The sequence below is a fragment of the Pseudoalteromonas sp. T1lg23B genome, from assembly GCF_002964665.1.
In the GTDB taxonomy this organism is placed as follows: Bacteria; Pseudomonadota; Gammaproteobacteria; order Enterobacterales; family Alteromonadaceae; genus Pseudoalteromonas.
On the sequence record NZ_PQBZ01000010.1, the window covers coordinates 1 to 57,671 of the forward strand.

Genomic DNA, 57,671 nt, shown 5'->3' on the forward strand with positions numbered 1-57,671 from the left:
TAGTGCTGAGGGAGACTTTAGTGCTGAGGGAGACTTTAGTGCTGAGGGAGACTTTAGTGCTGAGGGAGACTTTAGTGCTGAGGGAGACTTGGGATCAAATGTAGGCCAGAGCAACTAATGTGCACATGGCCTCTCATTTGTTGACAAAGTCACTTGCGACTCATTTTGATACCATACTTTATTACTATAATCAGCTTCACTTAGCTTAATAGATAGAAGTACCTGATTGTCGTGAATACCATTCACTTCTACACGCTTCTTAAGGCCATTCATGCATGTCCATAATTGTTTTAAGTTAGACATGCCTTGAAACGCAGCTCCTTCTACCAGTAATACGCCCATTGATGTATTACTGCTGATTTTCGCCAGAATATCTCCAGAGCTATAGCTTCTCTCTTGTTCAGAGGCTCTACGAACGTAATCAACGAATCCTTCCTGATTGACGTTCAACTGTTTTGGAGTATTTCTATCTAACTCGGTTAGGTACTTTAAAATAACATCACCTTTTTGAACCGTGTTGCCCGATTCAAACACACTTTCAACGACAACTCCCGCCTCTCTAGCATAATAAAACTCTGTTGTTGGAGCTTGAAACGTCAGCTTCCCCACCAAAGTCGTCATCGTTAATGGCGCTATTAACAATCCATTTATTCCAATCAAAAATCTACTTCCTAATCGTCTTTAATGCCGCATTTATGCATCACGTGACTAATCCTTGTAAGATGTCGTTGGATTAACAGTGTCTGTATTTGTACCACCGGCTATTTTCTTTGTTTGCTGAGTGTTCAATGCTTGGTTATCTACTAGCTTCTTAAGTTTTTTAGTTTTTAGTTTTAAAAACATTTTGTTTTCCTTCTTATTGTTTAAATGTAAGTGCTCAATTCACAGTGCCATTCATCTGGCCCGCTTTGCTTGATAACTACATTACCCAAACAAGACAAAAACAAGAAATTATAAAACCTTATTTATTAACTCGTAACCATTTGTTATTTATGATTTTATTTTACATCTAAAAGTGTTTTCAAGTCATAATATTTGATGTACCGTTCCTTATGAGATAAAAATCAAAATCCATATAAAAATACCTGCATCAGAAACATCATTGTCATATTCTCACGAAGATATAGTCTAAATTCTTCTGATAGCGCTATTTATTAATACCACTTCATCGAAAGTCGACATTTGCATTAGATCAAATAATACCTAAAGAATGCACCGCATCGAGCTCATTGCAGTTGGAGAGGTAGAGAGTAACGAGGGAAAGCTTAATAAAGAGCTACTGAACGGGGCAATAGCTCATTGAGATAGTCAAATTAGTCTTGTACTTTGACCTTAAGTAACTGATTTTGTCTCACTTCCAGAATATCCAGTAATAGCTGGCCGGAAGTTTCAGAGATACGTAGGTTTTGAATGACAAATTTTGATGCATCTACGGAGTAAATTTCCGTAACGGGCTCTTCGGCATAAAAGTCTACTCGATATATACTTTTGCCATCTGAATGGTAGTAAAGACCGTTACCAATTGCTTCAGAATGTTTATATAACGCTTTTGGCAGATTCACCGTTACCGACACTTCACCTTTTTTAGCATCGTAAAGTAATACTTTGTCATCTGAAGACAGTGTCACATATTGGTAGTCATTAAGTTGGCCCACCCAACGTAAATTAACCATCGGCAACTTAGTTTCTTTACTATCTTCTAATGAATAGATATAGGCTCGACTTCTAACTTTCTGCTCGTCTAGCACCACATAGCCAATGCGATTATTGAATAAAAACTCTGATGATATGATAATTCCATCGACCGCCACTGAGGCAATGAGAGACAAAGACTCATAGTCATATATTTCTATTTTGTTTTGATATTGAACGAGTAGCCTATTCTGTTCTTTGTCATAACTTATTGCTGTATATCGCCCATTTGGTAAACCAAGTTGCGATGTTTGCCCATCACTATCAATTTTCTTGATTGCCAGCTTGTTACCAACTCGTCTCAGTAAAATGGTGTGGTCTTGTACATCAAGGGCATATACATCCTCATGAGGACTTTTAACTTTTTCTGTTAGTTGTCCTGATGTGACGTCATAGGTATAGATGTCTTGTAAAAATGGATAGCTTACTGTCAAGAACTCATCCAATCCGATTGACTGATAGCTGGCATAATTAATGTTACCTAGTAGTTTGGTGACATTTGTTAGCCTTTTTTCAGTAAGGGAATATCCGTAGACCTTGCTTTCAACCGTGTCGAGCCAAACCAGCATGTTTTTCGAGCGATCGTAGTTGAGCGCCCAGATTCTATTTTGCGTTTCGTACAGCTTAACCTGATTACCACCATCTAAATCAGTCATATACAGTTCGCTGGTATCTAACTGCAAACGCTCAAATATGATGGTTTCCTTCTCTGGAATATATGCCAATAAATTATCGCCATATGAATTCAAATTAGGAGAGGTGATTTGATATTCCTCACCAGAAACAAGATTCCGGCTAGTCAGTGCTGCCAGCTCATCTTTATTTCTATATCCACGCTTAGAATAGATAAAATGATTATTATCAACGCCTATTCCTGAAAGCCCCGCAGGCTCACACGGGAAAAGGTATTCGCTGCTGGAATTGAAATCCGCGTTTAAGCGCCACACTTGACAGGTATCGTCTTTGACAATGCGATAATAAACGGTGCTTGAATCAACCGACCATCCAACCGGAAAATAGTTAACTTGCTCTTCGCCCAGACGCTTCTCGTAACCAGTGTTTAGGTCTTTAACAACCAAAGTATAGTTTTGTCCCTCACTTGGAATAAACGCAAATAGCAACTGTCGTTTGTCTGGCGACAAGTTAAGCAAGGTGTAGCGTCCTTCTATCCAAGAAAGAACACTTTCTTCAATAGACTTTTCTACCACATCGGGCTGGGAGTCGACTATTGGCGTAAATTGACTGCCAAGTAACACTAAAGCCAAAGCCCCGGCAATGAAAGAAGCGGCTTTTATACTTTTGGCTCGCTGAGATTTCCCTGTAGCTTTAATAGAAGTGTCTGTTTGATGAGGAGTAAAAGGAGTGTCTGGAGAGGTATGCTGTGTTTCAGAAGATAATTGATCATGATAAATAATGATAGGCTCAAAAACGAAACTGTATCCTTTGCGATAGTGGGTTTTTAGTACTATTCCCCTTTGTTTATCTGACTTCAGTATTTTTCGCAGCTCTGAAATAGCGCGGTTAATGGCGTTATCATCTACATAATTTTGACACCAAACATCGTCAACCAGATTTTGACGTGTGATCACTTGGTCATTGTTGATAATAAAATATGAAAGTAACTTAAATAATAAAGGCTCGAGCTCCCTTTCAACATCCCCATCCGAAATAGTTTGAGTTTTGGGATCAAACACCCAAGCCCCAAAATGCACTTCCTTTACTTTCCTTGAAAAACTAACTTCATTCATGGTCGCCATTTAAACATCGTTTATTATTGGAGTTATTATAATGCTGTCTTTACAACCCAGCTTCTGAAACCGATGACTAATATTGTTTAAAAGCTGGCCGCTTTGATCGTAATTTCGAAACTATAATTGTACACGTAGTGAAGCCAATTGATATTCAATATATTAATTTTTTTATTATTTCAGATAGAAAAAAAGGTATCAAGCTAGCTTAATGTTCTAAAAAAGCATATTAAAACGCAATAGTTATCAATAACACACTTAAGTCATCATAAGCAAATTTACTATCCTAATAAATAAAAAAGCCCGCACATCATGTGCGGGCTTTTTAAACCAGATAGGTTTGTATTTACTTGCGCAATTCGCGGATAACACGCAGCTGAGCAATTGCTTCAGCCAATTGTACCGCGGCAGCTTGATGGTCAAGTTCAGTCGCTGAAGCTGAATCCATTTGTGCTTGCGCTTCACGTTTAGATTCTTCTGCAGCTTGCTCATCTAAGTCTTCACCACGAATCGCAACGTCCGCTAGGACCGTGACGGTTTTTGGTTGAACTTCAAGCGTACCACCTGCAACGTAGATGATCTCTTCTTTACCATCTTGCGTCACTAAACGTACCATACCAGGTTTTAGGCCAGTCAATAGTGGGGCGTGACCTGGGTGAATACCCAACTCACCTTCACTACCGGTCACTTGGATCGTAGCAGCTTCACCAGAGAACACGCTCTGCTCTGCACTTACTACGTCAAGATGTACTGTCAATGCCATATCAACCCCCTAAATTACATGTTTTTAGCTTTATCAACTGCTTCGTCGATAGAACCAACCATGTAGAAAGCCTGCTCTGGCATATCATCGTAGTCACCGTTTAGGATGCCTTTGAAGCCTGAGATAGTGTCTTTCAGTGAAACGTATTTACCAGGTGCACCTGTAAATACCTCAGCTACGAAGAACGGCTGAGATAGGAAACGCTGGATCTTACGCGCACGAGATACAACTTGCTTATCTTCATCAGATAGCTCGTCCATACCTAGGATAGCGATGATGTCTTTAAGTTCTTTATAACGCTGAAGAACTGTTTGAACACCACGTGCTGTATCATAGTGCTCTTGACCAATAACTTGTGGGTCAAGCTGACGAGATGTTGAATCTAGTGGGTCTACCGCAGGGTAGATACCAAGAGACGCGATATCACGTGAAAGTACAACTGTTGCATCTAAGTGCGCGAACGTTGTCGCTGGTGATGGGTCAGTCAAGTCATCCGCAGGTACGTATACCGCTTGGATTGAAGTGATTGAACCAGTCTTAGTTGAAGCGATACGCTCCTGCAGTACACCCATTTCTTCAGCAAGTGTAGGCTGGTAACCTACCGCTGATGGCATACGACCAAGAAGTGCTGATACTTCAGTACCCGCTAGTGTATAACGGTAGATGTTATCTACGAAGAAAAGTACGTCACGACCTTCGTCACGGAACTTCTCAGCCATAGTTAGACCCGTCAAAGCAACACGTAGACGGTTACCCGGTGGCTCGTTCATCTGACCGTAAACAAGCGATACTTTATCAAGTACGTTTGAATCGTTCATTTCGTGATAGAAGTCGTTACCCTCACGAGTACGCTCACCAACACCAGCGAATACTGAGTAACCGCTGTGCTCGATTGCGATGTTACGGATAAGTTCCATCATGTTTACGGTTTTACCTACACCGGCACCACCGAATAGTCCAACTTTACCACCTTTAGCGAACGGACATACAAGGTCGATTACCTTGATACCTGTTTCAAGTAGTTCAACTGAACTTGATTGATCTTCATATGAAGGCGCTGCACGGTGAATAGACATACGCTCTTCTTCACCAATTGGACCTGCTTCATCAATAGGCTGACCTAACACGTCCATGATACGACCTAGGGTCTTTGTACCAACTGGAACCATGATTGGCTCGCCTGTGCCTTCTACTGATGTACTACGACGTAAACCGTCAGTAGTACCAAGTGCGATAGCACGTACCACACCGCCACCTAGCTGCTGTTGAACTTCTAAAGTCAAACCAGCTAAGTCGCCTTCTGTTACTTTTAGTGCGTCATATACGGCTGGCACGTTGTCTTGTGGGAACTCGATGTCCACAACGGCGCCGATAATTTGGACGACCTTACCTAAACTCATGTCTATTCCTCTCGTTAAACTTTGCCGAAGCGTTATACAGCTGCTGAGCCGCCAACAATCTCACTGATTTCTTGTGTGATTGCTGCCTGACGCGCTTTGTTGTAAACAAGTTGCAGCTCATCCATCAGGTCGCCTGCGTTATCAGTTGCGGCTTTCATCGCAACCATACGGGCAGCCTGTTCAGAGGCGGCATTCTCAACTACACCTTGGTATACTTGTGACTCAATAAAGCGTACCAGTAGCGTTTCTAAAATCGCTTCTGGGCTTGGCTCATATAAGTAGTCCCAAGCGTAGCTTGATACTTCTTCTTCAGCTTTTGGCAAAGGCAATAACTGATCGATTACGGGCTCTTGCTTCATGGTATTTACAAACTTGTTGTATACCACGTACAAACGGTCTATTTTTCCTTCAGCGTATGCATCAAGCATCACTTTTACAGGACCAATTACGTCCTGAATCGAAGGGGTATCTCCTAACCCTGCTTTTTTAGCAAGTAGTTGACCACCAAAACGCTTAAAGAAACCAGCAGACTTGCTGCCGATGGTTGCAAACTCTGCGTCTACACCCTTTTCTTTCCACGCTTTTACGTCTAATGCCACTTTTTTGAACTCATTTGAGTTCAAACCGCCACATAGACCACGGTCAGTAGAGATAACAATATAACCAACTCGCTTCACGTCACGTTCTGCTAAGAACGGATGACGGAAATCAAGGCTAGCTTGAGCAACACGACCGATCACTTTGCGTAAGTTCTCAGCGTATGGACGGCTTGAAGCCACACGGTCTTGCGCCTTCTTCATTTTTGAAGCGGCAACCATTTCCATTGCGCTGGTGATCTTTTGAGTATTCTTGATACTCCCGATCTTGCTTTTAATCTCTTTTCCGCTGGCCATGACTCTCTCTCCGAATCAAGGTGAGTGTTAGCGATAACCCTCACCTAGCATAACTAAATTACCAAGTTTGCGTTGCTTTGAACTTCTCTAGAAGTTCTTTAAGCTGCGCTTCGATCTCAGCGTTGTAGTTACCTGTTTCATTGATTTGAGCCATTAGCTCTGCGTATGTGCTGTTTGCGTAGCCGATAAGCGCTGCTTCAAAGTCACCGATCTTGTTGATTTCGATGTCTTTTAGGTAGCCTTTTTCAGCTGCAAATAGTGACAGAGACATTTCAGCAACAGACATTGGAGCGTACTGTTTCTGCTTCATTAGCTCAGTTACGCGCTCACCGTGCTCAAGTTGTGCACGAGTTGCATCGTCAAGATCAGAAGCGAACTGAGAGAACGCCGCTAGTTCACGGTATTGAGCTAGCGCTAGACGGATACCACCACCTAGTTTCTTAACGATTTTAGTTTGCGCAGCACCACCTACACGAGATACCGAGATACCAGCGTTAACAGCTGGACGGATACCTGCGTTGAATAAGTCAGTTTCTAGGAAGATCTGACCATCGGTGATAGAGATAACGTTGGTAGGTACGAATGCAGAAACGTCACCACCTTGAGTTTCAATGATTGGCAATGCCGTCAATGAACCTGTTTTACCTTTCACTTCACCATTGGTGAACTTCTCAACGTAATCAGCGTTAACACGTGATGCACGCTCTAGAAGACGTGAGTGAAGGTAGAATACGTCACCTGGGTAAGCTTCACGACCTGGTGGACGCTTAAGTAGCAATGAGATTTGACGGTAAGCAACAGCTTGCTTAGACAAATCATCATATACGATTAGTGCATCTTCACCGCGGTCACGGAAGTATTCACCCATAGTACAACCAGCAAATGGCGCTAGGAATTGTAGCGCAGCTGATTCTGAAGCTGATGCAACAACAACGATAGTGTTTGCAAGTGCACCGTGCTCTTCTAATTTACGTACTACGTTAGCAATAGTAGACGCTTTTTGACCAACCGCTACGTACACACACTTAACGCCCGTGTCTTTTTGGTTGATGATAGCATCGATTGCTAGTGCAGTTTTACCAGTCTGACGGTCACCGATCACAAGCTCACGCTGACCACGACCAACTGGAATCATCGCATCGATAGACTTATAACCAGTTTGTACTGGCTCATCTACTGATTGACGCTCGATTACGCCTGGTGCGATTTTTTCAACTGGTTCAAAACCGTCGTTATCAAGTGCACCTTTACCATCGATAGGTTGACCAAGTGTGTTTACAACACGACCTAGTAGACCACGACCAACAGGTACTTCTAAGATACGACCAGTAGATTGTACTTTTACGCCTTCTTTAAGGTCTGCGTATGGACCCATTACTACTGCACCTACTGAGTCACGCTCAAGGTTTAGTGCGATAGCATAACGGTTGCCAGGAAGCTCGATCATCTCACCCTGCATACAGTCAGCTAGACCGTGAATGCGGATGATACCGTCAGTAACAGATACAATTGTACCTTCGTTACGAGCTTCACTTACAACTTCAAACTGTTCAATACGTTGCTTGATCAGCGCAGAAATTTCTGTGGAATTAAGTTGCATGCTCTTTTTCCCAATTACGATTGTAGTGTAGTAGCTAAGCGGTTTAGCTTACCGCGTACTGAGCCGTCGATGACTGTGTCACCAGCCTTAATAATAAGGCCGGCTACCGTGCTTTCATCAACACTACAATTTAGCTTAACTTTGCGTGCGAAACGTTTTTCAAGTGCCGCTACTAGATTTGTTTGCTGCTCTTCAGCCAATTCTGTTGCAGAAATCACGTCTACATCGATTTCTTTGTCATATTCTGCTTTAAATTCAGCATATAACTGTGCAACTGCTGGAAGTGCAACCAAACGACCATTTTCAGCCATCACCTTAATAAGGTTCAAAACTTGGTCGTTGATTTGCTCTGCACAAACTTGAGCGAAAACCTCAGCTTGTTTTTCAACAGAGGCGCTGCCAGCTAGGAAACGCGCGATTTGCTCATTCTTTGCTACTTCACCAGCAAAGAAAAGCATCTCGTTCCAAGCATCAACAGCGCTTTTTTCAACAGCAAACTCAAAAGCCGCTTTAGCGTAAGGACGAGCGATAGTAGCCAATTCAGACATGCTCATACCTCCTTATTACAGCTCAGCGACAAGTTTTTCAACGATGTCACTGTGTGCAGCTTGATTGATTTCACGTTCTAAAATCTTCTGTGCACCAACCACTGCCAGAGTAGCAACCTGCTTACGCAAGTCTTCTGTCACACGGTTACGCTCAGATTCAATTTCAGAGTGCCCTTGAGCAATGATTTTCTCACGCTCTTGCTGACCACGCGTGGTTTCTTCATCCACGATCAACGCAGCGCGTTTTTTCGCTTGCTCGATGATTTCAGCCGCTTGAGATTTTGCTTCTTTTAACTGCTCAGCAGCTTCAAGACGCACACGCTCAAGCTCTTTTTCCGCTTCGTCAGAAGCAGCAAGACCGTCTTCAATTTTCTTTTGGCGAGCTTCAATCGCACCGTTTAGCGGTGGCCATACATACTTCATGCAGAACCATACGAAAACGATAAACGCGATTAATTCACCCAGTAGAGTGGCGTTTAAGTTCACAACCGCTCCTCCTCAAATTAGTTGTTCGATAAACAAATTGGCTTATAAAACCAGTAATTACATTACGAACAACAATACCATCGCGATACCAACACCGATCATCGCGATCGCATCGATAAGACCAGCAACGATGAACATTTTAACTTGAAGTTGAGGTGCAAGCTCTGGTTGACGAGCTGCAGACTCTAGGAATTTACCACCAAGAGTACCAAAACCAATTGCAGTACCCAACGCACCTAAACCAATTAGAAGTGCAACAGCGATATATTTAAGACCTAGTACGATTTCCATTATTGTCTCCGATTTATTTAAATTTAAAGTTAATGAATTTGGTGTTTATATCTATTAATGATCCGACGTTGCCATGCTTAAATAAACAACGGTCAGCATCATAAATACGAATGCTTGTAATACGATAACTAGGATGTGGAATACCGCCCAGATAAAGTGTAATGGTAACTGGAACAAGCCAATTGATGCGATGATGATGAAAATCAATTCACCCGCAAATAAGTTACCGTGTAGACGCAGCGCCAACGAGATAGGGCGAGCAATCAATGTAATAAATTCCATCACGAAATTCACAGGGATAAGTAACGCCTGAACAAACGGATTCTTAGCCGTGAACGGGTGAAGTGTTAGCTCTTTTACAAAGCCCATAACACCTTTAGTACGGATGGTATAGAAAATGATTAGTGCGAATACACCTAGTGACAACGCAAACGTTAGGTTAACGTCAGTAGTCGGTACCACTTTCATGTATACATCATGAGGATCCACGCCCATAGTCGCAGCACCAATTTGCCCTGCAGCAAATGGAAGGAAGTCAACCGGGATCAAATCCATCAAGTTCATCAGAAATACCCAAACGAAAATTGTTAGGGCTAGAGGAGCAATCAGTTTACTCTTACCGTGGAAGGTATCTTTCACGTTCGAGTCAACGAATTCAACGATCATTTCTACGAAGCATTGCATTTTACCTGGCACGCCAGTGGTCGCTTTATTAGCGGCACTTTTGAAAATCCAGATAAAAACAAGACCTAATAGAATTGACCAAGCCAAAGTATCTACATGCCAAGTCCAGAAACCAGCCTCACTACATGCCTTGTTAAATGCGAGACCTTGATCGGTCGTACACATTTTGGCATTCGTAAGGTGGTGCTGAATATAGCCTTGTAAGCTTTGTTCTGCAGCCATTGTTTTTCCTAAAAGTTAATGATTAAAAAAAATCGATGTACACCAATGCACGATGGTTACGATGATAAAACTAACAAACAGCCATAACGGCGCAACTGCTAGGACTTTAAATGCCACCAAAAATAGTGCAGTAGTTAACAAAAATTTTAACCCAGCGCCTCGTTTAAACGATTTGTGCACTTGGTTTGCCTTGCTTGCGCCCATATATCGAAAGGCATAAACGGCAAATACTAAATTGGGAAGCACGGCTATCACTCCACCGGCTAGTGCCGACTGAGCTGCCAAAGCTCCCCAACATACAAAAACGATAACTGCGATGGCTAACGCCACGACTCCCTGATACAAAACACCTTTTAATGCGGCACGCCGATATGGGCTTACTAACGATTGAGTCACTTTTAGTTAACCTTTAATGGCGTAAAAATTAATCAGGGTCTTAAAACTGGCGAAATTATACTTATATTTGGTGATTTTGCAACTTGATGAGACAAAATGTGGTGCTTTTTCGACACCACATTTGCCTAATATTCATGCATTAGGAAGGTTGTTGCATGTCTGACTGGATACGACCTAAGATACCATCTAGTTCATCCAAATTGGCATATGAAATAACCAATTTTCCCTTGCCTTTTTGATTATAATTAATTTCCACTTTGGCGCCTAAATTTTCGGCTAATTGTTGTTCTAACAATTTGACATCTGGATCTTTTTCTTTTGTCTGTTTTTTATCCGCAGGCTCAAGAATATTGCGCACTAACTTCTCTGTTTCACGCACGGTTAAAGCCTTGGCCACTGCGGTTCTGGCAGCGTCAGATTGCTCTTCACCTGTGAGGGCTAACAAGCAGCGAGCATGGCCCATTTCTATGTCACCATGTTCCAACAACTTTTTAACATCATCATTAAGATTATTGAGTCTAAGTAAATTCGTTACTGTGGTGCGTGATTTACCCACCGCATCAGCTACTTGTTGGTGTGTTAATTCAAATTCATGTAGCAGCCTGTCTAGCGCAACGGCTTCTTCCATAGCATTGAGATCTTCACGTTGAATATTCTCGATAAGCGCAATGGCAACAGCAGCCTCATCAGGCACATCCTTTAGAATACAAGGCACCACATCTAGCTCAGCAAGCTGTGCCGCTCGCCAACGCCTCTCACCTGCAATTATTTCAAACTGATTATCACCGGTAGGGCGAACCACGATAGGTTGTAACACCCCTTGTGCTCGAATTGAACTGGCCAGCTCCTCTAGAGCTTGCTCTGACATATCTTTACGCGGCTGATATTTACCCGGTTTTAAAAATTCAATCGGCAGACGTTGTAGTTCTGAATCACTAGCAACGCGATTAACGCTTTCATTCACGTTAACAACCGTTTCAGCGTCAATAGACTCTTTGCTAGGGGCAGGTTTGGAAGAACTGAGTAGGGCATCCAAGCCTCGGCCTAAACCGCGTTTTTTTACCGACATGTTGTTATTATCCTCTTAGGCAACCGCTGCGGATTGTTTTTCTTTACGACGTAACATTTCGCCTGCCAAAGCCAAATATGCTTTTGCACCGCTTGATGCCCTATCATAATACATAGCCGGCGCACCAAAACTAGGGGCCTCTGCTAAACGCACATTACGCGGGATCACGGTGCGATATACTTTATCACCAAAATGTTGTTTCAGTTGCTCAGATACATCATTGGCAAGGCGATTTCGCGGATCATACATGGTGCGTAAAATTCCCTCAATTTGTAATTCTGGGTTCACCAATTTAGCCAATTGCGTGATAGTATCCATCAATGCAGTGAGACCTTCCAATGCATAGTATTCACACTGCATGGGAACTAAAATCGAGTCCGCCGCCGCCATCGCATTGACTGTCAACATATTCAAAGAGGGCGGGCAGTCGATAAAAATAAACTCGTACTTATCTTTAATTAACTCAAGCGCGTTACGTAAGCGTACCTCGCGCGCGAATAACTCCATCAGCTTCACTTCTGCAGCCGTGACGTCTCCGTTAGCAGCAATAAGATGATACTCACCAGATGTTTCTTTGCAGATCACATCATCAATGGTTTTCTCTTCGATCAGTAAATCATAGATGGTTGCGACGTCACCATATTTGTCGACACCACTACCCATCGTTGCGTTACCTTGCGGGTCTAAATCAATTAATAAAACCTTGCGCTTAGTTGCCGCCATCGAGGCTGCTAGATTCACAGCCGTGGTGGTTTTGCCAACGCCACCTTTTTGGTTTGCAATTGCAATGACTTTTGCCACGTTGCCCTCGAATACTAATCTTTTGAAAGAATGATTAAATGTCGCTCTGCATCTAACTCTGGCACGGCAAGATGAATATCCTGTTGCAAGGTGATCCCTACAGGCAGTTGTTCAAGTTCTTGTGCCGGAAATTGGCCTTTCAATGCCAAAAAGTGGCCTGATTGGTCGATTAGGTGTCCACACCAATCAACCATATCCTGCAATGACGCAAAAGCACGGCTGAGTACACCATCTAATTTAACACTTGGCTGATATTCTTCAACACGAGACTGCACTGGAGTCACATTATCCAAGCCAAGCGCATGTTTTACTTGCATTAAAAAACGTACACGTTTGCCCAAACTGTCTAATAATACAAACTGAGTGTCGGGCAAGGCAATAGCCAATACGATGCCAGGTAAACCTGGTCCGGTGCCAACATCAATGTAATGCTTACCGCTAAGGTGTGGCGCCACAACCAAAGAATCCATGATGTGCTTTACCATCATTTCTTTTGGGTCGCGTACTGAGGTTAAATTGTAAGCTTTATTCCATTTATCGAGTAACTCAACATATTGCACTAATTGTGCTTGTTGATGTTCACTTAGCGCAAGTTCCGTTTGCGCTAACAAAGAAGTCAGTTGTTGCTGTAACACAGTATTCCTATGCTGCTACGCAGACTTGCGCAGTAGCCCTTGCTTTTTCAGATACACTAATAATAGCGAAATAGCGGCTGGGGTGATACCAGAAATACGCGAAGCCTGACCAATGGTTTGCGGACGAGCATCTGTTAACTTAGCCACGACCTCATTTGAAAGGCCACTGACTTTTGAATAATCATAGTCTTCTGGCAGTACGGTTTCTTCATGACGTAACTGCTTGTTGATCTCATCTTGCTGGCGTGCAATGTAGCCCGCGTATTTAGTTTGGATCTCAACCTGTTCAAGTGCTTGAATATTATCAGACTCTGAACTCAACCCGTCTATTTTCATTAATTCATGATAAGACACTTCAGGACGACGGATCAGATCCTCTAAACTCGCCTCACGGATCAAAGGCGTTTTCAATAACTCATTTACCTGTGCAAGAGCAGGGTGATCTTTATGGATCCAAGTTGACTTAAGTCTTTGAGATTCTTGTTCCATTACTTCAAGTTTATTATTAAAAGCGGCCCAACGATCATCATCGACCAAACCTAGCTCACGACCTTTTTCTGTTAAACGTAAATCAGCGTTATCTTCACGTAATAACAAACGATATTCTGCACGGCTGGTAAACATGCGGTATGGTTCTTTTGTACCTAGCGTCGCAAGATCATCAATTAGAACACCTGTGTAAGCCTGGTCGCGACGAGGCGTCCAAGCATCTTTACCTTGTACTTGGAGTGCAGCGTTCATACCCGCAATCAAGCCCTGCGCACCGGCTTCTTCATAACCTGTGGTTCCATTGATCTGGCCTGCAAAGAACAAACCGTTAATAAACTTAGTCTCTAATGACTGTTTGAGATCTCGTGGATCAAAGAAATCATATTCGATTGCGTAACCAGGACGACAAATGTGCGCATTCTCAAAGCCTTTAATAGAACGCACAATTTGTAGCTGTACATCAAATGGTAAGCTCGTTGAGATCCCATTGGGGTAAAGCTCATATGAGGTTAATCCTTCAGGTTCAACGAAAATTTGATGTTTTTCTTTATCAGCAAAACGGACAATTTTGTCTTCAATTGATGGGCAATAGCGCGGTCCAATCCCTTCGATAACACCTGCATACATTGGCGAACGATGTAAATTCTCACGAATGACATCGTGCGTTTGTTCATTGGTATAAGTGATAAAGCAAGGGATCTGCTGAGGGTGATCAGACTGCTTACCCATAAATGAAAATACTGGTGTTGGTGTATCACCTGGTTGCTCTTGCATCACAGAAAAATCAACGGTTCGGGCATCAATACGTGGTGGTGTTCCCGTTTTTAAGCGATCTACTCTAAAAGGTAACTCACGTAAACGTTGTGCAAGGGCGATAGAAGGTGGATCACCTGCACGTCCACCCTTAAAGTTTTCCATACCAATATGAATTTGACCACCGAGGAAAGTTCCCACGGTTAATACTACCGTTTGCGCACTGAAACGTAGTCCCATTTGGGTAACCACGCCTTTCACTTGATCTTGTTCAACAATTAAATCATCACACGACTGTTGGAAAATTTTTAAGTTTTCCTGATGTTGTAAAATGTCTTGAATCGCCGCTTTATAGAGTGCTCGGTCTGCTTGAGCTCGTGTTGCTCGAACAGCAGGACCTTTAGATGAATTGAGCGTTCTAAATTGAATGCCACCTTTATCAATGGCTTTAGCCATAGCGCCACCTAAGGCGTCTATTTCTTTTACTAGATGTCCTTTACCAATCCCACCAATTGCAGGATTACATGACATTTGACCAAGAGTATCCATATTGTGTGTTAACAATAAGGTATTCATACCCATGCGAGCAGCAGCTAACGCAGCCTCTGTGCCTGCATGTCCACCACCAACTACAATAACGTCAAAATGTTCATGATAAATCATTTACGGGATCCTACTTAAAAACAACCAGCAAATTTTGAAAGGGAGCGTATTCTACCTAGAAATGCTCAGAAGTGAAATGTTTAAATAATAACCAACTTAGAAAATACCTAAACTTGATCACTTAATATATATAAGGATCTTTTTAAAGATCTTTTATTAGATCTTACTACTAGTGATCGCATGATCTGTTAGTAAGGTCTAATAGCTTATATATATCAAAGGATTATAGCAGATCAATAGATGTGAATTAGATCGGATCTAAGGGCTAACAAGCTCTGATCAAAACGCCTATTTATACACAGGGGTAGATCCGAACGAATTTATCCCATGGATAACTAGGGTTAGATCCCCTGTTAGATCAAGTGTTATCCACAATACGATCTTATTTCACGAAAAATTGTGAATAACTTATGTAAAAGATCACTCTCTGCTTTGGGGCAGTTTCTCAACTAGCTGAGGTAGCCACTCTAAAGCGGTATCTTCGGGTAACACATCATCAAGTACATCGATCTCTAAATTCGCTAATAACTGAGTTGCTCCTTTACTAACAAGCAGTTGCGAGCAGTTTTTGGCAGCGAAGTTAAAGGTATCATAGCTTGTGTCTCCAATGCCTACGACAGCAAAGTGGATGTGATCTAAGTTATCTTGTTGATCTAACTCACTTATAAAAGATAACAAATTATCCGGATAATCACCGGCACCATATGTTGAAGTCACCACCAGCCAGATCGGATGAACGATGTCATTGAGCATTGGTTGCTCATGAACAGCCGCAATAATATCTTGATCTTTCAGGGCTTCTTTCAATTGTTCAGCGACGTATTCGGCTGAACCCATTTGGCTACCAACGATGATCTCTATGTGCTGCATAACTTCTACTACCTAGTCCGAATGCCGACATCATAATGACCTACCACGAGAAGTAAAGTACAGATCACTTAGTTTGGATAAATTAATTAGGTTAATTTACATTCAATTGTGAGTTGTTCGTCACAAGTTGCTGATAAATAATACTTAAATAATTTATTCCTGCCATGTTTATCGTGTGAAATTTGTGGATAAGCTGGCAGTATGCTTGCAATAACCCGCGCGGATTATTAGCAAAGTGCATGTTATTTTAAGGTGAACTAAGCAAATTCACCTTCTTTATCTGTTTTAAAGCTCATGTGGATAGTGCTGATGTGTATAAACTATAGGAGGTGGGTTAAGTGCGCAACTTGTCAGATCTATCAGTATCGATCCATATAATAAAATAATCTAAAAACAGGCTAAAAAGATCGCTAAAGAGCGATCTTGCGTTATTAAATAAAACCATTGCCACCGAACAGCGGTGGTTTGTTACCCAAAAGATGCTGTGTTTTGCACCACCATCACCGTTGAGCAAAAATTAAAATGGTAATGTGATCGAATTATATTGAAATAAATCACTATGATCTGAACAGTTGAGTGCTTTGTGGACTTGTTTTTGTATTAGATCTATACAGTTATCAGAGAATGCGTTACCAAATGAAAGCCGTTTTACACCCAAATTTTGCAGTTCTTTGCTGTTACAGCAATCGGCTAGGGCCAATATATTAACGGGGACTGATAGTTGTTTACATAAGGTTTCGATCAAAGAGTGGTTCGATAAACCCGGTATAAATATGCCATCCACACCAGCATTAACATAGGCTTGGGCTCGCTCTAATGTGGCACTAAAGTGGTGCTCTGATAATAATGCGGTATCAATGCGCGCATTAACAAATAGTTCAGAATAGCCCGTTGTGTTCAAGGTTTGTTTGATTGCGCTTAAAATCTTAGTTTGCTCATCTATGTGGCGTAGCTGACCGGTTTCTTTGCTGCTATCTTCAATATTAATACCGACTGCACCGAGTTTGGCAATCTCTAAAACATGCTCACAGACAGTTATCGCATCATCTGAAAATCCTGATTCGATATCTACGCTCACGCCAATTTCAACGGCATCAATAAGTTGTTTGGTTTGTGCTAGAAAGCGATTGAATGAGCAAGACTCACCATCTCGTTGTCCTCGGGCATTAGCCATGCCCCAACTAGTGGTGGCAATCGCTTTGCATCCAGCTTGCTCTAACAGCATGGCAGAGAGCGGATCCCATGCATTAAGTAGCTTAAATATTGTCGGTTGATTATGTAGATGATGAAAGTGTTGATATTTACTCATGGTATTAGTGTTCCATTTGTTGATGTGGCACGTATCATAGTTTTCTAGATCCATGTGTTCTTGCCAGATCTGGAACTAAACGTTAAGTTGCGAAGCTTCGGTATGGGCGCTAAGCTCGCATATATGTTGAGCGTAAGGAAAGTGATGATGGACAAACCAGAAGAGATTTGTCAAAAAGTAGGGTGTGCAAATTGCCGTGATGAACCCGCCCTCGATTTTGATTTTTCAATGGCATTTCAGCCGATAGTGGAATGTGATAGCAACCAAATATTTGGCTATGAGGCGCTGGTACGAGGGATGAATAATGAATCTGCGTGGTCGATTATTTCCAAAGTGAATGACAACAATCGGTATGCTTTTGATCAACTTTGCCGCGTGAAAGCTATTGCACTGGCAGCTAAATTGGATATCCAACATTTTTTAAGTATCAACTTTCTACCCAATGCTATCTATAAACCCGAACGTTGTATTCGCACCACACTAGAAGCGGCTAAAAAGTACGGTTTTCCAATTAGTCGCATCATGTTTGAATTTACAGAAGTCGAAAAGGTAGAGGATACGCAACACATTAAACTTGTTGTTGAGTATTACCGTTCATTAGGTTTTTTGACTGCGACAGATGATTTTGGTGCTGGTTATTCTGGATTAAACTTACTGGCCGATTTTCAAACTAATATTATTAAGTTAGATATGGCACTGGTTAGAAACATTGATAAAGATAGATCGCGTCAAGCCATCGTGGATAATTGCTTGAAAATGTTTAAAGATCTTAATATTCGGCCCCTTGCCGAAGGGATTGAAACAGTCAATGAATATAAATGGTTACGTGATGCCGGAGTGTCATTGATGCAAGGTTATCTATTTGCTCGACCAAGTTTTGAAAGCTTACCGGAAGTCGATTTTTCTCTATTGAACTAGAGTCAGTACAAACCAGTTCGGTATCTGGTTTGTACTCCTAAAGGTTATTTACCGATACAGAATGAGCTAAAGATCTTGCCCAGTAGGTCATCAGAGGTAAATTCTCCAGTGATCTCATTTAGGTATTGTTGGGTTAAACGCAGCTCTTCTGCGAGAATTTCCCCAGCCACATGCATTTCTAGTTGCGTCTTACCGATATCTAAATGTTCTGCAGCTCGTTCTAACGCGTCGAGATGTCGGCGACGTGCCATAAAGCCACCTTCTGTAGCGCCTTGGTAGCCAATACAGGCTTTTAGGTGATCGCGTAGCAAATCTACGCCTTCGGTGTTTTTCGCACTCAAACGTAACACAGGGTACTCACCTTGTTGGCACATACCGGATGTTTCTGCAGATAAATCAATTTTATTGCGAATCACAGTGACGGCCATACCTTGTGGAAGTTGCTGCATAAACTCAGGCCAGATCTTGGTAGGATCGGCTTCATGGGTATCGGTGCCATCGACCATAAATAACACATGATCAGCTTGACGAATTTCATCCCAAGCACGCTCAATACCAATTTGTTCAACCTTATCTGGGCTTTCACGCAGGCCAGCAGTATCAATGATGTGAAGCGGCATACCATCAATATGAATATGTTCACGCAGTACATCACGGGTGGTGCCTGCGATGTCTGTTACAATCGCCGCTTCTCGACCAGCTAAGGCATTGAGCAAGCTAGATTTCCCCGCATTTGGACGACCGGCTATCACCACACGCATACCTTCGCGCATGATACTACCTTGCTTTGCTTGCTTACGCACTTCATCCAGTTGCGTGATGATGGCGTTGAGATCACCACTGACCTTGCCGTCAGATAAAAAGTCGATTTCTTCGTCTGGAAAATCAATCGCAGCCTCGACATACATACGTAGGTGGATCACTTTTTCCACCAGCATATTGATATGTTTAGAGAAATCACCTTGTAATGAGTGCAGAGCGCTTTTAGCTGCCTGTTCGCTGGTGGCATTGATCAGATCAGCTATAGCTTCTGCCTGAGTGAGATCCAGCTTGTCGTTCATAAAAGCACGTTCTGAAAACTCTCCCGGCTGAGCTAAGCGAACTTTATCAATTTGACAAATTTCTTTAAGCAGCATGTCGATAACAATTGGACCACCATGGCCTTGCAGTTCTAAAACGTCTTCGCCTGTAAAAGAATTTGGACCTTTAAAAAACAAGGCAATACCTTGATCCAGTTGCTCGCCTTGTAAAGTATTAAATGACAGGTATTCAGCATAACGGGTCTTAGGACATTTACCCAAAACCTGCTCAGCGACTGTTTTTGCCAACGGACCTGATACGCGAATGATCCCTACACCGCCGCGTCCCGGTGCTGTGGCTTGTGCGACGATAGTGTCTTGTGAATTCATGGTGATATAAAACTTGCTATTACAATAAAGGCGAATTGTACAGCAAAGCGGCAAACACAGCCATTAGCTAGCATGACATATTGGTTGTGCTTTTGTACTATGGGCACACAATCTGCGAGGGAAAGTCATCTTAGTGTATCAATTCAAGCGGTTTACATTCGATCCAACCATAGAACAACTGAGCGATCAGGTGCAGACCCACATGCTTCGTCCTAAGCTTGCTAAGCTACTGACATATTTTTTACAACACCCTGAGCAATTACTTTTAAGAGAACAAATACTTAGCGAGCTTTGGCAACATGGAGAATACCGAGATGCCGCACTCACACAAAGTATTCAGGAATTACGCAAGATATTAGGCGATGATGCACAGCAGCCTGAGTTTATTAAAACCATACCGCAAAAAGGCTATATGTGGATTACTCCCGTGCAAACCATGGTCACACCCATTAGCAAGTTGGCGAAAAAAAATAAGTGGATATCTATCATCATAGCGATGGTGTTAAGCGTTTCGGTGATCGGGAGCGTAATTTGGTATATTGCTGCGCCTTCTCAGACCGCCACGGAAAATAGCAACTCATCATCACAGTCTCATATATTTATTGCGCCCGTTGAAAATCTAACAGGGCAAGGCCAATTAGATTGGTGGGGGTTTGCCCTACAGCAACAGCTTAAACAAGCTGCTAGTCCATATTTTTCAATTGTTGATGAAGTATCGGTTGCGGACATATCTTTGACTGATGTGATGCAAGACATTGCGGACGTTGGCTTTAGTGCGAAACTTACGCAACAGCAGCAGCGTTATGTTTTACATTATCAAATCAACCGTCGTGGCCAATCTCCTCAGCACGGGCAACTTGTAAGTGAAGACTTGCAAACTCCGATAACTCACATAGTGGATCAGTTGCTTGCCCAGCTCAGTGATCATACCGAAGCGGTATCAACAGAGAAAATTTCTGAGAATGCAGAATCTCGACAAAGTTATCTTGGTGGATTACATGCGCTAAGCTATCAGGGAGTTGGTGCAGCTATTCCATATTTTAGTGCGGCTATTGCTCATGATACTGATAATCAGGCTGCACGATTAGAGCTGGCCAATGCACTGTGGAAGACAGGGTTATGGCAAGCATCGCTTGAGCATTTTGAGGCGATAGAAAACGTTGGCGTGAGAAGCTATTTGGCCGCTCGCTATCATCTTTACTTTGCCCGATACTGGCTCAATATGGGTAAATATGACCGCGTCACACCGCTGCTTGAGCGCGCTATGGATATGTCACGTGCGCTCAATCATCAAAGACTCTTAGCACAAGGTTATCAACTACAAGCGGACTTAGCTTGGTTGCAGCTGAACTGGCAAGTGCATAGCAAAGCGATGCACAGTGCTAAGGTATTACTCGGAGCGGGGTCGCTCAGTCATTCTGAGTCACAACGGGCATTTTATTTAGCGAATCCACCGCAAGCGGGTGTGGAGCAAAGTACTGAACTCGATATGAGTGAAAACTTGGCAGTGGTACAAAAAGCCATTCGCTATTATCAACAGCAGCAACAGCATGCTCCGCTGATGTTGAGCTATTTTGCTTTGGCACAAAATTATCTAGCACCGCTGGCAGCAAGAGAGCAGGCCCTTAATCAAGCATTACAGATGGCGAATACGCAAAAAAACCAGTACATCAAAAACAACATATTGCTTTATATGGCCTTTTATTACATTCAACTACATGATGGTCATGCTGCACTACAAGCATTATCACAACTCGAACCCGATGATAAGCCACGTACAAACTTACAGGTGAAGGCGCAGTTTTTGAAAGCCATGGCCATTATGGATACCGTATTGCAAGCTACTTCGCCCAGTGCAGAAGCGCTAGAGCAGGCGTTGACTCACTTTCAGCAACTTCTTAGTCGAGATGATGTGGATAGGGTAACTGAGGCTAGTTCACAGTTAATGCAAGCTTGGCTGCTGATAAAACAACAGCACTATGAGCAGGCTGAACCATTGCTGGTGGCTGCAAGGTCAACCTTCGAGCAATTGAAGTTAACAGATAGCCTCAGTTATGTACGGTATACCCAGATGTATATACAAGTCTCTCAAGGCCATTATCAGCAGGCCATTACTATATTAGGCGGCAAACCCACACAAAAGCTTGAAGCGCTTTATGGGAGCTTTGCACTTGCGCATATGGGCAAGTATCAAATGGCAACAAAACAACTAACGGCGGCCAAACAACAGTTTGCATCACAGTGGCAAAAACAAGATGATGCGTTTTTTGAACGGGTGGTGACATCAGAAAAAAATCACGCATTACGCCTTACGCTGTTGCCGCCACCCTACAGTGTGTACTGTCAATCAGAATGGTTACTAGAATAAACCGCGAGTTGCGTTTGCTCTGGTGCCGTTGCACCGCGATAAATCACTTGCTGGTGCTTATCGAGTATCAGCCAATAGGGCAAACTGGTCACCCCGTAGCGTCGAAATAGGGCATTGTGTTGGTCAAATAACACTGGGTGGTTAACCCGCAGCCGTTCTTGATAGCTTTTCACATCTGCTAATGAGACATAAAACGGCTTGATAACGGTAAGCTTCTCCATCGTGTCAGGGAGGGTTATTTCGTTATGCTGTATCGCCTTATGTTCACAATGTGGTAGATGACGGGCAGGGCAAAGTGCATCAGAGAATAATATCAACCGTGCTTTTGCTGCATGAGCCTTAAAATTGTATTGTGCACCACTGAGAGAGTTCAGTTGTAGGTGTTGTGCTGCAATGGCTTGATGCTCATCGTTGGGGAGCGAAGGAGGCGCACTGAGTACAGCCTTATTCACCATTTTACCGTGCTGTATTTGTACTATCGTAGGCGTGCTACGTATCCCATAGTGGCCCGAGAGAGAATTGTTTTTGTCTATTTCTAATGGTGTATAGTGAGGGTATGTACTTACAAACTTATTTATATCTGACTGAGCAACGTTCATATCCAACTGGATAAAACGACGGGGATATTGACTCTCTGCTAAGGTGCTAGGCTGAACATACTCCCCCCATATATCGATAAAAACCAATTCATATGTATCTTCGGTAGCGTTGATTGCAAAGCTCAGTAATAACGATGCAATAACAATTAAATGTCTAATCATGATTTTGCTCCTTAGGTAAATACGCCGATAAAGCGCGTTTTAAAGATTCATCCAACAACGCCGAGCGATATATCTCGTTACCCTGTTCATCAAGCAACAAGTGAGTTGGAGTACCTATCACGTTAAAACGGCGGGTGAGACTGCCATCATGATCAAAGAGGGTGTCTACCTGATAGTGGTGTTTATCTAAAAAGCGTTTTACCAATTCCTCAGATTGGTTGAGTCCGATGTTGATGGACACGACCGTCAAACTAGGATCGCGGTTTTTGAAAACGTGCTCCAAATGAGGCATTTCTTCAACGCAATAGCGGCACCAGGTGGCCCAAAACTTTAAATAGGTTACTTTTCCTTGAGTATTAATGGGTGTGCCTTGAAGTGTTGTTCCTTGGACATAACGAGGCTGAGTATGTGGCTCAGCACTGAGTACAAGGCTACAAAGCGCAAACATAAGGGAGAGAGTTGTATAGCGAATGTTCATATGGGTTCCTCTGATGGATGTTAAAAATAAAGATTCTGGCCGGCTTTAATAAGATAGAACTGCGCCATGAGTATCAGTAGCAATGCAAAGATGTTGGGAGCGATAGTGAGCCATGGGCCCGACTTGGGCAGCCGATTGAGCAGTTGGCCAAATGTTCCTACTAGGAACAGTAATGCACTCATACCCAGTGCAAAGAAAAACAATAAAGCCGCCCCTAACCACAGCTGTTGTTGCTTAGCGACAACAACCAACAGACCAGCCAGAATTGGGGAAGTACAGGGGGCCGCCACCAGTCCACTTGTTGCACCCATCACTAAAGGTGTGTGTGAGCGATTGGCATTGCCCAAAGGAAACATGGGCAAGGTTAGCCAGCCTTTCATGACAGCGGCCATATACAGTAGTAAGTTGGCAAAACCGATAAGCAGCCAAGGGTTGCTCGCCACCTGTCCAAAGAGTTGCCCTGTTAAAGCAGCAAGCAGGCCAAGCAAGGCATAAGTTATCGCAAAGCCAAGGCAGTAAAGGCTAGCGTTGCCAAGCGTAGAGGCTTGATTATTTGACTTGGGTGCCAATGTAGCGATGGTGATTGGCAGCAGTGGGTATATACAAGGCGATAAGCTGGCGAGTAACCCCGCACCGAAGGCCACCAGCAGGAGCCATGCGCTTTGGTGTGGTGTTGCAATTTGCGCTAATAAATATGTGTCAAATTCACTCATCATTACAGGTCAATATGGGTTGCTGTTTAGATGAGGCGAGTATTTAGAAAAGCCAAAGGATACACCATCAAAATGGCATAAAATCGCTATAAAATAATATCAAATCATTGATTATATTGGTTTTATACATTTAATTAAGGGTGTGCTGTAGACAAACAAAAACGCCCGCAAAAAGCGGGCGTTTTTATGACAGGCTAAATCCGTTATCTTACTTTCAGACCTTTTTTCTCCATACCGCGGTAGATAAATAGCATTTGCGCGATAGTGATCAAGTTAGATACTAACCAGTACAGAACCAAGCCCGATGGGAATGGGAAGATAATGAAGAAGAACGTAAATACCAACGGCATATAAGTCATCATCTTTTGCTGCATTGGGTCCGTTACGGTCATGGGCTGCAGTTTTTGTGTTAGGAACATACTCGCACCAAACAAAATTGGTAGTACATAGTATGGGTCTTTTGATGATAAGTCAGTTAACCACAACATAAACTCGGCATGACGCAGCTCTGTTGATTCTAGGAACACATAAAATAGCGCTAAGAAAATGGGCATTTGTAACAGTAAAGGCAAACAGCCACCCATAGGGTTCACTTTTTCCTTACGGTACAGTTCCATGGTTGCTTGGCCAAACTTCTGACGATCATCACCATAGCGCTCTTTTAGAGCCTGCATTTTTGGCTGCAGCATGCGCATCTTTGCCATTGAAGTGTATTGTGCTTTTGTCAGTGGGTAGAGTGCTGTTTTTACGATAATGGTTATCGCAATGATAGCGATACCCCAGTTACCGACTACACCGTAAATAAGTTTAAGTAGTACGAATAGAGGTTGTGAGATAAAAAATAACCAGCCGTAGTCAACGGTTAAATCTAGATCTTCTTGGATGGCTTCCAGTGCATCACTGTCTTTTGGACCCATATAATATGTAGCATTCATTGTTGATGTGCTGTTAGGCGCAATATTAACAGGCTCATTTTTTACGCCAATGATACCCTGACCATTACGTAATAAAGTATAAATTGTGCTGTTAACTGTTTGATTTGGAACCCAAGCGCTCACAAAGTAATGCTGAATGAAAGCGATGTAACCACCTTGCGTGTTCTTATTTAGGTTGGCTTCGCCCATATCGTCAAAGCTATACTTTTCATAAGGCTCTTCGTTAGTGCCGTATGCCGCCCCCAAATAGGTTTGGTCAACCATGCTGCCCTTGCTTTGCATGGTGCGTTTAACTTGAGTATAAAGTTGTACTTGAATTGGATCCGCAGTGGCATTGTCAACACTGTATTCAAGACTTACATCATACTTGCCAGCCTTAAACACATAGGTTTTAGTGAATGTGATGCCTTTGTTATCGACAAAAGTCAGTGGCACACGTAATTCGTCACCGTTGAGTGTGTAAGCTGTTTGTGCGCTTTGATAAACAGGGCGACCATCACGAGATGCATCTGGACCATTTAATCCGATTAATCCGCTTTGTGCGATATATTGTTTATTTTCAAACTCACCCAGAAGCAGGTAAGGCTCCTCACTGCCATGAGTTTCAGCATGTTGGAGAAGTTTAGCCTCAACAATATCACCACCCTTGGTATCAATTTTTACTTCAAATACATCGGTGATCACTGAAACGGTCGAACGAATGGCTTTGGTTGGTGCAACGGGTACGTCACCTTGACTTGAAGCCGGAACGTCATCCGAACCAGGGGTTGATGTAGGGGTGGTCACTTGCGTGGTGGCACTGGTATCGATTTTTGGTTGGTTGTAGGCACTGTTCCATTCTTGAAACAATAAATACGACACAAGCAATAAACCGATAAATAAAAACGTGCGTTGTGATTCCATAACAGCTCTTATTTCTCGTGTTGGTGTTTAACTTGGGTTGATTTATCAGGCACGGGATCATTCCCACCTGCGCTTAAAGGGTGACATTTTAATATGCGTTTAACCGCTAACCAACTCCCTTTTAGCATTCCATGACAATTAATTGCCTCAATTGCATAACTTGAGCAGGTTGGGTTAAATCGACAATGTGGGCCCAATAAAGGACTGATAAAGCGCTGGTAACCCTTAATTACAGTAACTAAGGCTACTTTTGGCATTACGATTACTGGTCGATACCAAGACTTAAGCGCTTTATATGTCATTGCCACATTAACTATGTTCAAAAGGTGAGCTAAAGATACCTTAATTACAGGTCTAAAGCTATGAACTGGAAGTATTATCGCGCTTTTGCTGGCGATTCGCGGGCGATTTATTGGGTTTGGCATTTTTAGCTGGCCGCTTTTTAAACGGTTTAGGTTTTGGCGCGCCAGGCTTGCAGCGTTCGTTGATTTTTCGCCACAGTTTATTCAGTTGTTGTGTAAGCTCTTCATTACTTTGCTGTGCAATGCCATCTTTTACCATCAAAACGATATCTATGTTATCCAGCTTGTGTTGGCTTAAACGAAAACTTTCGCGAGCAAGTCGTTTAATTCTGTTGCGTTGGCACGCAAGCTTACAGCGCTTTTTGGCAACAGTTAATCCTAGACGAGGGCGTCCAACATCATTCGGTTTTGCTAGTAAGGTAAAGAAGGGAGTTGCAGCGCGAGCTGGCTCTTGGAATATTCTGGAGTAATGCGAGGGAGTTAACAGACGTAACTCCCTGCCAAAGCTAAAGCTTTCCACTAAATATTAAGCAGAAAGTACTTTGCGGCCTTTAGCACGGCGACGTGCTAGTACTTTACGGCCATTTGCAGTTGCCATGCGAGCACGGAAACCGTGAGTACGTTTGCGCTTTAATACGCTAGGTTGAAAAGTTCTTTTCATAACAATTCCATCCGATCGGTTAAGTTTAAAACATCCTATGCAGGTCGCGATCCTGGCACAGGTGCCATTGCGAGCGCGAGATAGTAATGCCGACAGGCCCTAAAGTCAATCATAATCTTACTTTGCTGGTGGCTTTTTGCACATCAGACAAAAATAAGCCTGTCAGTTAGGGTTGCGGCTATTATATAGCAAGATCTTTATAACAACCTAATAGATCGTGATCGATCTGATCTCATTGAAGTTTTCCACAGGCTGTGCGTGAAATGTGGCAGAAAGCTCTGGAAAACTAAAATAGATCGTAAAATAATAATGAGATCTTGCTGGTTTTTTGCTATGATCTATTTCTTGGATCTAAAATAAAAGAATACATAAAACAATATGTTACGAAATATTGTTAACTAGATCCTCTTTTTTGAAAAAGTCAATATTGAAGTTGTGGATAAGATCACTTCATAATACTCGGCTTCCACGAATAATTTAATGATAATAAACGATAATTCCTGTATATTTTTACACCTTTTTGGTGTCCGGGAATATTAACTGCATTTGGAGTTCAGCGTGTATCTGTCGGTTTGGCAAAGTTGTTTATATGTATTGCAAGATGAATTGCCATCTCAGCAATTTAGTATGTGGGTAAGACCACTACAAGCAGAAAGTACCGAAGATACCTTAACGATTTATGCGCCGAATCGCTTTGTATTGGATTGGGTTCGTGAAAAATACCTAAATCGTATCAACGAGCTGTTGATTGAGATTTGTGGAAACGAAGCGCCCGAGTTGCGTTTTGATGTCGGTAGTAAACCCATCATGGGCGGCGTGTCAGTCAACGAGGATAAGCAGCCTTCATCTAATAATGCCTCTAATGGTTCAGAGCAAGCTCCAGCACCGAGAGCTGCCGCTAACACGCAAAAGGTTGAGCCTGCACCTAAGTCAGCATATAAGCCAAACATCAAAGAAAACTATACGTTCGATAATTTTGTAGAAGGTAAATCTAACCAATTAGCAAAAGCGGCCGCAACTCAGGTTGCTGATAATCCAGGGTCTGCTTTTAACCCCGTATTTATTTATGGTGGTACGGGTCTTGGTAAAACGCACCTTTTACATGCTGTAGGTAATGGTATTTTAGACAAAAAACCAGACGCCAAAATCGTTTATATGCACTCAGAGCGTTTTGTACAAGATATGGTAAAGGCGCTACAAAATAATGCCATTGAAGAATTCAAACGTTATTATCGGAGTGTTGATGCGCTCATGATTGATGATATTCAATTCTTTGCTAATAAAGAGCGCTCACAAGAAGAGTTTTTTCATACTTTCAATGCCTTACTAGAAGGTAATCAGCAGATTATTTTAACTTCGGATCGTTATCCAAAGGAAATAGAAGGCGTTGAAGATAGGCTTAAGTCGCGCTTTGGCTGGGGTTTAACAATTGCTATTGAGCCGCCAGAGTTAGAGACACGTGTGGCTATTCTTATGAAAAAGGCCCAACAGAGTAATATTTCCCTACCGCATGAAGTGGCGTTTTTTATTGCTAAAAAGCTGCGCTCAAATGTGCGAGAGTTAGAAGGGGCGTTAAACCGAGTGATCGCGAATGCGAATTTTACAGGTCGCCCAATCTCAATTGATTTCGTGAAGGAAGCACTACGTGATCTACTGGCTTTGCAAGATAAGCTAGTCACGATAGACAACATACAACGTACAGTAGCGGAGTATTACCGTATTCGTGTTTCTGATCTACTGTCTAAACGCCGCAGTCGTTCCGTGGCTAGACCACGCCAAGTTGCCATGGCGTTATCTAAAGAATTAACTAACCATAGCTTACCGGAAATCGGTGATGCATTTGGTGGCAGGGACCATACCACGGTTTTACATGCATGTCGTAAAGTGAAGGCACTTCGTGACGAATCTCATGAAGTAAAAGAAGATTATCAAAACCTGATCAGAACATTGTCATCTTAAGGGCTGTTTAAGTTATGCAAATTACCATTTCGAGAGAGCAATTTTTAAAGCCACTCATGCAGGTTTCGGGCGCTATAGAACGAAAGCACACGTTACCGATACTATCTAATGTCTTGTTGGAAATTAAGGATGGCACTTTGGCGATGACGGGTACCGACCTTGAAATTGAGTTGGTCGCCACCGTTCAATTAGCACAACCAACTGGTGACGCTAAAGTGACTCTGCCAGCTAAAAAACTACTCGATATTTGTAAGAGCTTGCCCGATGGCAGCGAATTGAAATTGGAAAGCCAAGAACATCAGTTATTGTTGACCAGCGGTAAAAGTCGCTTCTCTTTAACGACGCTTGCAGCGGAAGATTTTCCTAACTTGGAACAGTGGGATGGTGAAATCGAATTCCAGTGCACTCGTTTAGAACTTCGCAAATTGCTTGAGAGTACGCATTTTTCAATGGCCAATCAGGATGTGCGTTATTATTTAAACGGTATGTCGTTTGAGGTTGACGGCAATGAAATAAAAACCGTTGCCACCGATGGTCATCGCCTAGCTATCGCACAAAAAACCTTGACCAGTTCGGTCAATACTCAGCGCCAGTTGATTATACCGCGTAAGGGTGTTCAAGAAATTATGCGTTTACTGGCAGCCGACGACGAAAACGTTACCATTCAGTTTGGGGCGAATCACGTTCGTCTGATCGATACAGAATTTACATTTACAAGTAAATTGGTGGATGGCCGTTTTCCTGACTATCGTCGCGTTTTACCACGTGGTGGTGATAAGTTGGTTCACGCAAATCGCGAGTGGTTACGCAGTGCATTTCAGCGCGTATCCATTTTATCAAACGAAAAGTTCCGCGGTGTGCGTCTCAATTTATCAAACGGTGTGTTGAAAATCAGTGCTAACAACCCTGAACAAGAACAAGCTGAAGAAGTCGTAGAAGTAGGTTATCAGGGAGACGATTTAGAGATCGGCTTTAATGTATCGTATGTATTAGATGTGTTAAATACGTTGAAAACAGAAGATGTGCAATTTACTTTGCTTGATTCTAACAGCAGCGCCTTAATAGAAGGGGTTGGTGATGAAGAGGCAACTTACGTTGTGATGCCAATGCGTTTGTAATATGAGCTTGACGCATCTTAGCCTCGGTGATTTTCGCAACATCGAGGCATTATCTTTCGATCCAAGCCCTGATATCAATATTATTTACGGGGCAAATGGCAGCGGTAAAACGTCTTTACTTGAGGCCATTTATTTTCTCTCCCATGGCAAATCTTTCCGCACCAACAAACATAAAATATTGATCCGTCATGAGCAAGCGCGCTGCGTAGTACACGCTAAAAAACAAATACATAACTTGTCTATACCGGTAGGTATCAGTAAGGATAGTGCGGGAGAAACAAAGCTCAAGATTCAGGGGCAATCAAGCCGAAAGATGTCAGAGTTGGCTCAACTGATCCCAGTACAAGTTATTACACCAGAGAGCTATGAGTTATTTTTTGGTGGACCGAAAGAGCGTCGCAAGTTTCTCGATTTAGGGGTGTTCCACGTGGAACATGCTTTTTTCAATGCGTGGCGTAATTTTAATAAAATTCTAAAACAGCGTAACGCACTACTAAAATCGAGACCATCAAACTACGCTGAGCAGATCAAATATTGGGACAGGGAATATGTACGCCTTGCTGATGAAATAAATATACATAGAAAGGCTTATATAAGTAGGTTTGAAGCGCTATTTTTTGATAAAATAGTCTGTCAAATACCCATATTTTCTGGGTTAGAATTAAGATATGATGCAGGATGGAAAGATTGCCTAGCATCACAATTAGAGCAACAATTTGAGCGCGATGTGAAGCTTGGCTATACAAGTAAAGGGCCGCATAAGGCTGACTTTAGTTTTTATAGTCAAGGTCATGCCGTAGAAAATATTTTGTCTAGGGGTCAACTCAAACTACTTTTATATGCACTCAAAGTAGCGCAGAATAGTTTGATTGAGTCAGAGACAGATAAGCAGTCAATTCTGCTTATCGATGACTTACCTTCAGAGTTAGGTGAAGAGACGATGCAGAGTGTTTCTGCTTTATTAGCCTTATGTCGGTCGCAACTGTTCATTACGGCTATCACCGCTGAAAGTATTTCTGCTGTTGTGGAACCAATGCAAAGAGCTTGTAGTATGTTCCACGTGAAACATGGCAGCTTAATAACAAAATAATTGGAAGAAACCATGTCTGAAAATTACGATTCGTCCAGTATTAAAGTACTGAAAGGATTGGATGCGGTAAGAAAGCGTCCAGGAATGTATATAGGGGATACTGATGATGGGACAGGTCTACATCATATGGTATTCGAGGTTGTAGATAACTCAATCGACGAAGCGCTGGCTGGCTACTGTGACGATATTTTTGTCACTATCCATACGGACGGATCTGTATCTGTTCGTGACAATGGTCGAGGTATTCCTACTTCAATTCATGAAGAGGAAGGTGTTTCAGCCGCTGAAGTTATTATGACCGTTCTGCACGCGGGTGGTAAGTTTGATGACAACTCCTATAAAGTATCAGGTGGTCTACACGGTGTAGGTGTCTCTGTTGTTAACGCACTTTCAGAAAAACTACAATTAACAATCCGCCGTGAAGGTAAAGTGCATCAACAAAAATACACCATGGGTGTGCCTGATGCGCCGTTAGAAGTGATTGGTGAATCTGATACAACGGGGACTGAACTACGCTTTTGGCCGAGCGGTGAGACCTTTACAGATTTAAACTTTCACTACGACATTCTCGCAAAACGTTTGCGTGAGTTATCATTCTTAAACTCAGGTGTGAGTATCATCTTAAATGATGAGCGCGAAGAGAATAAGCACGATCACTTCAAGTACGAAGGTGGTATTCGAGCATTCGTTGAGTATTTGAACCGCAAGAAAACACCTGTTCACCAGAGTGTGTTTCACTTTACCACAGAGCGTGAAGACGGAATTAGCGTTGAAGTATCAATGCAGTGGAATGATGGTTTCCAAGAAAATATCTACTGTTTTACCAATAACATTCCTCAACGTGATGGTGGTACACACTTAGCTGGTTTCCGTGCTGCATTGACGAGAACCCTAAACACTTTCATGGAAAAAGAAGGTTATAATAAAAAAGCGAAAACGACCAGTAATGCAACCGGTGATGATGCGCGTGAAGGTCTGACTGCCGTAGTGAGTGTAAAAGTTCCAGATCCTAAGTTCTCATCACAAACGAAAGATAAGCTGGTTTCAAGTGAAGTGAAAGCGGCTGTAGAGCAAGCGATGGCAGAGAAGCTAAGCGAGTTCTTATTAGAGCACCCAAGCGATGCTAAAACGGTTGTGGGTAAAATTATTGATGCCGCTCGAGCACGTGAAGCCGCTCGAAAAGCCCGTGAAATGACACGCCGTAAAGGTGCTATGGACTTAGCGGGTTTACCTGGTAAGCTTGCTGACTGTCAGGAACGAGACCCTGCACTTTCTGAACTTTACATAGTGGAGGGTGACTCTGCGGGTGGCTCGGCAAAGCAAGGCCGTAACCGCAAGAACCAAGCAATTTTGCCTTTAAAAGGTAAAATCCTAAACGTAGAAAAAGCACGTTTTGATAAAATGCTTTCTTCTCAGGAAGTTGCTACTCTGATCACTGCATTAGGGTGTGGTATCGGTCGTGACGAATACGACCCTGAAAAGTTACGCTATCACCGCATCATCATCATGACCGATGCGGACGTCGACGGCTCACACATTCGTACTTTGCTGTTGACCTTTTTCTATCGTCAAATGCCAGAAATCATTGAACGTGGTTATGTCTATATCGCTCAGCCTCCTTTGTACAAGGTTAAAAAAGGTAAGCAAGAGCAATATATTAAAGATGATGCGGCGTTGACTGTTTATCTAACTTCTCTGGCCCTGAATGGTGCCGCGCTTTATCCAAGTGAAGGTGCAGCAGCGGTTGAAGGGGATGCGTTAGCTGAAATCGTTAATGATTACCAAAATACCGTGAAAATCATTGAGCGCTTAAATCGCAAATATCCAGCATCGTGACCAATCGTTTAATTTATCAAGCTGAACTAACAGAGTCAGATTTATCTGACCAAGAAAAAGTTAAAGCTTGGACGGAATCATTAGTGGCAGATTTAGTAGATTGCGACGAAGATGCAACAATTTTTAGCTCAGATGTTAGCTTCGATGATGAGCGCCACATGTATTATCCTGTGGTGAAAATTCGTCAGCATGGTGTAGATAAAGCGTATACGTTGGACTATAACTTCATCACATCAAAAGATTATATCCGCATTGCTCACACCGGTAAGTTGGTTAGTAAGCTATTCGAAAAAGATGGCTACATTCAACGCGGTGAGAAAATCTTCCCAGTCGATAACTTTGTTGATGGTCTAGAATGGCTGATCGGAGAGTCTAAGCGCGGCTTGTATACACAACGATATAAAGGTTTGGGCGAGATGAACCCTAACCAGCTTTGGGAAACCACGATGGATCCAGGCGCTCGTCGTATGCTACGTGTAACCATCGAAGACGCAATCGCAGCCGATCAACTATTCGCTACATTAATGGGTGATCAGGTAGAGCCACGTCGAGAGTTTATCGAAACCAACGCATTGCGTGTGGTTAACCTAGACGTTTAACAGCCTTTGTGGGATCTCATAATTCATGGCAGTGTGTCTCATAGCCGTGAAATAAAATCTCATAATTCGTGAAAGTTACTAAGAAGCCATCCTAATTAGGATGGCTTTTTTTATGTCTGCTATCCATGAGCGACACAAAGACCGAGGGATGTGGGTATTAATGATGACGGCATTGTGCACGGATGCTTTATTCAAAAGGCGACGAACGTGGAAGGAATACGCCAATGCTGATGGAGATTTTATGAGGCGCTAATTCGAATTTTATCAACTAGACAAATCTATCTTGCATGATCCAATTAAAAGTGGGCTTTTAACGGCTTTTTTTGCATTTTAACGTTTAAAACGAGGCGCTGCTCGCGGTATACTGAGCACAATTTTCAATCATTAATCTTTGCCAGTGAGTAGAATAGCTACCGCCTGTTGCAAGGGCTATACAGATCCTAATTATAACTAAGCCAACTATGCAAAAATATGACGTAAAAACCTTTCAAGGGTTGATCCTGGCTTTACAGGACTATTGGGCACAGCAGGGCTGTGTAATTGCGCAACCTCTAGATATGGAAGTTGGTGCAGGTACTTTCCATCCTATGACTTTCTTAAAGTCTATCGGGCCTGAACCAATGTCGAGTGCGTACGTTCAACCTTGTCGTCGTCCAACGGATGGCCGCTATGGTGAAAACCCGAACCGCTTACAACATTACTATCAATTCCAAGTGGTTTTAAAGCCATCACCTGACAACATCCAAGAGCTTTATCTGGGCTCTTTAGCAGCGATGGGGATTGACACTCTGACCCACGAAGTTCGCTTTGTAGAGGACAACTGGGAGTCACCTACATTGGGTGCTTGGGGATTAGGCTGGGAAGTGTGGCTTAATGGTATGGAGGTGACTCAGTTCACCTATTTCCAACAGGTGGGTGGAATTGAATGTGCACCTGTTACGGGCGAGATCACTTATGGTCTAGAGCGTTTGGCCATGTATATACAAGGTGTAGACAGCATCTATGATTTAGTATGGACTGACGGACCTATGGGTAAAGTAACCTATGGTGACGTATTCCATCAAAATGAAGTAGAGCAATCTACTTACAACTTTGAACATGCTGATGTTGATGCGTTATTTGCTCAATTTGACCAGTGTGAAAAAGAAAGTCAAAAGCTAATTGAAGCTGGCTTACCATTACCTGCATATGAACAAGTAATGAAAGCATCTCATGCGTTTAACTTACTGGATGCCCGTCACGCTATTTCAGTAACAGAACGCCAGCGTTATATTTTGCGAGTCCGTGCGCTATCTAAAGCGTGTGCACAGGCTTACTATGACGCTCGTGAAGCACTTGGTTTCCCGCTTTGTAAGGATTAAGCATGTTGACTGAAAATCTATTAGTAGAAATTGGTACTGAAGAGTTACCACCAAAAGCCTTACGTAAGCTTGCTGAGGCGTTTTGTGAAAATATGGCAGCCGAGCTGCAAGCGCTTGAGCTTGGCTACCAAGCGATTAATTGGTATGCCTCTCCACGTCGTTTGGGCTTGAGAGTAAGCGCATTGCAAACACAGCAGCAGGATAAAGTTGTTGAAAAACGCGGTCCGGCAGTAGGTGCTGCCTTTGATGCAGATGGCAATCCGACTAAGGCTGCACAAGGCTGGGCGCGAGGCTGCGGTATTGATGTCAGCGAAGCGCAAACCTTAGAAACAGACAAAGGTGCGTGGTTAATGCATCGCGCAACGGTAAAAGGACAAGAGACGGTTGAGCTACTTGCAGATGCGATGAACAAAGCATTGGCAAAGCTACCTATTCCTAAACCGATGCGTTGGGGCGCGAATAAGACTCAGTTTATTCGTCCAGTTCATACTGTTGCTGCGTTACTTGGCAGCACTCAGGTAGAGGGTGAAGTCCTTGGCAAGCAGATCAGCAATGAACTGCAAGGTCACCGTTTCCACCACCCAGAACGTGTTACTGTGAAACACGCTGATGAAGTGTTTGATGTACTTAAAGGCGCATATGTTGTTGCTGATTACCAAACGCGTAAAGAGATGATCCGTACACAAATCGAAGCGGCAGCAGCAGCGGTAAACGCCAAAGTGGCGATGGATGAAGACCTACTTGAAGAAGTAACCTCGTTAGTAGAATGGCCTGTCACTTTAACAGCGTCTTTTGAAGAAGCGTTCTTGGCAGTGCCTGCTGAAGCGCTGATCTACACCATGAAAGATGACCAAAAATACTTTCCGCTGTTAGATAATGAAGGCAAGCTGATTAATAAATTCTTGTTTGTATCAAACATCGAAAGTAAAGATCCAAGTGTGGTGATTTCTGGTAATGAAAAAGTGGTGCGTCCTCGTCTAGCTGATGCACAATTCTTCTTTGAAACTGACAAGAAGAAAACACTGGAAAGTCGTTTAACTTCACTTGATTCTGTATTGTTCCAAAAGCAACTTGGGACGTTGAAAGATAAGTCTGAGCGTATTGCTGCTCTTGCTGGCTTCATTGCGGAGCAGGTTGGCGCTGATAAAGCATTAGCTGAGCGTGCAGGCTTGTTAAGTAAGACAGATCTCATGACCGAAATGGTGATGGAATTTACCGATGTACAGGGTGTGATGGGTATGCATTACGCACGTATTGACGGTGAAGCAGAAGAAGTCGCGCTGGCTCAAAATGAACAGTATATGCCGCGCTTTGCCGGTGACAGCCTCCCTTCAAACCCAATTAGCTATGCGGTAGCATTGGCTGACAAGTTTGACACTTTAGTTGGTATTTTCGGCATTGGCCAAGCGCCAAAAGGGGATAAAGACCCATTTGCTTTACGACGTGCAGCAATTGGTGCATTGCGTATCATGGTTGAAAAAGAGCTGCCACTTGATATCAATGATATTGTTGCCAAGGCACAACAATTGTTTGGGGACAAGCTGAGCAATAGCAATGTTGCAGAAGACGTACTGGAGTTTATGCTGGGTCGTTTCCGTGCTTGGTACCAAGACGAAGGGATCAGTGTTGATGTGATCCAAGCGGTGCTAGTGCGACGTCCAACTGCTCCAGTTGATTTTGACCGTCGCGTTAAAGCGGTGAGCCACTTCCGTACACTTGCACAAGCTGATGCACTGGCTGCGGCAAATAAACGTGTAAACAATATTCTGGCGAAGAATAATGTGACCAGTGATGCACAAGTGAACCCTGCATTACTAACCGAAGCTGCCGAACAAGTGTTGGCTCAGCAGGTTGCATCTTTGAGTGTTGAGCTCACACCTATTTATGAGCAGGGCGATTATCAACAGGCATTAACACGCTTAGCAAGTTTACGTGAAGCAGTAGATGCTTTCTTTGATAACGTTATGGTAATGGCGGACGATGAAGCGGTAAAACAAAACCGCTTGGCGCTGCTTAGTCAATTAAGTCGTTTGTTCTTAAATACGGCGGATATCTCAGTATTGCAAAACTGATTTTATAATTAGTTACTAAAAAGCCAGCGGTAGCGCTGGCTTTTTTGTTTAACACCGTAATAAAGTAATATTAGTTCGATAAGAGTAAGCGAGCATTCACTCAAAAAACATTAATATTTTGTGCACTAAAATTGGAGTAGCTACATGAAAAAGCTCATTACGGCTGTGGCGGCGTTATTTTTATCAGCCTGTTCGAGCCAAATCAACATACTTGATAGTGTCACCTCTGTACCTTCTTCAGGTGGAACATTCGATCGTACTATGTACTTACGTGGAGACTTTACACTTTGGGATGCAGAACCTCACTATATTTTGCAACAGCAAGGTGAGGGCGTATATACGGTAAAAGCTAAGTTTATGACGCCAGGTAAAGTGTATGAATTTAAAATTGCTGACGAACAATGGAGTCAGGGTTTTAATTGTGGGTATAAAGTGCAGGGGACGTTGAAGCTAAATCAGCCTCAGCTTGCAGACTGTAATACGGTGTATAACTATTTTAGCTTTATGCCAAGTAAAAAAGGTTGGTATATCATCACCTTCGACTATAGCGATAGTCGATCACCAAAAGTGATGATTAGCAGATCATAGTCAAAAGTCTTGTCATTGTATTCACCTGAATAGGCCACAATGGCAAGGAGCCTCTTATAGCCCTTTTTTGATTAAATATTGAAAAGGGGTTTGCGTCACTTCTTTAGCAACTAAGGTGTGGTCCATAAACTCACAAAAGCTGGGAATATCTCGGGTAGTTGACGGATCATCGGCGATGATCAGTAAGGTTTCACCGTCGTTCATTTTTCTCACCATACCACGGATCATCATGACGGGCTCTGGGCAACGAAGACCAATAGCGTCAAGGGTGTGATCAGGATTTGAAAATGGCATGACGTAGCTCGCTTAACTATAGATTGTAAAATGAGCGTGCTATTTTACCCACAGCAACTACACAAATAAACCTATGTTGAAAAAAAGCTAAGAAAAAAGGTAAAGAGCATTGCTACTTTACCTTTGTCACCAAGTTGAATTTGGTGAACTGAGTACTTAAATACTCAGCTCAGGGGATAATTACTCTACACGCTCAAATACGGTGGCGATGCCTTGTCCTAAACCAATACACATAGTCGCCAGACCATACTTCGCACCTTTCTCTTCCATTATATGGATGAGTGAAGTGCTGATACGCGCGCCAGAGCAGCCTAATGGGTGACCCAGCGCAATGGCGCCACCGTTGAGGTTCACTTTCTCGTCAGCCACGTCCAGCAGTCCTAAGTCTTTTAGCACGGGTAGAGATTGTGCTGCGAAGGCCTCATTCAATTCAGCAACATCGATATCGTCGATGCTGATCCCAGCTTGTTGCAATGCTTTTTTACTTGCTGGAACTGGGCCGTAACCCATGATTGATGGATCGCAACCTGCAACGGCCATTGACTTAATACGGGCACGAATTGGTAAGCCAAGCTCTTTGGCTTTACTTTCACTCATAACCAGCATTGCTGACGCGCCATCTGATAGTGCTGATGATGTACCAGCCGTGACAGTACCAGACGCCGGATTAAATACAGGACGCAGTTGGCTCAAACCTTCAATGGTTGTTTCTGGACGGATAACTTCATCATGTTCAACTAACACTGGTACGCCGTTTTCATCGTGGCCTTCCATCGGTAAGATTTCTTTGGCGAAGCGGCCTTCAACGGTCGCTGCATGGGCACGTTGGTGTGAACGGTAGGCGAACTGGTCCTGTTGTTCACGACTGATACCATGCAAGGTGGCTAAGTATTCAGCAGTTAAACCCATCACGCCAGCGGCTTGTGCGATTGAAGTCGATAGCCCCGGGTGAAAATCTACGCCATGAGTCATTGGCACATGACCCATGTGCTCAACACCACCAATCAGGTAGGTGTCGCCAGCGCCGGTCATAATCGCACGCGCAGCATCGTGAAGCGCTTGCATAGATGAACCACATAAACGGTTTACTGTTACCGCAGGCACCGAATGAGGAATACCAGCTAGAAGTGCAGCGTTACGTGCTACGTTAAAACCTTGTTCTAGTGTTTGTTGTACACATCCCCAATAAATATCGTCGATAGACGCAGGGTCAACACTTGGATTGCGATCCAATAAGCCCTTCATTAGGTGTGCGCTTAAATCTTCAGCACGACGATGTTTAAACACGCCATTTTTAGAACGCCCCATAGGGGTACGAAGACAATCAACGATCACTGCTTGTTGCATTACAGACATGTTACTGGCCCTCCACTGAATAGAACACTTTACCTTCGCTTGCCCATGCACGGGTTTGCTCAGATACTTGATAAATGGCGCCTAAGTGAGCGTATTTATCTGCCATTGCGACAAAGTTGGCCAAACCAATTTGGTCTAAGTAGCGGAACGCACCACCTCTGAATGGTGGGAAACCAATCCCGTAAATTAACGCCATGTCAGCTTCTTGTGCAGAAGCAACAATGTCTTCTTGTAGACAAAGCAGTACTTCGTTCAACATTGGCACCATACAGCGCTCAATGATGGTTTGCTTGTCAAACTCAGTGTGAGAATCACAAATAGAACTTAGCAACTCAACCGAAGTGGCATCTTTCGATTTTTTCAAACGGCCTTTGCGATCGGGTGCGTATTGATAGAAACCAAGTTTGTTCTTTTGACCATAGCGTTGTGCATTTGCAAGTACTGCAACAGGGTCTTTTTCCTGACGTGCCATACGCTCAGGGAAACCGTCAGCCATGACACCTGTACAGTGGTTAGCGGTATCGATGCCAACAACATCAAGTAGATAAGCAGGTCCCATAGGCCAGCCGAAGACATTTTCCATGACTTTATCAATCACGGTGAAATCAGCACCTTCTACGACAAGCTTACTGAAGCCTGCAAAGTAAGGGAACAGTACGCGGTTAACAAAGAAGCCCGGACAGTCGTTAACAACGATAGGAGACTTACCTAGTTTTAGCGCGTAATCAACCACGGCATTGATGGTTGCTTCAGAGGTCTTTTCACCTCGAATAATCTCAACCAGTGGCATCTTCGGCACTGGGTTGAAAAAGTGCATACCACAGAAATGCTCTGGGTGCTTCAGTGCAGAAGCCAGTTCATCAATACGAATAGTGGAAGTATTTGACGTTAGCACAGTCCCTTCAGGTAGCTGCGTTTCCAGTGCTGATAGTACAGCCTGTTTAACTTTAGGGTTCTCAACAACCGCTTCGACGACAATATCTGCGTTGTCTAAGTCGCGCTCTTCAAGCGTAGGCTTAATTTTACCAAGTGTGGAAACCATTTTTTCCATACTCATATGACCGCGTTGTACTTTCTTGCCTAAAATTGTTGCCGCTTCATTCATGCCTAAATCAAGCGCTGCTTGATTGATGTCTTTCATGATAATCGGTGTGCCTTTATAGGCAGATTGGTAAGCAATACCTCCACCCATAATACCGGCACCCAAGACCGCTGCTTGTTTGATGTCGAGTGTTGAGGCTTTTGCTTGCTTCTTCGCGACACCTTTGATGTATTGGTCGGCTAGGAAGATACCCGTTTGCGCGGCGGCTTCGTTGGTTTTAGCTAGTTTCGCAAAGTTAGCATTTTCAATCGCCATCGCTTCGGCACGCGTGCAATTCGCTGCGGCTTTAATCGTTTTTACCGCCATTAGCGGCGCAGGGTAATGGCCTTTTGTTTGCCCCAATACCATGCCTTCTGCCATCGCGAAGCTCATGCCTTGCTCAACGCGGTTCATTTTTAATGGCTCAAGCTTAACCTGACGCTTAGCACGCCAATCAAGTTTACCGGCGACTGCTTGTTCTAGTACGCTGATAGCTGCATCCAGTAGTTTTTCTGGTGCAACAACACCATCTACAGCGCCAACTTTTAACGCATCATCCGCACGGTTCTCTTTACCAGTGGTGATCCACGTCATTGCATTATCAGCGCCGATTAAGCGAGGTAAGCGTACGGTACCACCAAAGCCCGGCATGATACCTAGTTTTACTTCAGGCAGACCGATTTTGGCGCTGGTACTTGCTAAACGGAAGTCTGTGGCCAGTAGCCACTCACAACCACCACCTAGTGCTAAGCCGTGGATTGCTGATGCGGTTGGAAACGGTAGGTCTTCAATGGCATCAAATACATCGGTTGCATCTTTGATCCAGCCAACAAGTTCTTCTTCTGGGCGCTGGAATGTAGGTAAAAACTCAAAAATGTCGGCACCAATAATAAAGTGGTCTTTATCACTGGTGAATACCATCGCGTCAATATCGCCGCGCTGGCTTAATTCTTGGAATGCTTTTGCGCATTCTTGCAGGGTTTGCTGAGAAAGTTTGTTAACTGAACCTGAGGCACAAAACTTAAACTCAGCGATTTTGCCTTTGCAAAAATCAACAACAAAGGACTCGCTTTTATATAACATGCTTGTTCTCCCGTGTAATTACACTGGTACGATGAGTTGCTATTTCACCCAGTTTGGCCGCTTTAAATGAAAAATGCAATGAAAAATTTACTCAGCGTTTACCCATGCCTTAAAAAGCGTAAGCTTTGGTGATATGGTGGCTAAGTCTCTTTTTATGAACTTACAGCCTAGTCGTCTTTAGCGATTTTGCTTAGTAGGTTGGGTTGTTAGATAACAGTAGGTGGATGCTGTTGTCTGGCGCGTTTCAAAGACAATTACTTGTGAAGGCCGATATGAATTCATGGATCTCTAAAATCGCTGTTACGTCTCTTGCTGTTGCAAGCTGGTTTTCATTTGCAAGCAGTGATCATGAAGCATTTAAAGAAGCGGAGAAGATTGCTTGGTCGGGAAATTATAGTGCGTTCAGCCAGGCCATAAACGAACTCGATCATCCGCTTAAACCCTATGTAGAAATGGCGTTTTATGAGCGCCACCCTAGGCTCAGTCATCAACAGCAGATTGCCCATTTTCTTACGGTGTACGATAGCACTCCGTTGGAGTGGCCAGTACGTGAAAGCTGGTTAAAATACCTAAAACGCAGAGGTAAAAAAGCACTCTTTATCGAATACTATAAGGAGACCAGCGATGCTGAGCTTACGTGCACTTACTTGCAGTATCAGTTAGATTTGGGCGCACCAAAAAAAGCGATATTAGAGCAAGTTAAAGACTTATGGGTGGTCGGTAAATCGCAACCAAGAGCGTGCAATAGCATTTTTAACACATGGCAAAAAGCTGGCTATCTAAATTCTGACTTAGTGTGGCAACGCATCACCGAAGCTGCGCAAGGTGGACAAGTTTCTTTACTGAGTTATTTGAAAACACTGCTCCCTAAGAATGAGGCATATCTTGCCGATTTTTACACAACCGTAAGGCGGGATCCAAGCGCCGCCGCAGGCTTGTATCGATATAAAAACCGTAATCGCAAAGAAGCCGAAATAGCAGTATATGGCGTACGAAGGCTTATTTGGCGAGATCAAAAGCTAGCATTGCGAGCATGGGACAAGTTGCAAGAAATGTTTACTTTCACTGAGCAACAAAAGGATAGTGTGGCATATCGCTTTGCATTAGCTCTTGCTTCTAAAGGTCATCCTGAAGCTAAATTCTGGCTCAATAAGGTGCCTTCACAGTTGCAAGATAGCAAACTTCGTCAGTGGATGATGAGTAATATGCTCAAGGAACAAGATTGGTCTGGTATCGCGGCGTTGTTTACTGGTATGGATAACCTCAGTCATGGGCAAACTTATTGGTTAGCCTATAGCTATGCACAACGTGGTGAACAAGACAAAGCGAACCAATTATGGCAGCGCATCGCTACGGAACGTGATTATTATGGTTTTTTGGCAGCGGCTCGTCTGGGGTTAGATGTTTCGTTAAATACCAAGTCACTGGATGTGCCAGAAAGTTTACTGGCAAAAGTGGCTCAGGCCCCGGGCTTCAAACGCGCAAAAGCTTTGTATCAGTTAGAACGCTACACGTCAGCGCGCCGTGAATGGAATTACTTAACCAATACATCAAGTGTGGCGGAAAAACTGGCGGCTTCAATTCTTGCATCGGAATTAGACTGGTACGACAGCACCATTTACACATTGGCACAGATTAAGGCATGGGATTATGTCGAGTTACGTTTTCCGCTTGCGTTTGAGGAGCTATTTACACGGTATAGCAAACACAATCATGTTGATGTCGCGTGGAGTATTGCCATTGCTCGCAGAGAAAGCTCATTTGCCCCAGATGCGCGCTCCCACGCGAATGCCTATGGCTTGATGCAGTTGTTACCAAGTACGGCGCGCTACGTTAGTAAGCAACGTGTCTCGAAAAGAAACTTGGTACACCCTGCGACTAACATAAAAATGGGTACAGACTATTTAGAGTATTTGAAGAAGAAAAATGATGGCAACGAAATGCTGGCCACCGCGTCTTACAATGCGGGCTATCACCGAATAAAAAAATGGTTACCCAAAGAAGCCATGCCCGCAGAGCTGTGGATAGAGTTAATTCCTTATCGAGAAACGCGAGATTACGTGAAAAACGTATTTGCGTATCGGCAAGTTTATCACACCAGGCTAGGCAGAAAAGGCAATGTTGTCGCACCGCTTTTAGAGATGCAAATAGGTGGCTAGTTTACACTGTATTGGATAGTGAACAGGCCGCAGACATAGAGGGTTAGCAATCTGGCGACTTCGCTGGATTGCTTTTTCGAGCTTGTGTTAGACTCAATTTATCACAACTAACAAAACGGTTAACCATGGAACAATTAGCACAATATTACGCGGAACATATTGCAATCTTGCAACAGCGCACAAAAACCATTATTGAGCGAGAAGGGCTAGAGGGGTTAGTGATCCACTCGGGTCAGGCAAAACGTCAATTCTTAGATGATATGTACTATCCATTTAAGGTAAACCCGCAGTTCAAAGCCTGGTTACCCGTGATTGACAATCCTCATTGTTGGTTGGTTGTGAACGGCCTAGATAAACCGAAGTTAGTGTTTTACCGTCCGGTTGATTTTTGGCACAAGGTACCGGATGAACCGAATGATTTTTGGGCTGATTATTTTGATATTGAGTTGTTGGTTCAGCCTGATCAGGTCGAAAAGTTCTTACCATACGACAAGGCCAATTTTGCCTATATTGGTGAGTATCTAGAAGTAGCACAGGCGTTGGGCTTTGCTATCGTCAATCCAGAAGCGGTGATGAACTATTTACATTACCACCGTGCTTATAAAACTCAGTACGAGCTGAGTTGTTTGCGCGAGGCAAACCGTTTGGCGGTAATTGGTCATAAAGCTGCGCGTGATGCGTTTTATGCTGGGGGCTCTGAGTTTGCCATACAGCAGGCATATTTAAATGCTACACAGCATATGGAAAATGACACTCCATATGGCAACATTGTTGCTCTGAATGAAAACTGTGCCATCTTACATTACACACACTTTGAGCGTGAGGCGCCAAAGCAACATCGTTCATTTTTGATTGACGCTGGGGCGAACTTTAATGGCTATGCATCAGATATTACACGAACCTATGATTTCACGCAGCAAGGTGAATTTGCTGAGTTGGTGAAGGTAATGAATGATCACCAAATCCAGTTGGGTAAGCTGCTGAGCCCCGGTAAATTATACGGAGAGCTACACCTTGAATGCCATGCCCGTGTTGCACAGGTGTTAGCTGATTTTGAGATTGTTAAATTGCCGGCGCAAGATATTGTCGCTAAGGGCATTACATCTACTTTCTTCCCTCATGGACTAGGCCATCACCTTGGCTTACAAGTACATGATATGGGTGGCTTTATGGCGGACGAAACGGGCACACATCAGGCACCACCTGAGGGGCACCCATTCTTACGCTGCACGCGTAGAATAGAGTCGAAGCAAGTGTTTACTATTGAGCCGGGCCTCTATTTTATTGAGTCTTTATTGGGGGACTTGGCGCAAACTGACAATAAACGCTATATCAATTGGGATAAGGTTGAACAGTTCAAGCCATTCGGCGGCATTCGTATCGAAGACAACATCATCGTTCACGATGACCGATTAGAAAATATGACCCGTGACTTAGACTTGGACTAATTACTCGGTGTATGATGAAAGGGAGCATTAGGCTCCCTTTTTGGTTTTAAGGCGTTAAAATAATCACATGTCTGAATATCGCATTCCCAGCAGCTCTTTGAGCTATCATGAAGAAATAAAAAAGAGTACTTTTATTGTGCATCTAGCACATACTCCAAGCATTGATGAAGCTAAGGCTTTTATTAAGCAGATCAATGAGGAGTATCCAGATGCGCGACATAACTGTTGGGCGCATGTGGCGGGACAACCCGGTGGTAGTCATGTGTATGGCTTTTCTGATGATGGTGAACCCAACGGTACCGCTGGTAAACCAATGCTCAATGTTCTGATTGGTTCTGGGCTTGGTGAGATCACCGCGGTTACGACGCGCTATTTCGGTGGTATAAAGCTGGGCACCGGCGGTTTGGTACGTGCTTACGGTGGCACGTTGAATAATGCGCTAGCGCAGTTACAAACCAGTTTAAAAATACCAGCGGTCACTTTGAGTGGACGATCCGACTACGCGTTACAAGGTGTGATAGAGCAGTATTTAAATACGCACTTTACGATACTGTCTTTAGACAAACAGTATGGCGCGGCCATTGATTGGCAGGTGGATATTGACCACCGTCAAGCTCGGCAGGCAAGCCAAGAAATTTTCGATTTAACGCACGGTGTAGTTGAGTTAAAAATCAAAGCGTAAGACAATCCGTACTCTATAATTTTAAATCACTTAAAAAGCGAAACGCAGCATGCAATTTCGTACCATAATAAAAATACTTGGCCAGCTGGTGGCTTTGTTCAGCCTGACGATGGTGCCGCCGGCACTGGTATCGTTGATCTACAAAGACGGTGGTGGTGTACCATTTGTACTGGCATTTGTATTTAGCATTGTCATTGGACTCATTGCTTACTATCCGAATCGCAAAGAAAACGGCGATTTAAAAGCGCGTGAAGGCTTTTTGATCGTGGTCCTATTTTGGTTGGTACTGGGGTCGTTCGCATCAGTACCGTTGATTTTCTTACAATCGCCTAATTTGTCTTTGGCCGATGCTGTTTTTGAGGCATTCTCGGGGTTAACCACAACCGGAGCCACGGTATTAACAGGCATTGAGTATCTTCCTAAGTCGGTGCTTTTTTACCGTCAGCAGCTACAGTGGTTAGGCGGTATGGGGATCATCGTATTGGCGGTGGCGGTACTTCCTATGCTTGGTGTTGGTGGGATGCAGTTATATCGGGCAGAGACACCGGGCCCTGTAAAAGACTCCAAAATGACGCCTCGAATAGCCGATACGGCGAAGCACCTATGGTACATCTATGTGTCGCTTACCGTTGCCTGCACGGTCTCTTATTGGTTTGCCGGCATGGGTTGGTTTGATGCCATCTGTCATGCTTTCTCAACCATAGCCATTGGCGGCTTTTCAACTTACGATGCCTCAATCGGTCACTTTGATAGCCCAGCTATTAATTTTATTTGCGTATTCTTTCTATTGATTGCGGGTGTGAACTTCTCTTTGCATTATGCTGCGGTCTCCAGTCGCAATGTTAGAGCCTATTTACGAGACCCAGAGTTTAAAGTGTTTTTGCTGATACAACTGACCTTGGTGGTGATCTGTTTTGCAGTGTTGTCATCAAACCAAGTGTATAGCAATGGTGATGAAACGTTAGATCAGGCTATGTTTCAGGCAGTGTCTATCAGTACAACAGCGGGGTTCGCCACCGATAACTTTTCGGCTTGGCCACTGTTTTTACCTATCTTGCTGATATTTTCTAGTTTTATCGGTGGGTGTGCTGGCTCAACAGGCGGCGGAATGAAAGTTGTGCGCGTATTTTTGCTATACCTGCAAGGTGTTCGTGAACTCAATCGGTTGGTCCACCCTCGGGCGATTTATTCAATAAAGCTGGGTCGTAAAGCTTTGCCTGATAAAGTCGTTGAGGCTGTTTGGGGATTTTTCTCGGCGTACGCTCTGGTGTTTGTGATCATCATGATTGCGCTGTTAGGCACGGGATTGGACAACATCACTGCATTTTCGGCAACCGCTGCGTGTTTGAATAATTTGGGTCCTGGATTGGGCGATGTCGCAGCCCATTATGGTGATATTACAGATACGGCAAAGTGGCTGCTCACCTTAGCAATGGTATTCGGCCGATTGGAGATATTTACATTGCTGGTGCTGTTTACTCCGACCTTTTGGCGCGGCTAGTCACCTAAGTCTCTTGGTGAACATAACGAGCAGAATCTTTGTTATGTTCACTGTCCTCCACACTCGATATGTTCTAAGCTTAAGCGATATAGTGGTTACGCGTATCGAGTGAAGTCATGTATAAAAGTAAGTCCTCTTCCGGTGAGCAGAAGATTGAGCTAATCTCTGTGGGTAACATGGTGGATCTGGAAATTCTTTTGGCTGCCAGTTCAAAAAGAGTTAAAACGGAGTTTATCGGATATTTACCGGGGCAGTACTTGATTCTCAATTATCCTGGCCAAAAGCAACTGGGCAAAGCAGTTGAGCATGTCAAAGAGGGTGCTTCTGTTATTGTACGCGCGGTGGCTGATCACAGTGATGGACAAATCATCGCTTTTAAAACCGATATTAAAGCAGTTGCTTACACTCCCACTAAATTAATTTTTCTCTATCCACCGCAACAAATACAGAGTCACTGTTTGCGACATCACGTGCGGATCCCCACCTTAATACCGGCAACTTTAATGACCAGTCGTTCAACTTGTGATGGTGTAATAAAAGACATTTCACCAACGGGGTTACAGTTTAGTTTACGCGGTGCGAAGGTGGACCTGCCGCTGCATGATAAATCGTGCCATGTGGTGATTGCGGGTAAGAAAAAAGAGCCGATCCGGTTACAAGGGGAGGTATGTAGTACCACTCATCAAGATGAATTGGCGATGGTGGGGATTAAGCTACTCTCGCAAGAGCAAAAGGTAGAAGCGCTGCTACAGGAATATCTAATCGATCTGGCAGCGCTAGACATGAGATAAGCTTTAAACAAAGAGAGCGCTAACCTGAAAGAGCTTTTCAACAACGCTAATTTGTCGCTTATCAATCAAGAACATGATGACATGATCACCGGAGAGTATGGTGGTATCATCGTGGGCTATCAACACTTCGTCATTGCGCACAATGGCACCGATGGTGGTGCCAACAGGTAGTTTGATCTCACCAATCGTTCGGCCAACAACTTTGGATGTGTTTTCATCACCATGAGCGACCGCTTCAATGGCTTCGGCGGCACCTTTTCGCAATGAGTATACATTGACAATATCACCTCTTCGAACATGGGTTAACAGTGCTGAGATGGTGGCTTGTTGGGGCGAGATTGCAATATCAATTTCCCCTCCTTGAACCAAATCAACATAGGCACCTCGCTGGATGAGCACCATGGTCTTTTGTGCCCCCATACGCTTGGCCAACATCGCCGCCATAATATTGGCTTCATCGTCGTTGGTGACGGCAATGAAGACATCAACTTGCTCAATATGTTCTTCAGAGAGCAGCTCTTGATCCGATGCATCACCACAAAAGATGACGGTGTTGTCTAACATTTCTGATAGTTGTGTTGCACGTTGTTGGTTACGTTCTATCAGTTTGACGCTGTGGTTGCGCTCCAGTGATCGCGCTAAGCCTGCGCCAATGTTACCGCCACCCGCAATCATAATTTTCTTATATGAACGCTCAAGCTTTTGTAGCTCATTCATAACTGCGCGGATGTGCTTTGTTGCCGCGATAAAGAAAATTTCATCATCCGCTTCGATTACAGTGGTGCCAAGTGGCTTGATGGCTTTACCTTGTCGATAAATAGCAGCGACGCGCGTATCAACATTGGGAATATGCTCTTTTAGCGCGGATAAGGCATAGCCAACAAGCAGGCCGCCATAGTAGGCTTTTACCGCAACCAAAGACAACATGCCTTCGGCAAACTGTAAAACCTGCAATGCGCCGGGATAGTCAATTAAACGACGAATATACTTGGTTACAAGTTGTTCTGGAGCAATATAATGATCAACAGGTAAGTCATCGTTTTGGAACAACTTCTCTTTATATTTCAGATATTGCTCAGAGCGAATACGCGCGATTTTGGTGGGAGTATTGAAAATACTATAAGCCACCTGACACGCGATCATATTCACTTCATCTGAACTGGTAACCGCAATAATCATATCTGCATCTTCAGCGCCTGCTTGACGCAGAACATCGGGATGAGCACTATGCCCAGTCACACCTTGCAGGTCATACTTATCTTGTAGCTCACGCAGCCTATCACCGTCGATGTCTACCACGGTGATCTCATTTTGTTCACCTACTAAGTTCTCTGCAAGCGTTCCACCGACTTGGCCGGCACCTAAGATTATGATTTTCATAGTTATTGTCGTTTAGTTATTTTTGCATAATAGAAACCGTCACTGAGCCCTGGTAGCAGTTGTAGCCCAGGCGTCGTTGGGGTGTCATCCTGATGCAGAGGTTGGTGTTCGGCATCGTTTGTGCTTTGTAAAAAAGCAGCTACTTGGTCACGGTTTTCTTCAGGTAACACTGAGCAGGTGGCATATAACAGGGTGCCACCTGGTTTTAGAAGTGGCCAGATATTTTCTAAAATCTGTTGTTGCAACTGTGCTAAGTCTGCAATATCGGTGCTGCGTCTGAGCCACTTAATATCAGGGTGGCGACGTATGACACCCGTTGCAGAACACGGGACATCTAATAGGATACGATCATACAGCTGGCCATCCCACCAATCTTTAGGGCTGGATGCATCCGCATGTATGCAGTTAGCATGTAAGCCAAGGCGTTTTAAATTTTCTTCAACACGAAGTAGGCGTTCACTATCCGCATCTAGTGCATCAACACTTGCATTGGCCAATTCTAGGATGTGACAAGTTTTACCACCTGGAGCCGCACAAGCATCAAGAATACGTTCGTTATCTTGCGGGTCTAAGTATCGAGCTGCTAGTTGCGCTGCTGCATCTTGAACTGAACATGCACCCTCACGAAAACCCGGCAATGTATAAACATCACAAGGCTTTTCAAGCACAATCGCATCTTCAAAGCGAGGTTCAAGGCAATGGCTGATACCCGCTTCATCCAACAGCTCGCTGTATTCTGTAACACTGTAATGGGCTTGATTTACCCGCAACCACATGGGGGCTTGCTCTTGGTTAGCTTCTAAAACCGCTTGCCATTGCTCTGGATATGCAGTTTGTAACTTCTTCATAAACCAGTTTGGGTGGTTATATTGGCATACCGTAATACGGTTTGCGCTGTCTTCCAATTCATTAAACTGACGTTGAAAGGTGCGCAATATCGCATTTACTAGACCCTTTAAGCCCGGCGCTCGCATACTTTGCAGAGCATTGACGGTTTCAGCGACCGCCGCATGTTCTGGTGTACGCATGTATTGTAATTGGTACATGCCGACATAAAGCAAAAATTGATAAACCCGACGTTTTCCTTTAAGTGGTTGGTCGAGTAGTTGTTGACAGTAATGCTCAAGAGTGGGCAAGTAGCGCAATACGCCATAACAGATCTGTTGTAATAACGCTTTGTCTTTTGGGTTTAGCTTGAGTGCGGCATGAGGCAACACAGTACTAAGAGACTGACCTTTATCGACAACTTGAAAAAGTGTTTGCGCAGCCAAAGCTCGTACATTCGTCATCAGTGGCCTACCTTAGAGCCAGGAGCAACCCAATCAGCTCTGCCATTTAAAAAATCCTGTGCAGACATTGGCTTTTTACCCTGCGGTTGTAATTGGGTTACGTTTAAGGCTTGTTCACCGCAAGCGATAACAATACCATTTTTATCGCTACTTAAAACCTGACCAGCTTCACCTTGTTGATCGATCACTTCAGCTTGCCAGATTTTTACCGTTTGCTGTTGCATCGTGGTAAAGCAGACTGGCCATGGGTTAAATGCTCGAACGTTTAAAGCGATTTGTGTGGCGCTCATCTGCCAGTCAATATCAGCCTCTTCTTTAGATAGCTTCTTGGCATAGTTAGCCTGTGCATCATCTTGCTTAGTTGCAACGGCTGTACCATTACTGAGTTGCTCTAATGTATCGAGTAGGGCGACGGGTCCTAGCTGTGCAAGCTTGTCATATAAGCTGGCACTGGTGTCTTGTGCTGTGATCGGGCATGTTGCAATATGTAGCATATCACCGGTGTCCAGCCCTTCATCCATCTGCATGATAGTCACACCTGTTTGTTGATCACCGGCCCAAAGCGCTCTTTGAATAGGAGCAGCGCCGCGCCAACGGGGTAATATAGAGCCATGTACGTTTAGGCAGCCTAGTTTAGGAGTTTCTAAAATCGCTTTTGGCAATAAGACGCCATATGCCACGACCACCATTACATCAGCGTTTAGTGCGGCAAGTTCGCGTTGCGCTTCATCTGTTTTTAATGATTCAGGCTGATATACAGGTAAATCATGCTCCAATGCCAGCGTTTTTACTTCACTGGCTTTTAATTTTTTACCTCGACCAGCGGGGCGGTCTGGTGTGCTGTAAACAGCAACAACTTGATGAGATGAGTCGATTAAGGCGCTTAGGTGACGCGCGGCAAAATCTGGCGTCCCGGCAAAAACAATACGTAATGGCTTGGTCACTGAGTTATCCAATAAATAGTTGATGGGAAGAGAGTTAAGCGAGAGTTATCTGCGCGCAATTAGCGAGCAGCCAACTTTGCTTCCTTTTCTAGCTTCTTACGGATACGTTGGCGCTTCAGTGGCGATAAGTAATCAATAAATAACTTACCCATCAAGTGGTCAAGCTCGTGTTGCGTACAAATCGCAAGTAGGCCATCTGCATCGTAACTGTATTGCTCACCTTGCTCATTTAGCGCGGTCACAGTGATAGTTTCTGCTCTGTCTACCTTGGCCCAAGAATGAGGCACTGATAAGCAGCCTTCTTCACTGGTAGTTGAGCCCTCTTTGCGGGTAATTTCTGGGTTAATCAACACCCTTGGTTCATTGCGCTCTTCCGATACGTCAATGACGACAATACGTTGGTGGATATTAACTTGAGTTGCTGCAAGACCAATCCCATTTTCGTCGTACATGGTTTCTAACATGTCTTTGACGATTTGACGCACTTCATCATTTACTTCTGCAACGGGTTTTGCCACTGTGCGTAGGCGTTCATCTGGGAATCTGAGTACTTCTAACTTTGCCATGGTTACCTTTTATCGTTAAGCTTAAAATGCAAAATACTATATGGTCTTATTTTAGCCATTCGCGTTCCCCTTTAACAGGTTTTGGTTGATAATATCGAAAAATAACTCAAGGAAGCCGTAATGAAACACCCATTTGCAGCTCTGATCATGGCAATTGGTCTTGCTTTTCCAACTTATGCAGACGAATTGAGTGTTAAAGATGATGCACCAGCTCGGTATGTGGTCAAAGAGGGCGACACGTTATGGGACATTTCTAAGTTGTACTTGTCATCTCCTTGGCAGTGGCAAACTTTGTGGAAGCAAAATCCACAATTGGGTGACCCTGATTTGATTTACCCCGGTGATGTCTTGGTGTTTGAGCGCGATGCGCAAGGAAACCCAATGATAAAGCTGGCCAAAGGCGTGAAGAAACTATCACCTGCGGCCCGTGTGGTTGTACAAAAGAGTACTGCCATTCCGACTTTGCCTGTCGCAATCATCAAGCCATTGTTGGCATTTGAGCAGGCATTGAGTGAAGAAGACTTAGTTGGTCATCCGTTTATTTTGGGTGCGAATCATAATGTTAAGTTAGCGACACAAGGGCATCTGCTTTACATTAAAGGCGACCTTGATCAGTTTGTACATTATGGTATCTACAATGTGGAAGACAAATATGTGGACCCTAACTCGCTTGAAACATTGGCTTATGAGGCTAATCTGGTTGGGACTGCACGTGTTGTAGATATTGGTAATATAGCTCAGGGGAAACCTGCTACGGTGAGAGTTGAAACCGCCAAACGAGAGATAAAACCCAATGATATTCTGCTGCCTATTTCTCAAGGGCAAAGCTTCTCTGTGCAATTTAGTATGCTTAGGCCTACTCACCCTGTAGATGGTGAAATCATCTCCAGCGACAATAAATTAAGGGAGTTTGGTGCAACGACAGTGGTGGTGTTGAACCTTGGTCGTGAACATAATGTACAGGAAGGTCACATACTTGATATTAGCAAACGTTCACCTACAGTTATTGAGGGCAGTAAAGGCCCTCGTTACGTTGAGGATGCAAGTCGTCTAGAGAAGTTGTCTAGTAGTGTAAGTGAGCTATTCAACACTTCAAATTCAAAAAATAATGCCGTGTGGAACATGCCAGAAGAAAAAATTGGCGAATTAATGATTTTTAAGGTCTATGACAAGGTCAGCTATGCGTTAGTGACCAGTGCGTTGCAACCAATTCGAATTGGAGACAGTGTCGGGGTCAACTAATGCTTAATGCTCTAAGGAGGGAGCATGGAAACTTTAACTCAATTGCAGTGTTTGGCGCTGCATGCTTGTAAGGGGCTGGGAGTAGCCTCAATACTCGCACTACAAAAAAAGTGTACACTTAGTTCGCTTTTTCATTCATCAGATTCAGCGTTGCGACAGCTGGGCCTAAATGATGAACTTATCAAACAACTCGGTCTCATAAATTGGTCATACCTAGAGAGTATTGTGTCTTTTTGCAAGCAAACTCAGGTTTCGATTATTAGTTATTTCGATGATGACTATCCATTACTGCTAAAAGAAATCAGCAGCCCTCCTTTTGTGTTGTTTTGCAAAGGGGATGTATCCTTACTGGCAAAACCGCAAGTGGCTATTGTCGGCAGTCGTAGTGCGACTGCTACCGGGTTAGAAATAGCGGCTGATTTCGCATATAAATTGCGTATGGCTGGGTTAGTTGTTACGTCGGGATTAGCGAGGGGAATAGACGGTGCGGCCCATAAGGGAGCATTGGCCAGTCAGGACTCGTTATCGGGTTCTACGATTGCCGTGTTAGGCACAGGGGTTGATATTGTTTACCCAAAACGCCATAACTTATTATATCAACAGGTGTTGGAGTCTGGTTTACTGGTGAGTGAGTTTTTCCCCGGGAGTACGGCCAATGCAAGCCATTTTCCACGCCGCAATCGTATTATATCTGGTTTGTCATTAGGGGTGGTCTTAGTCGAAGCAGAAATGAAAAGTGGTTCGTTGATAACGGCGCGCTACGCACTGGAGCAAAATAGAGATGTGTTTGCGGTGCCAGGCTCTATCAAAAGTCCACTATCTCAAGGTTGTCATTACTTGTTGAAACAAGGGGCAAAGTTAACAGAAAGTGTAGAAGACATTCTGGAAGATGTGAGCTTTTTGCCAGAAAACGGTCTATATAGTATAGAAAGCGTGATAAAAAATGATTTGCCACAGGAGGACTGCCCAGTATTAAAAAACCTTGGCTTTGAGGTCACTTCGGTGGATACCTTAACGCAAAGGACCCAGTGGCCCGTTGAGCGTGTTATTGCACGTTTATTGGACCTAGAGCTTGAAGATAAAGTAGAACGCGTCTTAGACGGCTACATTAAATTAGCGAGGGGTTAATCATGTTTGATATCCTAATGTATCTATTTGAGAACTATATCCACAGTGAAGCGGATATCTTTGTTGAGCAAAATGAGTTAACCGATGAGTTATTGCGGGCAGGGTTTAACCAAGAAGAAATCTACAAAGCGTTGGATTGGTTAGAGCAATTAGCAGATCTACAACATAGCGATGAGATCCCTTACCTAAACAGTAAAGCTGATAGCGCCATTCGTATTTACACGGAGCAAGAGTGTCAAATGCTAGACATTGAATGTCGCGGTTTTCTTATGTTTGTGGAGCAAGTGGGTGTGATTGACTCAACGACTAGAGAAATGGTGATTGACCGTTTATTCGCATTAGAAAAACCAACGATAGGATTGGAAGACCTTAAGTGGGTTATTTTAATGGTGCTCTTTAACGTGCCGGGTAAAGAACAAGCCTATGCCCAGATGGAAGATCTTATTTTTGATGAACCCGGTGGCTATCTACACTAGTAAATTTTAGGGTCAATTCCCTTGACCCTAAAGCCATGACGGTTATATTAGGCGCAAATTTGTGCACTGGCCGAAGGTAATATGAGTAAGATTGATCATTCTTTGTTTAATGCAAAGCAACACGCGTTAGAAAAAGAGTATGAAGTTTGTCCCGAGTGTGGCTCTGAGCTAGTGATTAAACACAGCAAAAGCGGTCCTTTTTTGGGGTGTGCAAGCTACCCAGCATGTAGCTACATTCGTCCTTTGGCACACCATGATAATCATGATATCAAAGTGTTAGAAGATTCTCCGTGCCCAGAATGTGGTAATCATTTAGTGATTAGAAACGGACGATATGGGATGTTTATTGGCTGTACTGGTTATCCCGAATGTCACTACATTGCGCATGATGAACAAGACTCAGAAGCTGAGCACAATGTTGACTGTCCCAAATGTCATAAAGGCCAATTAACCAAGCGAAAAAACAAGTTTGGGAAGTTTTTCTATTCATGTGATCGTTACCCTCATTGTAAGTACAGTTTAAACCAGCAACCCGTCGCTCAAAAGTGTCCTGAATGTGGTTGGGCTGTTATGGTACAAAAGCAAAGGTCGGGTAAAGCTGTGTTACAATGCCCACAAAAATCCTGTCAGCACAAGATTGAGAATCAAAGTGAGTAATACACAATCAATTAATTTGCAGGACGCACTCAGTGCGTTTACTGCGGGTGGAGTGCTTTGTTATCCTACCGAAGCAGTTTATGGTTTAGGGTGCGATCCAGACAATGAAGCTGCGGTAACACAGTTACTCAATATTAAGCAAAGAGATGTAACAAAAGGGCTTATTTTAGTTGCTGATAATTACGGACAATGCTTGCCCTATGTCGATGATGCAAAAATCCCCATGGACAAACGTGCAGATATTTTTTCATCTTGGCCTGGTCCTATCACTTGGTTGCTACCCGCAAAAGCAAGCACGCCAGGTTGGCTGACGGGCGCTCATGATACCATCGCGATACGCATCAGTGCGCATCCCGTGATAAAAGCTTTATGTCAAACAATCTCAAAACCTTTGGTATCCACAAGCGCGAACATTAGTGGAGCCGAGCCTGTGATGAGTATTACGCAGGCAAGAGACACATTTCAGGATCAAGTCGCTTGCTATGTAACTGGTCAGTTAGGCGACAGCACCAAACCGAGCCAAATTAAACATGCACTCAGTGGTGCACTCATTCGAGGGAATCAATAACACATATGAGTAAGGTAAATTTAGAAACAGTAAAAGCGTTTTTGTTGTCATTGCAGGACTCGATTTGTGCAGGTTTAGAACAGGCTGATGGAACAGCTAAGTTTGTTGAAGATGCATGGCAGCGTGAAGAGGGGGGAGGCGGGAGAACTCGCGTTATTCGTGATGGCGCCGTCATCGAACAAGGTGGGGTTAATTACTCTCATGTGTTTGGTGAGTCTATGCCAGCCTCTGCGACAGCACATAGACCAGAACTAGCTGGCAGAAGCTTTCACGCTTGTGGCGTCTCATTGGTTATTCACCCAAAGAACCCACATATTCCTACTAGTCATGCCAATGTACGCTTTTTTATCGCCGAAAAAGAAGGTGAAGAGCCAATTTGGTGGTTTGGGGGAGGTTTCGACCTGACGCCTTTTTACCCGGTGTTAGAGGATGTAAAACACTGGCACCAAACTGCTCAAGACTTATGCTCACCTTTTGGTGAGCAGGTATATGATGATTACAAGAAATGGTGTGATGAGTACTTTTACCTCAAACATCGTGGTGAGACTCGGGGCGTTGGTGGCTTATTTTTTGATGATTTAAATGAGTGGGGGTTTGATAAGAGTTTTGCGTTTATGCAGGCCGTAGGCAATGGCTATTTAGATGCTTATCTACCACTTATTGAACGTCGCAAAAACACACCGTTTGGTGAGCACGAACGTCAGTTCCAACTTTATCGGCGCGGACGTTATGTGGAATTTAACTTGGTATGGGACCGTGGCACTTTGTTTGGTTTGCAAACTGGGGGGCGTACGGAGTCAATCCTCATGTCGATGCCACCTCTGGCACGATGGGAATATAACTTTAAGCCGGTTCCGGACTCTCCAGAAGCCAAGTTGTATGAATTCTACCTTAAACCACAAGATTGGCTCTCCTGCTAAGAATATAAAAAAGGCGCCCATTGGGCGCCTAAACACAGCATAACAATTCTAATTTAACCTCACATCACATATCCAAATTTTAGGCTATTCAATCGAGTTTAAAGCTTCTTACTTGCTCGTCTAACGAACGAGCCAGTGAAAGTAACTCCTCACTTACCTGCTTACTGCCATGAGCATCAACCAAAGATTGCTCTGCATTATCTCTTATCGCAATCACACTTTGATTTATCTCTTCGGCGGCTAGGTTCTGTTGTTCAGTGGCGTCTGCAATTTGTACGTTCAAATCATTAATTTCGTGCATTTGATTAGAAATATTTTTCAGTGCTTGCGCAACTTGCTTTACCTGTGCAGCTCTGTCGTCTGCCTCTTCGCATGATGCACTCATGGCTTTTACGGTTTGTTCAGCTTCACTTTGTAATTTATCAATCGTGCGTTTAATCTCATCCGTTGAGTCATGAGTGCGAGTTGCAAGCGTACGCACTTCATCTGCAACGACTGCAAAGCCGCGACCAGCTTCACCTGCACGAGCAGCCTCGATTGCGGCATTCAGTGCCAATAGGTTGGTTTGCTCTGCGATACTGCTGATCACTTCAAGTACTTTTCCAACCTCAAGTGTTTGTGCTTGTAGTTGACTTACCTGTGTTGCAGCTTGACGCACGTCTTGTGCCAGTTGATTAATGCTTTGCTCGGTACGTTCAGCTACCGCCATGCTCTCTTCAGCAA

At 43.6% G+C, this 57,671-nt stretch carries 54 protein-coding genes and 1 pseudogene (1 of these 55 running past the window's edge); 21 read left to right on the forward strand and 34 right to left on the reverse strand.

The window, feature by feature from the left end; genetic code table 11:
* Positions 1-114: 114 nt before the first annotated feature.
* From C2M32_RS03525 to C2M32_RS03605, 18 genes are all read right to left on the reverse strand, one after another.
* Positions 115-660, reverse strand: a complete 546-nt coding sequence (locus C2M32_RS03525) for a hypothetical protein (RefSeq protein ID WP_158678094.1) — start codon at positions 658-660, stop codon at positions 115-117.
* 48 nt (positions 661-708) lie between these two features.
* Positions 709-843, reverse strand: coding sequence for a hypothetical protein (locus tag C2M32_RS20965; RefSeq protein ID WP_267894515.1), 135 nt, complete (start codon positions 841-843; stop codon positions 709-711).
* A 470-nt stretch (positions 844-1,313) separates the two neighbouring features.
* A complete protein-coding gene (locus C2M32_RS03530) occupies positions 1,314-3,440 on the reverse strand; it encodes a winged helix-turn-helix domain-containing protein (RefSeq protein WP_234401212.1) in 2,127 nt (708 codons plus the stop codon).
* A gap of 346 nt (positions 3,441-3,786) precedes the next feature.
* Positions 3,787-4,203 (reverse strand): F0F1 ATP synthase subunit epsilon, encoded by a 417-nt coding sequence (locus C2M32_RS03535; protein ID WP_105167142.1) that lies wholly within the window; start codon positions 4,201-4,203, stop codon positions 3,787-3,789.
* Between the two features lie 14 nt (positions 4,204-4,217).
* Positions 4,218-5,603 carry a F0F1 ATP synthase subunit beta gene (gene atpD / locus C2M32_RS03540; protein ID WP_105167143.1) on the reverse strand — a complete coding sequence of 462 codons (1,386 nt, stop codon included), beginning with the start codon at positions 5,601-5,603 and terminating at the stop codon, positions 4,218-4,220.
* Between the two features lie 32 nt (positions 5,604-5,635).
* Positions 5,636-6,496 carry a F0F1 ATP synthase subunit gamma gene (gene atpG, locus C2M32_RS03545; RefSeq protein ID WP_105167144.1) on the reverse strand — a complete coding sequence of 287 codons (861 nt, stop codon included), beginning with the start codon at positions 6,494-6,496 and terminating at the stop codon, positions 5,636-5,638.
* A 58-nt stretch (positions 6,497-6,554) separates the two neighbouring features.
* A complete protein-coding gene (gene atpA / locus C2M32_RS03550; RefSeq protein ID WP_105167145.1) occupies positions 6,555-8,096 on the reverse strand; it encodes a F0F1 ATP synthase subunit alpha in 1,542 nt (513 codons plus the stop codon).
* A gap of 14 nt (positions 8,097-8,110) precedes the next feature.
* Positions 8,111-8,644 (reverse strand): F0F1 ATP synthase subunit delta, encoded by a 534-nt coding sequence (gene atpH, locus C2M32_RS03555; RefSeq protein ID WP_105167146.1) that lies wholly within the window; start codon positions 8,642-8,644, stop codon positions 8,111-8,113.
* 15 nt (positions 8,645-8,659) lie between these two features.
* The gene (atpF, locus tag C2M32_RS03560; protein WP_070990440.1) at positions 8,660-9,130 is read right to left on the reverse strand and encodes a F0F1 ATP synthase subunit B; all 471 of its coding nucleotides are present in this window, start codon (positions 9,128-9,130) and stop codon (positions 8,660-8,662) included.
* A 57-nt stretch (positions 9,131-9,187) separates the two neighbouring features.
* Positions 9,188-9,421: a F0F1 ATP synthase subunit C gene (atpE, locus tag C2M32_RS03565; RefSeq protein ID WP_070988097.1), complete on the reverse strand. Its 234-nt coding sequence runs from the start codon at positions 9,419-9,421 to the stop codon at positions 9,188-9,190.
* Positions 9,422-9,475: 54 nt separating this feature from the next.
* Positions 9,476-10,327, reverse strand: coding sequence for a F0F1 ATP synthase subunit A (atpB, locus tag C2M32_RS03570; RefSeq protein ID WP_105167147.1), 852 nt, complete (start codon positions 10,325-10,327; stop codon positions 9,476-9,478).
* 15 nt (positions 10,328-10,342) lie between these two features.
* Positions 10,343-10,723, reverse strand: coding sequence for an ATP synthase subunit I (locus tag C2M32_RS03575; protein WP_105167148.1), 381 nt, complete (start codon positions 10,721-10,723; stop codon positions 10,343-10,345).
* Positions 10,724-10,862: 139 nt separating this feature from the next.
* Complete coding sequence (locus C2M32_RS03580; RefSeq protein ID WP_105167149.1) at positions 10,863-11,792, reverse strand: ParB/RepB/Spo0J family partition protein; 930 nt, start codon at positions 11,790-11,792, stop codon at positions 10,863-10,865.
* A gap of 15 nt (positions 11,793-11,807) precedes the next feature.
* Entirely contained in the window at positions 11,808-12,593 is a 786-nt protein-coding gene (locus tag C2M32_RS03585) for a ParA family protein (protein WP_105167150.1), read from the reverse strand.
* Positions 12,594-12,607: 14 nt separating this feature from the next.
* Positions 12,608-13,228 (reverse strand): 16S rRNA (guanine(527)-N(7))-methyltransferase RsmG, encoded by a 621-nt coding sequence (rsmG, locus tag C2M32_RS03590; protein ID WP_105167151.1) that lies wholly within the window; start codon positions 13,226-13,228, stop codon positions 12,608-12,610.
* Between the two features lie 15 nt (positions 13,229-13,243).
* Positions 13,244-15,133, reverse strand: coding sequence for a tRNA uridine-5-carboxymethylaminomethyl(34) synthesis enzyme MnmG (gene mnmG / locus C2M32_RS03595; RefSeq protein WP_105167152.1), 1,890 nt, complete (start codon positions 15,131-15,133; stop codon positions 13,244-13,246).
* Positions 15,134-15,553: 420 nt separating this feature from the next.
* Entirely contained in the window at positions 15,554-16,003 is a 450-nt protein-coding gene (mioC, locus tag C2M32_RS03600; protein ID WP_105167153.1) for an FMN-binding protein MioC, read from the reverse strand.
* A 517-nt stretch (positions 16,004-16,520) separates the two neighbouring features.
* Entirely contained in the window at positions 16,521-17,312 is a 792-nt protein-coding gene (locus C2M32_RS03605; protein ID WP_158678097.1) for an isocitrate lyase/PEP mutase family protein, read from the reverse strand.
* 147 nt (positions 17,313-17,459) lie between these two features.
* Between C2M32_RS03605 and C2M32_RS03610 the strand changes: the two genes are divergently transcribed.
* A complete protein-coding gene (locus C2M32_RS03610; protein WP_105167155.1) occupies positions 17,460-18,230 on the forward strand; it encodes an EAL domain-containing protein in 771 nt (256 codons plus the stop codon).
* 44 nt (positions 18,231-18,274) lie between these two features.
* On the opposite strand, the gene mnmE is transcribed toward C2M32_RS03610, so the two are convergent.
* A complete protein-coding gene (gene mnmE, locus C2M32_RS03615; RefSeq protein WP_105167156.1) occupies positions 18,275-19,639 on the reverse strand; it encodes a tRNA uridine-5-carboxymethylaminomethyl(34) synthesis GTPase MnmE in 1,365 nt (454 codons plus the stop codon).
* 133 nt (positions 19,640-19,772) lie between these two features.
* Here mnmE and C2M32_RS03620 point away from each other — a divergent pair, with 133 nt between their 5' ends.
* A complete protein-coding gene (locus C2M32_RS03620) occupies positions 19,773-22,007 on the forward strand; it encodes a winged helix-turn-helix domain-containing protein (RefSeq protein ID WP_158678099.1) in 2,235 nt (744 codons plus the stop codon).
* Here C2M32_RS03620 and C2M32_RS03625 read toward each other — a convergent pair.
* The 7 genes from C2M32_RS03625 to rpmH form a co-directional block, all read right to left on the reverse strand.
* Positions 21,983-22,768, reverse strand: coding sequence for a redoxin domain-containing protein (locus C2M32_RS03625; RefSeq protein WP_105167158.1), 786 nt, complete (start codon positions 22,766-22,768; stop codon positions 21,983-21,985). The genes C2M32_RS03620 and C2M32_RS03625 overlap by 25 nt on opposite strands.
* Positions 22,761-23,246, reverse strand: coding sequence for a TlpA disulfide reductase family protein (locus C2M32_RS03630; RefSeq protein ID WP_105167159.1), 486 nt, complete (start codon positions 23,244-23,246; stop codon positions 22,761-22,763). Before C2M32_RS03630 ends, C2M32_RS03625 begins: the two co-directional genes overlap by 8 nt.
* Before the next feature lie 20 nt (positions 23,247-23,266).
* Complete coding sequence (locus C2M32_RS03635) at positions 23,267-23,962, reverse strand: cytochrome c biogenesis protein CcdA (RefSeq protein ID WP_234401213.1); 696 nt, start codon at positions 23,960-23,962, stop codon at positions 23,267-23,269.
* A 200-nt stretch (positions 23,963-24,162) separates the two neighbouring features.
* Entirely contained in the window at positions 24,163-25,797 is a 1,635-nt protein-coding gene (gene yidC, locus C2M32_RS03640; RefSeq protein WP_105167160.1) for a membrane protein insertase YidC, read from the reverse strand.
* 8 nt (positions 25,798-25,805) lie between these two features.
* Positions 25,806-26,054, reverse strand: coding sequence for a membrane protein insertion efficiency factor YidD (gene yidD / locus C2M32_RS03645; protein ID WP_199886109.1), 249 nt, complete (start codon positions 26,052-26,054; stop codon positions 25,806-25,808).
* Positions 26,055-26,157: 103 nt separating this feature from the next.
* Positions 26,158-26,619, reverse strand: coding sequence for a ribonuclease P protein component (gene rnpA / locus C2M32_RS03650; RefSeq protein ID WP_105167162.1), 462 nt, complete (start codon positions 26,617-26,619; stop codon positions 26,158-26,160).
* Positions 26,620-26,625: 6 nt separating this feature from the next.
* Complete coding sequence (rpmH, locus tag C2M32_RS03655; protein WP_008488847.1) at positions 26,626-26,760, reverse strand: 50S ribosomal protein L34; 135 nt, start codon at positions 26,758-26,760, stop codon at positions 26,626-26,628.
* A gap of 558 nt (positions 26,761-27,318) precedes the next feature.
* On the opposite strand from rpmH, the gene dnaA reads away from it, so the two are divergent.
* The 8 genes and pseudogenes from dnaA (at position 27,319) to C2M32_RS03690 (ending at position 37,383) form a co-directional block, all read left to right on the forward strand.
* Positions 27,319-28,719, forward strand: coding sequence for a chromosomal replication initiator protein DnaA (gene dnaA, locus C2M32_RS03660; RefSeq protein ID WP_105167163.1), 1,401 nt, complete (start codon positions 27,319-27,321; stop codon positions 28,717-28,719).
* A gap of 14 nt (positions 28,720-28,733) precedes the next feature.
* Positions 28,734-29,837, forward strand: coding sequence for a DNA polymerase III subunit beta (dnaN, locus tag C2M32_RS03665; protein WP_105167164.1), 1,104 nt, complete (start codon positions 28,734-28,736; stop codon positions 29,835-29,837).
* 1 nt (position 29,838) lies between these two features.
* Positions 29,839-30,927 carry a DNA replication/repair protein RecF gene (recF, locus tag C2M32_RS03670; RefSeq protein ID WP_105167165.1) on the forward strand — a complete coding sequence of 363 codons (1,089 nt, stop codon included), beginning with the start codon at positions 29,839-29,841 and terminating at the stop codon, positions 30,925-30,927.
* A 12-nt stretch (positions 30,928-30,939) separates the two neighbouring features.
* Positions 30,940-33,362, forward strand: a pseudogene (gene gyrB / locus C2M32_RS03675) (DNA topoisomerase (ATP-hydrolyzing) subunit B).
* Between the two features lie 112 nt (positions 33,363-33,474).
* Positions 33,475-33,615 carry a hypothetical protein gene (locus C2M32_RS20730; RefSeq protein ID WP_234401214.1) on the forward strand — a complete coding sequence of 47 codons (141 nt, stop codon included), beginning with the start codon at positions 33,475-33,477 and terminating at the stop codon, positions 33,613-33,615.
* Positions 33,616-33,823: 208 nt separating this feature from the next.
* Positions 33,824-34,723: a glycine--tRNA ligase subunit alpha gene (gene glyQ / locus C2M32_RS03680; RefSeq protein ID WP_070990461.1), complete on the forward strand. Its 900-nt coding sequence runs from the start codon at positions 33,824-33,826 to the stop codon at positions 34,721-34,723.
* Positions 34,724-34,725: 2 nt separating this feature from the next.
* Positions 34,726-36,795: a glycine--tRNA ligase subunit beta gene (gene glyS, locus C2M32_RS03685; RefSeq protein WP_105167166.1), complete on the forward strand. Its 2,070-nt coding sequence runs from the start codon at positions 34,726-34,728 to the stop codon at positions 36,793-36,795.
* 144 nt (positions 36,796-36,939) lie between these two features.
* Positions 36,940-37,383, forward strand: coding sequence for a hypothetical protein (locus C2M32_RS03690; RefSeq protein WP_105167167.1), 444 nt, complete (start codon positions 36,940-36,942; stop codon positions 37,381-37,383).
* Positions 37,384-37,437: 54 nt separating this feature from the next.
* Here the strand turns inward: C2M32_RS03690 and tusA are convergent, their stop codons facing one another.
* The 3 genes from tusA to fadB all read right to left on the reverse strand — a co-directional run bounded on the left by tusA (position 37,438) and on the right by fadB (position 41,197).
* The gene (gene tusA, locus C2M32_RS03695; RefSeq protein WP_105167168.1) at positions 37,438-37,677 is read right to left on the reverse strand and encodes a sulfurtransferase TusA; all 240 of its coding nucleotides are present in this window, start codon (positions 37,675-37,677) and stop codon (positions 37,438-37,440) included.
* A 180-nt stretch (positions 37,678-37,857) separates the two neighbouring features.
* Positions 37,858-39,024 (reverse strand): acetyl-CoA C-acyltransferase FadA, encoded by a 1,167-nt coding sequence (gene fadA / locus C2M32_RS03700; RefSeq protein WP_105167189.1) that lies wholly within the window; start codon positions 39,022-39,024, stop codon positions 37,858-37,860.
* A 10-nt stretch (positions 39,025-39,034) separates the two neighbouring features.
* A complete protein-coding gene (gene fadB, locus C2M32_RS03705; protein WP_105167169.1) occupies positions 39,035-41,197 on the reverse strand; it encodes a fatty acid oxidation complex subunit alpha FadB in 2,163 nt (720 codons plus the stop codon).
* Between the two features lie 272 nt (positions 41,198-41,469).
* On the opposite strand from fadB, the gene C2M32_RS03710 reads away from it, so the two are divergent.
* The 5 genes from C2M32_RS03710 (at position 41,470) to C2M32_RS03730 (ending at position 47,778) form a co-directional block, all read left to right on the forward strand.
* Positions 41,470-43,356 (forward strand): transglycosylase SLT domain-containing protein, encoded by a 1,887-nt coding sequence (locus C2M32_RS03710; RefSeq protein WP_105167190.1) that lies wholly within the window; start codon positions 41,470-41,472, stop codon positions 43,354-43,356.
* A gap of 125 nt (positions 43,357-43,481) precedes the next feature.
* The gene (gene pepQ / locus C2M32_RS03715) at positions 43,482-44,804 is read left to right on the forward strand and encodes a Xaa-Pro dipeptidase (protein ID WP_105167170.1); all 1,323 of its coding nucleotides are present in this window, start codon (positions 43,482-43,484) and stop codon (positions 44,802-44,804) included.
* A gap of 67 nt (positions 44,805-44,871) precedes the next feature.
* Entirely contained in the window at positions 44,872-45,486 is a 615-nt protein-coding gene (locus C2M32_RS03720) for a YigZ family protein (protein WP_105167171.1), read from the forward strand.
* Between the two features lie 49 nt (positions 45,487-45,535).
* A complete protein-coding gene (locus C2M32_RS03725; protein WP_105167172.1) occupies positions 45,536-46,987 on the forward strand; it encodes a TrkH family potassium uptake protein in 1,452 nt (483 codons plus the stop codon).
* A gap of 116 nt (positions 46,988-47,103) precedes the next feature.
* Positions 47,104-47,778, forward strand: a complete 675-nt coding sequence (locus C2M32_RS03730; protein ID WP_105167173.1) for a flagellar brake protein — start codon at positions 47,104-47,106, stop codon at positions 47,776-47,778.
* Between the two features lie 3 nt (positions 47,779-47,781).
* On the opposite strand, the gene trkA is transcribed toward C2M32_RS03730, so the two are convergent.
* From trkA to def, 4 genes are read right to left on the reverse strand one after another with little or no spacing between them, the layout of a single operon-like run.
* Entirely contained in the window at positions 47,782-49,158 is a 1,377-nt protein-coding gene (trkA, locus tag C2M32_RS03735; RefSeq protein WP_105167174.1) for a Trk system potassium transporter TrkA, read from the reverse strand.
* Between the two features lie 2 nt (positions 49,159-49,160).
* Positions 49,161-50,447, reverse strand: coding sequence for a 16S rRNA (cytosine(967)-C(5))-methyltransferase RsmB (gene rsmB / locus C2M32_RS03740; RefSeq protein WP_105167175.1), 1,287 nt, complete (start codon positions 50,445-50,447; stop codon positions 49,161-49,163).
* Positions 50,447-51,391, reverse strand: coding sequence for a methionyl-tRNA formyltransferase (fmt, locus tag C2M32_RS03745; protein WP_105167176.1), 945 nt, complete (start codon positions 51,389-51,391; stop codon positions 50,447-50,449). Before fmt ends, rsmB begins: the two co-directional genes overlap by 1 nt.
* Positions 51,392-51,450: 59 nt before the next feature.
* Positions 51,451-51,957 (reverse strand): peptide deformylase, encoded by a 507-nt coding sequence (def, locus tag C2M32_RS03750; RefSeq protein WP_105167177.1) that lies wholly within the window; start codon positions 51,955-51,957, stop codon positions 51,451-51,453.
* Between the two features lie 120 nt (positions 51,958-52,077).
* Here def and C2M32_RS03755 point away from each other — a divergent pair, with 120 nt between their 5' ends.
* From C2M32_RS03755 to hemF, 6 genes are all read left to right on the forward strand, one after another.
* The gene (locus C2M32_RS03755) at positions 52,078-53,199 is read left to right on the forward strand and encodes a LysM peptidoglycan-binding domain-containing protein (RefSeq protein ID WP_105167178.1); all 1,122 of its coding nucleotides are present in this window, start codon (positions 52,078-52,080) and stop codon (positions 53,197-53,199) included.
* A 24-nt stretch (positions 53,200-53,223) separates the two neighbouring features.
* Positions 53,224-54,327 carry a DNA-processing protein DprA gene (dprA, locus tag C2M32_RS03760; protein ID WP_105167179.1) on the forward strand — a complete coding sequence of 368 codons (1,104 nt, stop codon included), beginning with the start codon at positions 53,224-53,226 and terminating at the stop codon, positions 54,325-54,327.
* Positions 54,328-54,329: 2 nt separating this feature from the next.
* Complete coding sequence (locus C2M32_RS03765; RefSeq protein ID WP_070990477.1) at positions 54,330-54,803, forward strand: DUF494 family protein; 474 nt, start codon at positions 54,330-54,332, stop codon at positions 54,801-54,803.
* Between the two features lie 81 nt (positions 54,804-54,884).
* Positions 54,885-55,460, forward strand: a complete 576-nt coding sequence (locus C2M32_RS03770) for a DNA topoisomerase family protein (protein WP_105167180.1) — start codon at positions 54,885-54,887, stop codon at positions 55,458-55,460.
* On the forward strand, positions 55,453-56,028 hold the full coding sequence (locus C2M32_RS03775) for a Sua5/YciO/YrdC/YwlC family protein (RefSeq protein ID WP_105167181.1): 576 nt from the start codon (positions 55,453-55,455) through the stop codon (positions 56,026-56,028). The genes C2M32_RS03770 and C2M32_RS03775 overlap by 8 nt, the downstream gene beginning before the upstream one ends.
* Before the next feature lie 5 nt (positions 56,029-56,033).
* Complete coding sequence (gene hemF, locus C2M32_RS03780; protein ID WP_105167182.1) at positions 56,034-56,948, forward strand: oxygen-dependent coproporphyrinogen oxidase; 915 nt, start codon at positions 56,034-56,036, stop codon at positions 56,946-56,948.
* 88 nt (positions 56,949-57,036) lie between these two features.
* Here hemF and C2M32_RS03785 read toward each other — a convergent pair whose 3' ends face one another.
* Positions 57,037-57,671: the 3' end of a methyl-accepting chemotaxis protein gene (locus tag C2M32_RS03785; protein ID WP_105167183.1), read on the reverse strand. It continues 973 nt past the right edge of the window; 635 of the gene's 1,608 nt are visible here — the last part of the coding sequence; its start codon lies beyond the right edge, outside the window; the stop codon is at positions 57,037-57,039.

What these genes read in the sequence shown, in the direction of transcription:
- C2M32_RS20965 (WP_267894515.1), bottom strand. Translation starts at nt 843, where the DNA reads ATGTTTTTAAAACTAAAAACTAAAAAACTTAAGAAGCTAGTAGATAAC.
- C2M32_RS03530 (WP_234401212.1), bottom strand. Translation starts at nt 3,440, where the DNA reads ATGAATGAAGTTAGTTTTTCAAGGAAAGTAAAGGAAGTGCATTTTGGG.
- C2M32_RS03535 (WP_105167142.1), bottom strand. Translation starts at nt 4,203, where the DNA reads ATGGCATTGACAGTACATCTTGACGTAGTAAGTGCAGAGCAGAGCGTG.
- atpD (WP_105167143.1), bottom strand. Translation starts at nt 5,603, where the DNA reads ATGAGTTTAGGTAAGGTCGTCCAAATTATCGGCGCCGTTGTGGACATC.
- atpG (WP_105167144.1), bottom strand. Translation starts at nt 6,496, where the DNA reads ATGGCCAGCGGAAAAGAGATTAAAAGCAAGATCGGGAGTATCAAGAAT.
- atpA (WP_105167145.1), bottom strand. Translation starts at nt 8,096, where the DNA reads ATGCAACTTAATTCCACAGAAATTTCTGCGCTGATCAAGCAACGTATT.
- atpH (WP_105167146.1), bottom strand. Translation starts at nt 8,644, where the DNA reads ATGTCTGAATTGGCTACTATCGCTCGTCCTTACGCTAAAGCGGCTTTT.
- atpE (WP_070988097.1), bottom strand. Translation starts at nt 9,421, where the DNA reads ATGGAAATCGTACTAGGTCTTAAATATATCGCTGTTGCACTTCTAATT.
- atpB (WP_105167147.1), bottom strand. Translation starts at nt 10,327, where the DNA reads ATGGCTGCAGAACAAAGCTTACAAGGCTATATTCAGCACCACCTTACG.
- C2M32_RS03580 (WP_105167149.1), bottom strand. Translation starts at nt 11,792, where the DNA reads ATGTCGGTAAAAAAACGCGGTTTAGGCCGAGGCTTGGATGCCCTACTC.
- mnmG (WP_105167152.1), bottom strand. Translation starts at nt 15,133, where the DNA reads ATGATTTATCATGAACATTTTGACGTTATTGTAGTTGGTGGTGGACAT.
- mioC (WP_105167153.1), bottom strand. Translation starts at nt 16,003, where the DNA reads ATGCAGCACATAGAGATCATCGTTGGTAGCCAAATGGGTTCAGCCGAA.
- C2M32_RS03605 (WP_158678097.1), bottom strand. Translation starts at nt 17,312, where the DNA reads ATGAGTAAATATCAACACTTTCATCATCTACATAATCAACCGACAATA.
- C2M32_RS03610 (WP_105167155.1), top strand. Translation starts at nt 17,460, where the DNA reads ATGGACAAACCAGAAGAGATTTGTCAAAAAGTAGGGTGTGCAAATTGC.
- mnmE (WP_105167156.1), bottom strand. Translation starts at nt 19,639, where the DNA reads ATGAATTCACAAGACACTATCGTCGCACAAGCCACAGCACCGGGACGC.
- C2M32_RS03625 (WP_105167158.1), bottom strand. Translation starts at nt 22,768, where the DNA reads ATGATTAGACATTTAATTGTTATTGCATCGTTATTACTGAGCTTTGCA.
- C2M32_RS03630 (WP_105167159.1), bottom strand. Translation starts at nt 23,246, where the DNA reads ATGAACATTCGCTATACAACTCTCTCCCTTATGTTTGCGCTTTGTAGC.
- C2M32_RS03635 (WP_234401213.1), bottom strand. Translation starts at nt 23,962, where the DNA reads ATGATGAGTGAATTTGACACATATTTATTAGCGCAAATTGCAACACCA.
- yidC (WP_105167160.1), bottom strand. Translation starts at nt 25,797, where the DNA reads ATGGAATCACAACGCACGTTTTTATTTATCGGTTTATTGCTTGTGTCG.
- yidD (WP_199886109.1), bottom strand. Translation starts at nt 26,054, where the DNA reads ATGCCAAAAGTAGCCTTAGTTACTGTAATTAAGGGTTACCAGCGCTTT.
- rpmH (WP_008488847.1), bottom strand. Translation starts at nt 26,760, where the DNA reads ATGAAAAGAACTTTTCAACCTAGCGTATTAAAGCGCAAACGTACTCAC.
- dnaN (WP_105167164.1), top strand. Translation starts at nt 28,734, where the DNA reads ATGCAAATTACCATTTCGAGAGAGCAATTTTTAAAGCCACTCATGCAG.
- recF (WP_105167165.1), top strand. Translation starts at nt 29,839, where the DNA reads ATGAGCTTGACGCATCTTAGCCTCGGTGATTTTCGCAACATCGAGGCA.
- C2M32_RS20730 (WP_234401214.1), top strand. Translation starts at nt 33,475, where the DNA reads ATGTCTGCTATCCATGAGCGACACAAAGACCGAGGGATGTGGGTATTA.
- glyQ (WP_070990461.1), top strand. Translation starts at nt 33,824, where the DNA reads ATGCAAAAATATGACGTAAAAACCTTTCAAGGGTTGATCCTGGCTTTA.
- glyS (WP_105167166.1), top strand. Translation starts at nt 34,726, where the DNA reads ATGTTGACTGAAAATCTATTAGTAGAAATTGGTACTGAAGAGTTACCA.
- C2M32_RS03690 (WP_105167167.1), top strand. Translation starts at nt 36,940, where the DNA reads ATGAAAAAGCTCATTACGGCTGTGGCGGCGTTATTTTTATCAGCCTGT.
- tusA (WP_105167168.1), bottom strand. Translation starts at nt 37,677, where the DNA reads ATGCCATTTTCAAATCCTGATCACACCCTTGACGCTATTGGTCTTCGT.
- fadA (WP_105167189.1), bottom strand. Translation starts at nt 39,024, where the DNA reads ATGCAACAAGCAGTGATCGTTGATTGTCTTCGTACCCCTATGGGGCGT.
- fadB (WP_105167169.1), bottom strand. Translation starts at nt 41,197, where the DNA reads ATGTTATATAAAAGCGAGTCCTTTGTTGTTGATTTTTGCAAAGGCAAA.
- C2M32_RS03710 (WP_105167190.1), top strand. Translation starts at nt 41,470, where the DNA reads ATGAATTCATGGATCTCTAAAATCGCTGTTACGTCTCTTGCTGTTGCA.
- pepQ (WP_105167170.1), top strand. Translation starts at nt 43,482, where the DNA reads ATGGAACAATTAGCACAATATTACGCGGAACATATTGCAATCTTGCAA.
- C2M32_RS03720 (WP_105167171.1), top strand. Translation starts at nt 44,872, where the DNA reads ATGTCTGAATATCGCATTCCCAGCAGCTCTTTGAGCTATCATGAAGAA.
- C2M32_RS03725 (WP_105167172.1), top strand. Translation starts at nt 45,536, where the DNA reads ATGCAATTTCGTACCATAATAAAAATACTTGGCCAGCTGGTGGCTTTG.
- C2M32_RS03730 (WP_105167173.1), top strand. Translation starts at nt 47,104, where the DNA reads ATGTATAAAAGTAAGTCCTCTTCCGGTGAGCAGAAGATTGAGCTAATC.
- trkA (WP_105167174.1), bottom strand. Translation starts at nt 49,158, where the DNA reads ATGAAAATCATAATCTTAGGTGCCGGCCAAGTCGGTGGAACGCTTGCA.
- rsmB (WP_105167175.1), bottom strand. Translation starts at nt 50,447, where the DNA reads ATGACGAATGTACGAGCTTTGGCTGCGCAAACACTTTTTCAAGTTGTC.
- def (WP_105167177.1), bottom strand. Translation starts at nt 51,957, where the DNA reads ATGGCAAAGTTAGAAGTACTCAGATTCCCAGATGAACGCCTACGCACA.
- C2M32_RS03755 (WP_105167178.1), top strand. Translation starts at nt 52,078, where the DNA reads ATGAAACACCCATTTGCAGCTCTGATCATGGCAATTGGTCTTGCTTTT.
- dprA (WP_105167179.1), top strand. Translation starts at nt 53,224, where the DNA reads ATGGAAACTTTAACTCAATTGCAGTGTTTGGCGCTGCATGCTTGTAAG.
- C2M32_RS03765 (WP_070990477.1), top strand. Translation starts at nt 54,330, where the DNA reads ATGTTTGATATCCTAATGTATCTATTTGAGAACTATATCCACAGTGAA.
- C2M32_RS03770 (WP_105167180.1), top strand. Translation starts at nt 54,885, where the DNA reads ATGAGTAAGATTGATCATTCTTTGTTTAATGCAAAGCAACACGCGTTA.
- hemF (WP_105167182.1), top strand. Translation starts at nt 56,034, where the DNA reads ATGAGTAAGGTAAATTTAGAAACAGTAAAAGCGTTTTTGTTGTCATTG.